The organism is Specibacter sp. BI4 (assembly GCF_056680095.1).
Window position 1 is genome coordinate 2752938 of record NZ_CM155265.1, and the last position, 56874, is coordinate 2809811.

Sequence of the window (56874 nt, forward strand, 5' to 3'; positions counted from 1 at the left end):
TGGCGGTTGCGATGTCCTCGGCCGTGACAAGCTTGGCCGCCGCCCCGCGCCGTTCCAGCATGTTGAACAAACCCCGTTCGGGCGAGATGTCGTGGTAGCGCAGGTCAAGCTGGGCAACTTCGGGCGAGCCCCAGTCCACATTGTGCCTTTCGGCATAAGCGCCCAGCAGCTTGGCCTTGATGGCCCAGTCAATTTCAGTGTCGATGCTGGCATAATTTTCCGATTCAACCGCATTCAGGGTGCGTTCCCACAGCTCCAGGATGCGCGGCACCAGGTCGTGGTGGGCGCCGTGGGAGCGGACAAAGCCGCTCACCTTGTCCAAGTAGTGGCGCTGGATGTCGATGGCCGTCATGGTGCGGCCGTCGGCCATCTTCAACGGGTGCTTGCCCGTGAGGTCGTGGGAGATCTCGCGAATGCTGCGGATGGGGTTCTCCAGGCGCATGTCGCTCATGATGGTTCCGGCCTCCACCATGCGCAGGATCAAGTCCACACTTCCCACCTTCAGCATGGTGGTGGTTTCAGACATGTTGGAGTCGCCCACGATGACGTGCAGGCGGCGGTACAGTTCCGCGTCTGCATGCGGCTCGTCCCGGGTGTTGATGATGGGCCGTGAGCGTGTGGTCGCCGAGGAGACGCCCTCCCAGATGTGGTCGGCACGCTGGGAGAAAGCAAATTTTCCGCCTTGTTGGGCCGGGAGCACCTTGCCTGCCCCGGCGAGCAGCTGCCGGGTGACGAGGAAGGGGATGAGGATGTCGGCGAGCCGGTTGAATTCGCCCTTTCGGGTGATCAGGTAGTTCTCATGGCTGCCATAGGAGTTCCCGGCCGAATCCACATTGTTTTTGAACAGGAAAATTTTTCCCGGATAACCTTCCAGCTCCAGCCGAGACTGCGCTTCCTGGACAAGTTCGTGCAGGATCGTTTCGCCCGCCCTGTCGTGGGCAATGAGCTGGGCGATGCTGTCACATTCGGCCGTGGCATATTCCGGGTGTGAACCAACGTCCAGGTACAGCCGGGAGCCGTTGGGCAGGAACACGTTGGAGGAGCGCCCCCAACTCACGACCTTGCGAAACAGATACCTGGCGACTTCCTCAGGGGACAGCGGACGTGAGCCGGGCGCAGAATACGTCACGCCAAACTCGGTTTCAATGCCAAATATCCGCCGGTCCACCAGGTACGTCTCCTCAGTTGTTCATGCTTGGTCGGTGCTTCTCAGCTGCTGTGTTTGTTACGGCGTGCTGTTCCTGCCTGGGCGTGCAGCCTGTGGGTCAACTCGGGGCCAGCTGTGCGGCAACGTCAGCCGGAGTGAGCCGCCTGAAGGCCCGGTGTGAGCCGCCTTTCCGCGATGCGTTGCGGTCAAGCACTGCCACTTCCAGGGTGTCCGCAGTCAGGGGCGCCGCCGGTCCCGAACCGGCTGCCGCTGCGGCAAGGCGTGGAGCCTCCAGGGCTGTCACCGCCCAACGCAGCGCCTGGCCGAGACCGGCCCCGGCCGACCACAATTTTTCCAGTTCGGCCTGCACCAGTTCGGCCTTGCCGCCCATGGCCAGGAAACCGGATACATCGGCGATTGAACCGTCAAAGTTTAGCCGGAAGATGTGGTCGTCACCCTGGCGCTCCCCCACCTCCGCCACGGCCAGTTCGACCTCGAACGGCTTTTGCTCGGCGGTGAACACGGTGCCGAGGCTTTGCGCGTACACGCTGGCCAGGCCGCGGGCCGTGACGTCCACCCTGTCGTACGAGTAGCCGCGCACATCGGCGTAGCGCACGCCGGCCTGGCGCAGGCTCTCAAATTCGTTGTATTTGCCCACCGCGGCGAAGGCTATGCGGTCGTAAATCTCACCGATCTTGTGCAGCATCGGCGACGGGTTTTCGGCCACCAGGGCCATGCCGTCAAGGCAGCTGAGCACAACAACCGACTTGCCGCGGGCGATTCCCTTGCGGGCAAAGTCGGCCCGGTCCTTCATGACTTGTTCGGGGGAAACATAAAATTGCTGCGCCATGCTAAGCCTCCCTGCGTTCCATGGTCCGGAGCGCCACAATGGCTTCCACCACTGCAGCCAACGTTTCCTGGCCAACCCTCGCGGCGCCGTCGTTGGTCACGACGTAAACCACGGGCCACAGCCTGCGCACCAGGTCCGGACCGCCGGTGGCGGAGTCGTCGTCGGAGGCGTCCATGAGTGCCTCAACGCCCACGGCGACTGCCTCGTCGAGGGAGAGTTCCGGGCGCCACAACTTTTTCAGCGCCCCCCGGGCAAACACCGAACCTGAACCGACGCTGTGGTGTTCGAGCTCCTCATAGCGGCCGCCGGTGACATCGTAGGAGAACAGCCTGCCCGCTTCTTCCCCCGCCTCGAGGCCGGCAAACAGCGGCACCACGGAGAGGCCCTGCAGGGCCATGGGCAGGTTGGCGCGGATCATCGCCCCGAGCCGGTTGGCCTTGCCCTCAAGGCTCAGCAGCGTGCCTTCGATCTTTTCGTAATGCTCAAGTTCAACCTGGAACAAGCGCACAATGTCAATGGCGATGCCGGCCGTCCCGGCAATGCCCAGCACCGAATAACGGTCTGCCGGGAACACTTTTTCAATGTGCCGGTTGGCGATCATGGAGCCCATGGTGGCACGCCGGTCCCCCGCCATGAGCACCCCGCCCTTGAAGGTCAGGGCCACGATGGTGGTGCCGTGCGGGGTTGCCGGCATGGTTCCCGCCGGCAGGGTTTGGCCGAACGGCAGCAGGCCCGGGTTGCTGCGGCTCACATGGTCAAGGAACGACGACGAGGAGCCAGCACCTTCCAGCGCTGGAAAGTGGCCCGGCTGGTTCCCGTCCATGGCCCCTACTGTCCGCCCTTTTGGACGAAGCCGCGGACGAATTCCTCGGCGTTGACTTCAAGCACGCCGTCGATTTCGTCCAGCAGGTCATCGACACCGGTGGTGGCAGCCTGGGCGGCTGCCGAATCCGGGGCCGGTGTAGGTTCGGGAAGCTCATCGACGTGTTCTTCTTCGGTGCGCTGGGAAACGTTTTTCTGTTCCTGAGAAGCCATGATGCATCCTTCTTACGCTAAGTACCGGGCACTTGATTTTGTGCCTGCTCCCATCCTGCCACGGACCCGCCGGGAATGCGGCAGCCGGCGGGTCCGTGGTGAGGATGTGACGGCGTTGGCGAGGCTGCCGCGGGAGGAATCAGGCTTTGGAAGCAGCCAGAATCTGGTCCACGATCGTGGCCAATTCGGCGGCTGACGCTTCCTCGGTATCGGTGCCAAGCTTGACAACCGAGACGAGGAGCCCGCCGTTCAGGGCTACCACCGAGACTGTATTGGAAACCTGGCCACCGGGCATGTTCTGGGTGATCATCCTGGCAGTTTCCGACTCGGCGGCGGTATCCACCGGGATTTCCTTCAAGGAAGTGTCGATCTTCTGGCCCGCAATTTCCATGCTGAACGTGGAGCAGGCGCTGTCCTGGCCTGAGGCGCGGTCCAGCGTCTCCGACAGCAGCTCCGGCTTGGCAGACAGGAGCGTCACTGCTGTTCCCGAGCCGGTGGCAGCGTCTCCGGTCCACAAGCCGCCAACGTAGACACTGCCGTCGGGCAGTTCCGCACTTGAATTGGCGAATGCGCGGCACTCTTCGGGGGTGATGACGATCTTGTCCAAGGTTGTCTTCTGCAATTCCTGGCCCTTGGCAAGCTCTGCGGCCGGGAGCGGGGTCAACGCGACACCGTTGGCGTCCTTGAGCCCGGCGAGCATGGCTGTCAGTTCGGGCTCGGTGTATTGCTTGGCGCCTGCCGGCTTCTGCTCGGCGTCATCTGCGGCTGAACTTTGTTCGGGCTGGCTTCCGCCGGCGGTCGATGCGGGGCCGCTGCAGGCGGAAAGGGCCAGGATGGCTGCTGCGCCGATCGACAGGAACACGGACGGCCGGCTGGCCGCACGTGACCTTCCGCGTGAAGCAGTTGATGACAAGGAAGTGACTTTAATGTTCATGGATTCCCCCAATATAGTTAATGGTGATAGCAAATTTAATAGGGCGGCAAGAGCAATCGCCACGCGGCGTTTGCTCCGTGTCGGCTTTTGGGACGGGCGGGGCGGCGGCTAGTGAACGTCGGACAGGAGCGCTGCAAGGAATTTTTGCAGCTCAGTGTGCTGATCAAATAACTGCCGGGTCAGCTGTTCCGTGCCGCGCAGCGGCTCCTTCGTGGACACCCGCTGGAGCCTGCGCAGCGCCGGTACTTCAAAGATGACCGAATCCCAGCTGGCACCCACCACGTGGGCGCCGAATTCCTGGATGCACCGGCCGCGGAAATACGCCCGCGTGTCTGTTGGCGGCTGCTGGACTGCCGCAGCAATCGATTCGTCGGTGACGACCCGCTGCATGCGCTCATGGTGGAGGAGCTTGTAGTACAGGCCCTTCTCAGGGCGGATGTCTGACCACTGCAGGTCAATGAGTCCCAGGCGGGGGTCGTTCCAGGCCATGTTGTCGCGGGCCTTGTACTGCTGCAACAGCTGGAGTTTGGCCACCCATTCCAATTGCCCGGCGAGGCTCATGGGGTCGTTGCCCAGGGCTGTCAGGACTTCCTCCCATTTGGCCAGGACGGCGGCCGTGTGTCCGTCGCCGCTCTCCGGGTCGCTTGAGCCGTTGGCTGCACAGTGGGTCCTGGCAGCGGCGAGGTAGAGCCATTGCACGTCAAGGGCGCTGACGCGGCTGCCGTCGGCAAGCTCATGTGTTTGTTCCAGCTGCCAGTCATGGCTGATGTCGCGCAGCGACGCCACGGGGTCGGCAAATTCGAGCTCGGGAGCCCTGCCATGTTCAATCATGTCCAGCACAAGTGCCGTGGTGCCGAACTTGAGGTAGTTGGAGACCTGGCTGAGGTTGGCGTCACCGATGATCACATGCAGGCGGCGGTACTTGTCGGCGACTGCATGCGGTTCGTCCCGCGTGTTGATGATGGGCCGGCGGATGGTTGTTTCCAAACCCACCTGGGCTTCGAAGAAGTCGGCGCGCTGGCTGATCTGGAAGCCAACGCCGGAGCCGTCCTGGCCGATGCCCACCCTGCCAGCCCCGCACATGATGGCGCGGGTGACAAAGAACGGCGTCAATCCTGCGACGATGTTGTTGAACGGCACCGAACGCGGCATCAGGTAGTTCTCATGGCTGCCGTACGACACCGCCTTGTTGTCGGTGTTGTTTTTGTAGAGGTTGATTCCCGGCACCCCCGGCGTGGCGGCGATCCTGCGGACGGCGGCCAGGGCCACCAGGTCCCCGGCGGCGTCCCAGCGGACCGCGTCGAGCGGATTTGTCACTTCTGGTGAGGAGTATTCCGGGTGGGCATGGTCAACGTAGAGGCGTGCCCCGTTGCCCAGCACCATGTTCATCATCAGGGGAATGCTGGCATCGCCGCTTTCCCCGCCCTCGAGTGCAATTTGGGCCGCTGTCAGTTCGGGTTCGGAATCGGTGAGCTGGCTGGGGTGGGCGGCGTTCCGGGGCATTGACCAGCCGCGCGCATCGGCCAGCGGGTCCTCGTCGGTGTAGTCCCAGCGGGTTTCCCCGCCCGCAGCCGCGCGGTGGCTTGTTTGCCGTGAATAAGCGTGCACGACCTGGGTTGAGAGCCACGTTGCATTGAAGTCGCCGCCCCCCGGCGCATGAATGCCGTATTCGGTTTCGGCACCCATGACCCGGACAACACTCACAGGTACTGTCCCGTGTTGGGGAGAGTTTCCAGCGTCTTGCCCGGCACCTGGCCTTCCTTGCTCTGCACGATGGTGCGGATGTAGGTGATCCGTTCCCCTTTTTTGCCCGAAATTCGCGCCCAGTCGTCGGGGTTGGTGGTGTTGGGCATGTCTTCATGCTCACGGAATTCGTCCACGACGGCCCGGAGCATGTGTTCGATCCGGATGCCCTTTTCGCCACTTGTCAGCAGGTCCTTGATGGCGTATTTCTTCGCCCTGTCAACAACATTCTGGATGACAGCACCGGAGTTGAAGTCCTTGAAGTACAGCATCTCGGTGTCCCCGTTGGCGTAGGTGACCTCCAGGAATTCGGTGGCCTTGTCCGTGGCGTACATGGCCTCCACCGTGCGCTGGACCATGGCGTCCACGGTTTCCTGCGGGCTGCCGTTGTTGGCTGCCAGGTCGTCGGCGTGGAACGGCAGGGTGGTCGTGACGTATTTGGCAAAGATGTCCGCCGCGGCTTCGGCGTCGGGGCGCTGGATTTTCACCTTCACATCAAGCCTGCCGGGGCGCAGGATGGCCGGATCGATCATGTCCTCACGGTTGGAGGCGCCAATGACGATGACGTTGTCAAGACGTTCGACGCCGTCAATCTCGCTGAGCAGCTGCGGGACGATGGTTGTTTCCACGTCGGAGGAGACGCCGGTGCCGCGGGTGCGGAACAACGAGTCCATCTCGTCAAAAAAGACTACGACGGCGCTGCCATCAGAGGCCTTTTCCCTCGCCCTGCTGAAAATGAGCCGGATTTGGCGTTCGGTTTCACCCACGTACTTGTCAAGCAGCTCGGGGCCCTTGATGTTCAGGAAGTAGCTTTTTTGGTCCTTCACGCCGGAGCGTTCCCGGGCCCGTTTGGCCAGTGAGTTGGCCACCGCCTTGGCGATGAGTGTCTTGCCGCAACCGGGAGGACCGTAGAGGAGGATGCCCTTGGGCGCCTTCAGGCCGTGTTCGCGGTACAGGTCGGGGTGCAGGAAGGGAAGCTCGACGGCGTCCCGAATCTGCTCGATCTGCGAGGCCAGGCCGCCGATGTCGGAGTAGGAGATGTCCGGAACCTCCTCAAGGATCAGGTTCTCCACCTCGGAACGCGGAATCTTCTCCAGGGCATAGCCTGTGCGCCCGTCAACTGTGAGTGCGTCACCGACCTTTACGGCACCACCCTGCAGGACCCCCGCCAGGCGCACGACGCGCTCCTCGTCGGCGCGGCCGATCACCAGTACGCGGCTTGTGCCCAGCAGTTCCTTGATGGTGACAAGCTCGCCAACGCGCTCGTAGCCGAGCGCGGCGATGACAGTGAAGGCCTCATTGAGCAGCACCTCCTGACCCAACGTGAGTTCGTTCATGCGCAGCAGGGGGCTGAGCCCGACACGCATTTTTCGGCCCGACGCATAAATGTCAAGGCTCTCATGCGACAGTGCCGAACTGGCCCCGGACGACTGCACCGGCAGGTTGATCGCCAGGACTGTGCCGAAACTGTAGGGCGGCTCGCCGTCGTTCTCCAAGGCCGAGCGCAGCTTCATGATCTCGGACTTGGCCGTCTCCAGCATGGCAACAAGTTTGGAGTTGTTTTGCGTGGCCGAGGCAAGCTGCCGGTCAAGGTTGCGTGCCTTGTCACGGAGCACATTCAGCTGGCGTTCAAGCACCTCCTGCTGGCCGGGGCCGGTTGAATAACCGGCCCCGGCCGAGCCTGGTGCGGCTGTTCCCTGGGCAGGGTTTTCCGGGGTGGAGTGGGGTGCGTCGCTCATGACCATCGATCCTTCCGCAGCCGTGACCGGCCAATACAGCTGATTTTAGTGCTATTGCTCGTCGGTGCCGGTTTCAGGGCCGGTTTCCGTGCTGGTTCCTTCGTCTGCGGACTTGCTCTTGGTCCGCTTCGTCTGGACCGTGGACGAGGCATCCCTGGCGGCGCGGCGCAGTTTCTTGTCGGAGACTGCACGCTCCCCCACGGCTGCCGGCGTCCAGGCATCAAGGTCTGCCTGCGCAAAGTCCGTCTTGGAGGCGCGGCGCTTGGGCGTCATGCCCGTCACGCCGTCGGCCAGCCGGCGGGTCACCATGAGGAAACCGGTGTGGGCGACCATGCGGTGGTCCGGGCGGACGGCGAGGCCTTCAAGATGCCAGCCGCGCACCATCGACTCCCAGGCGTCGGGTTCGGTGAAGCGGCCGTCGGCACGGATGGCCTCGGCTGTCCGCGAGAGCTGGGTGACGGTGGCAACGTAGTTGATCCACACGCCGCCCGGGGCCAGCACGGTTGCCACGGCGTCGAGGCACTCCCAGGGTGCAAGCATGTCCAGGACAACGCGGTCGATGCTGCCGGGGGCTTCCTGCTCCACCACCTGGTCCTGGAAGTCGCCGAGGGAGATCTTCCAGGCTGGATGGGGGCCGCCAAAGATTGTCTCAACGTTGCCGCGGGCAATGTCGGCGAATTCTTCCCTGCGCTCAAAGGAGTGCAGGTAGCCGCTGTCGCCCACTGCACGCAGCAGGGAAATGGACAGGGCGCCGGAACCAACACCGGCTTCCACGACGCGGGCACCCGGGTAAATGTCACCCATGGTGATGATCTGCCCGGCGTCCTTCGGGTACACAACGGCCGCGCCGCGCGGCATGGAGAGCACAAAGTCCGACAGCAGCGGACGCAGCGCCTGGTACTGCTGGCCCACGTTGCTTTCCACCATCGAACCCTCGGGGGAACCAATCAGCAGATCGTGATTAAGGAAGCCCTTGTGCGTGTGGTAGGCGGTGCCCGGCGTCAAGGTGATCGTGTTCATGCGGCCGCGCTCGTCCGTCAACTGCACGCGTTCTCCGGCCCGGAACGGGCCGCGGCGTGCGGTTGCACCATGCGGCCCCGCCCCTTCGCTGCCGGCCGCTTCCCGGGCGTCCGGAGACGGTGCTTCAACTGTGTCCTGCTGGTTCATGGGTGGGTCCTGTCGTATTGGTACTCGCAAAATCAATTGTGCTGCTGTCGTGCTCGTGGGACGCGTCGTCCGGGCTGCGGTTGTCAGGTACCGGGACCTGATGCTCTTCGCCGGTTCCGGATCTCCGCTCCGAAGTTCAATGGATCGGTTTGCGTCGGGGCGTCGGACTGCGTCAAGACATGGGCTTGCCGGTGATGGCGGCAACAACCTTGGCCTGGCTGAGCAGGCCGGTGATCTTGCCGTCCCGGTTGATCACCGCATACTCCATGTCGGGAAGCTGGGCCAGATAGGACACCAATTCAGCGCCTGCCGCGGTGTCGGGAACGTAGGCGCCCCCGGACAACGATCGTGCCACTGCAGTGGCGGGAGTTGTGGGCGCTGCTTCGGGCGGGACATGTGCCAGGGCATGTTCGTCGACGACGGCGGACGGCCTGCCATCGGCGCCAAACAGCACGATCGGTTCGCTGGGGTATTCCCCGCGCAGGGTCCAGAGCTGGGCCACCGTGCACTGTTTGGAGGCGCTTACGGCCGGAACCGCAAGCGAGCCGGCAGTGATGGCCGGCAGGCGCAGGCGGATGGCCGCCCCCTTGATTGATGCGGAGGCCCCCATCCACAGGAAGCCGGCCAGCACAATCACGATGAGGGTCGTGGTCAGCTCGGGTTGGGTTCCGCGGATATACGGCACGGCCAGGACCACAACCACGATGACAACCACGATGATGCGTCCGGCCCAGCCGGCGGCGACGGTGCCTTTTTCCTGGCTGCCGGTGGTTTTCCAGACGATGGACTCAACCAGGCGCCCGCCGTCAAGGGGCAGCCCGGGAAGCACATTGAACATACCAATGAGCAGGTTGGCCCAGATGAAGATGTTGGTCAGCAGGATGGCTATTGCCGTGCCAAGTGACACGGGGCCCGCCGTGGCGGCCTCGGGCAGGCCCAATTTCACCAGCCAGCCCAGTCCTGCCAGCACGAAGTTGGCAATGGGGCCGGCAAATGCCACGACAAGTGCCTTGCCGGGGGTTGCCTTGCTGAAATCAAATTCAGTGTGGCCGCCCCACAGGTTCAACACGATTTTGTGGGTGGGCCAGCCATACATCTTGGCGGCGACGGCATGGGCCAGCTCGTGGATGAGCACCGAGAAAAGCAACAGTAGCGCATATGCGAAGGCGACCAGGTAGGCTCCCGCGCCAAGCGACGGATAGATGTTCTGCAGCTGCGGGCCAAAAATGACAACGGTGACGGCGGCGATCAAGAACCAGGAGTTGGCCAAAATGATGGGCGTTCCCCTGACCGAGCCAAGGACCAGGCCTTCCCGTCGCGTCTTGGTGCCGTCGGCGGAACCGCTCATAAAGCAGCTCCGGCGGAGGCGGCGTGGGAGGCCAAAACTGCTGTGACGTCGTCGTACGTCATTCCTGCCAGTGTCGGCCAGGTTGCGTGCCGGGAATCCTCGGGCAGCGGGACGGCATGTGGGATGGCAATCGTGGCAACCCCGGAAGCAACGGCGGATGCGACACCGGGAATTGAATCCTCAAAGGCGGCACAATCGGTGGCCGTGATGCTGGGATCGCTTTCGCGCAGGACGTCAATTGCCTTCAGATAGGGCTCGGGGTGCGGCTTTCCATTGACAACCTCGTCTCCGGTGATCAGGAATTCAAAGTAGTCCTCGTCGAGGGCCTTGACGACTTCGCTGGCCAGATTGCGCTCGCTCATGGTGACGAGGGCGCAACGCACACCGCGGCCGTGCAGTTCCGCGAGCAGCTCACGGGCGCCCGGACGCCACGGCAGCGTCTTGCGGATGCCGGCAATCACGGCGTGGGAGAGGTGGTCGATGATTTCACGCACTGAAAGCTGCACGCCGGCGTCCTGGAGGATGACGGCTGTGGTGGTCAGCGCGTTTCCGACCATGGCCATGGCTTTTTGCTCGTCCCAATGTCCGCCGTGGGCGGTCACCAGGTCAATTTCGGCGGCAATCCAATAGGGCTCGGTGTCAACAAGGGTTCCGTCCATGTCCCAGAGGACGGCTTTGAGCGTGGGGGCAGTCTTGGTCGCCTCGGGCGCGCCGGCGGCAGTCGGTAAAAGCATGTCCCCAGTCTACGTGGCGTGGGCAGTGGAACTGTTTTCAACTATGGCTGTGCGTGGTGCGTAGTGCCTGAACCGTGTTGTCGCCGTAGGCTGGAATGGTGAGCACAATCAATAATGGCGATTCAGGCCACCTGTCAGGCGAACCCGGGAGGTTGCTGCAGCCTGCTCCCGGCGAAGACCGCGTGACGGTCTTGTTGGCTGCGTTTGAAGGTTGGAACGACGCCGGCGAGGCTGCCAGCGACGCGCTCAAGTACCTGCACGAGCTGTGGGGCGCGAAGAAGGTTGCCGCCATTGAGCCGGATGAATATTACGATTTCCAGTTCACCCGTCCGGAAGTCCGGCTCACCTCCACCGGCGGGCGCAAAATCAAGTGGCCGGTGACCAAGATTGCCAAGGCAAGTATTCCGGGCACCGATATTGACGTGGTGCTGGTCCACGGCATTGAGCCCTCCTACCGTTGGCGCGCCTACACTGCGGAGTTGCTGGCCAAGGCCGCAGCGCTCAATGTCAACTATGTTGTGCTGGTTGGTGCGCTGCTTGCAGATGTCCCCCATTCACGGCCCATTCCGGTCACTGCAACGTGCGACGACGACGAGCTGAGCTCGCGGTTGAACCTTGAGTCCTCCCAGTACGAGGGGCCCATCGGCATCGTGGGTGTCTTGAACGAATTATCCCTGTTGGCCGGCCTTCCCACCATTTCATTGTGGGCGGCGGTGCCGCATTACGTGGCTCAGGCGCCCTCCCCCAAGGCTGAACTGGCGCTGCTGAACCGCATCGAGGATTTCCTGCACGTCCCGCTGTCAACGATTGAACTGGCCGACGACGCACTGGCGTGGGAACGCGGGGTGAACGACCTTGCCTCCGAGGATGCTGAAATTGCCGCCTACGTGAGGCAGCTGGAGGAAGCCAAGGACACGGCAGAGCTTCCCGAAGCGACAGGTGAATCCATCGCCAAGGAATTTGAGCGCTACCTGCGCCGCCGGGGGCAAGACCAGCCTTAAAGCGCCTTAGTGTCCCGCATCCTAAATTCGTTGAATGGGTGTTTAGGTCCATGTATGGCACGCACTGGATGAGGGACGTCCTGTGCAGATTACAGCCGACGGGCCCAAGATGCCGGGAATGCCCGGGAAGCGTACCCATGAGAATGCTTGGCGCGGCACCGCGAGTCTGTTCGCAGCTTTGAGCGCGGCCGACCGGGCCGGTGAATTCAAGAAGGCCCCCGACCATCATCGGCAAGCAAGTCCCGGCAAAACTGGACACATATCGTCTGCGACAACTGCTGGACGACCCTTGATACGAATTGGCGGCGCTGGCACCAGATTTTGAAACGCCCAGGTAGTACTCGCTCTGTTCAGTACCCTGTGTCTGGGTTGCTGGTGAGGTAGTCGTTGATGGTTTCTTCGTCGAGGGCGGCTTGTTCTTCGTCGGTGGGGAAGATTCCTGGTGGTGGTTCCGGGAGGGCTTGGGCGTAGGGGTTGTAGTCCTGGTCGGAGTCTGGGATGTCGGCCTCGTCCAGGAAGTCAAAGTCCAGGAAGTCCAGGGGATCCTGCGGGTCCTGAGGATCTTGTAGCTCGGCGGCGGTGTCGGGGTTGGCGGTGTTTTGGGGTTCGGGGTTGTCGTGGAGGTGGTGTGTTTTGAGGTTGTTGTTGATGTGTTGCATCAACCATTCCGGGTAGACCGGTGGTTGCGTGTCACCAATCTTCGGCGGGTAGTACCGCCCGGTTGGTGACGTCCACCCGACACCCCCGTTGACCATGACCGGTGTCCAGCCACGCAGGCGCACTGCTTCGCGTTCCGGGCTCTGATCTGTCCGGCACTCACCGGTACGGGTCCTGTCGTCCTTGAAATGCTTCAGGACGTGGTGGCGATGACACAACGTCTGAAGGTTGTCGTAAATGGACCGGCCACCGTGTTCGAACTTCTTGATGTGGTCGACCTCGCAATTCGTGGCCTTCACCAAACACCCCGGAAACTGGCAGTACTCATCCCTGATCTGCAGCATCGTACGCATCGCTTTACCAATCCGATAACGCTCCGGGGCCACATCAAGGGGCTCATTGCTGATCGGATCAACCAACACCCGCAACAACGACGGGGCCCCTGCCGCCAAGTGCCGGGCTACTTCCATGCTGATCGGCCCCGACCCCTCCAACCACGCCGGCTCATTCGTCGCCCCCAGCAACGACAACACAGGAATCAACACCACCGGGGTGACCTGCGGCATCGGCGGCCACACCGGCCCCACCACACAAGAACTACCGTTGGTGTTGGTGTTGGTCGCAGTTGTCCCCTCACCACCGGTACCAGAGCCCATGCCCACACCGTTACCGCCACTGGTACTACCGGAGCCGGTGCTGGTGTTGTGTGTGGTGGTGGTGGCTGGGGTGAGGGTCGGCGGTATCGCTGTCGGGTCCCAGTCGGGACCGTTACGGATATCGGGGTCCCTGAAGCCGGGATCTGCATAGTCCGGGTCGTCAAAGACAGGCATCAGCGCGGCAGGGATCTGCACAGCACCAAGATCCGGGTCCGGGCCAGGGTCCGGGGGCATCCCGCCGGCTGCCGAGTACGGGTCTGTGGGGGCGAACCACGGCCCCTGGCCATCACCGGCCACCACCACGACAGTGCCCGCAGCGCCACCAGCGGCGGTGCCGTCAGCCCCGGTGGTGGCAGTACCGGAAGCGGCAGTGGTGTCTGTGTTGGGTTGGGCGGGGGCGTGGATCTGGTTTTCGGCCATGGTCTGGTGCAGCAGCAGGGATGCGGCGATATCGGCGCGGAGCTGGGTCAGGGTGCGGTCTTCGTGGGGGCCCTGGGCTGCTTGGGCGGTTTGGGTGCATTGATCCCAGATACCCTCAATGGTCGGGGCCGGTGCGTACAGGCTCAGCCATGACATCCCGTCCCGGGAATGCCTCACACCCAGGCGCCGCTGACCATATTCGCGCCGGGTCCGCGGGGTGATCGTTTCCGGGTAAAACCGTTCACGCCGCCGCCGGGCCTTCTCCCTGAAGCTCGGCACAGTGCAATCGACGGCCTTGCCCAGCAAGAACTCCTCAAACCCATCAATCGTTTCCTGTGGTGATCCAGTCTCTCGCAGCAAGCTGGTTTCCTCAGCGATGATCACCGCGTAGTCCCAACCCAACCCGCCACTGCTCAAACACGCCATCGTGGCCGGTAAATACTTCACGAGCGTGCCCGCGTGCAGGATCAACTGCCCCGCGACACTCTCGGACACCGAGAGGATCCCCGCCAGATCGGCCCGCATCGACATCTGCGCCAGGTCCCCCTGCCACGCATCAACACCAAGAATCCCACCCTCGAGCACCGCCGTGGACTCAAGACGGGCAATCAACACCGCAGCCAACGCCGCGCACTGATTCTGATGCTTATGCAACGCCGCGATCGCATCCGTGCAACCATCCATCAACGCCCGCACACCCTCCAAACGCGACCCCACACCACCAGCAGAATCAGCAGAGTCAGAAGAGCTATCAGTGTGGAGGCCAGCACCGGCGGACCCGGCAGTGTCAGGAACCTCGGCAGTGCCGGCAGAGGGGCCACCAGCAGTGCGATCGCGGCGGCTACCACGGCGGGGCTCGGGAAGCGGCAAATCAGGCAACCCGGCCAGCGCAGCAATGTCAGAGGCAAGGGGTTCAATGGAAGGAAGAGCAAGCCCGGCAATCAGGTCCGCCACACTCACTGTGGTGGATGAATCATCCCGGCCGACCGGGAAATTCCCTGAACTGCCCATACCACTATTATAGCCTTTATGTCTGGGAAGCAACACGGTTATCCACAACTTCCCAAATATATTTCTGAGGTCGTCACCACGGGTGTGTGGGCTCGCCTGACTCGTTCCAACCTCCCCGCGACACACCTGCGCGGCACAACAAACCGCCCAATGCACCCATGAAAAAGCCCCCGTAGCTGTTGAGAATTTTCAACAGAAACGGGGGCATTCACATCAGGCGCGTCAGTGCTAACACGGCCACCGGCGTCACCGGCGGCCGGACCTGTCCCGTGGCCTTAGAGCCTGATGCCCAGAAGTGCCTCAAGCGAGTCGGAGACCAAGTCCGCGTCCCGCTCCGACGCCGCGTCAGCATCTGCACCAGTGGCTTGGCTGCTGACTGCGGCACTTGCTGCCGCAATCGATGCCGCAGCCCAGGCGTCAATGGCAGCCAACGCCCGTGGTGCGTCAAGGTCCTGCGAGAGGGCGGCACGCAACTCGGCCAAAAGGGGCTTGGCTGATCCCTCAGGTGCCGTCTGGAGGGCCTTGCGCCAACGCTCCAGACGGTACTCGGCGTCGTCGAGCAGTTCCTGTGTCCAGAACCAGTCGACGCGGTAGTGGTGGGCAAGGATGGCCAGGCGGATGGCGGTCGGGTCCGTGCCCTCGGCGCGCAGGACGGAGACAAGCACAAGGTTTCCCAGTGACTTGCTCATCTTTTCGCCGTTGAGGCCCACCATGCCGGTGTGGCTGTAGTGCTGGGCCATGGGCGTGCTTTCCAGCGCAAAGGCATGACCGGCACCCATTTCGTGGTGCGGGAAGACCAAGTCGCTGCCGCCGCCTTGGACCATGAATGGTTTGGGCAGGAAGCGCTGGGCAATGACAGTGCATTCGATGTGCCAGCCGGGACGTCCTTCACCCAGGGAGGCGCCTTCCCAGGACGGTTCTCCGTCGCGGGCCACACGCCAGAGCAGCGGATCGAGAGGGTGGCGCTTGCCGGCGCGTTCGGGGTCGCCGCCGCGTTCGGCGAAGAAGGGGAGCATCTCCTCCTCGGTCAGGCCGGAGATCTGCCCGAGCCACCATGGGGAGTCGGGTCCGCCGGACTTGGCCGCAGCCGAAGCTGCTTCAACGGAGAAGTAAATATCGCCGTCGGGCGCTTCGCTGCCGCCCGAGACAGGGTAGGCGATGCCTGCCGCAATCAATTTCTCAACTTCAGGCACAATCCAGCCGATGGCTTCGACGGCGCCAATGTAATTGTCCGGGGCCAGCACGTTCAGCGCTTCCATGTCGGCTTGGAACAGTGCCGTTTGGGAGATGGCCAGTTCACGCCAGTCCACGCCGTCGCGGGTGGCCCGCTCGAGGAGGGGGTCGTCAATGTCTGTGACATTTTGCACATAGCTGACTGTGCGGTCCTGGTCACGCCAGGCCCGGTTGAGCAAGTCAAAGGCTACATAGGTTGCAGCGTGGCCAATGTGCGTGGCGTCGTAGGGCGTAATGCCGCAAACGTACAGGCTGGCGGGTTCTGTGTCCGGCAGTGGAACCACCCGCTGTGCGGTGGTTTCATGCAGTTGGAGGCCTGGCATGACGCCAGGCAGCTGAGGGAGGGCAGGGGACTTCCAAGTTTTCACAGAGCTAAGCCTAACGGGCGTGGGGCCCCAAACGCGCGAAGCGGGTTTTGGGGAGGCCGTGAGGCGCTAACGGGCGTGGGGCCCCAAACGCGCGAAGCGGGTTTTGGGGAGGCCGTGAGGCGCCATCGCGCGAGGGGTTTGTCTCCGTGCGCAGGCGCCAATGCAGCGGCCGCTGTTACGGCGTGATGACGCCGGTGCCCAACAGGATGTACAGCAACAGGCCCAGCCCGATGCGGTACCAGACGAAGGGGCGGAAACTCTTGGTGGAGATGAATTTCAGGAACCAGCCGATGATGAGATAACCCACACCAAAGGCAATGATTGTGGCCAAGGCTGTTTCGCCGATGCCGAATGGCCCGTTGGCGCTCTCGTGTCCCGACACAATTTTGTAGAGCTCGTAGAAGCCGCTGCCAAACACAGCAGGGATGGCCAGGAGAAATGAATACCTGGCGGCTGATTCACGGGTGTACCCCATCAACAGGCCGGCGGTAATGGTGCCGCCTGAACGCGAGACGCCAGGTATCAGCGACAGCGCCTGGGCGAACCCGTAGATGATGCCGTGTTTGTAGCTGAGGTCCTTGAGTTCCCGTTGTTGGGACGCCACCGTGTCAGCCACGGCAAGGATCAGCCCGAACACAACGAGCGTTGTGGCCACGAGCCACAAATTGCGCAGCGTGGATTCAATGTGGCTTTGAAACACCACACCCAGCAGCGCGATGGGCACACTGCCCATGATGACCAGCCAGCCCATGCGCACATCGGGGTCGGTTCGCGGCACCCTCCCCCGCAACGAACCCCACCAGGCCTTGACGATGCGAACGATGTCGCGCCAGAAGAAGACCAGGACGGCCGTCTCGGTGCCGAGCTGGCTGACGGCAGTAAATGCCGCGCCAGGATCAGCCCCCGAGGGCAGGAACTTGCCGACGACAAAAAGATGGGCGCTTGAGGAAATCGGGAGGAATTCTGTCAGGCCCTGGACTAGGCCTAGGAAGGCTGCTTCAAACCAGTTCACGCAATTCAGCCTAAAGCATGTGCGGGGGCATCGGGTTCAACGGCGCCGTAGGTGCGCATTATCCGCCCAAAGTTCACCGTAAGCTAGCACTATGGAACAACGATTCATGGGCACCAGCGGGTTGCGCGTCTCGGCGCTGACTTTGGGCACAATGACCTGGGGCAATGAAACCGACGCGGAAACTGCAGGCGGGCAGCTGCGTGACTTTCTGGATGCAGGCGGCACCACCGTGGACACGGCAGTGAGTCATGTTGAGGGGCGCAGCGAGGCCATTCTTGGCGAGCTGCTCGGTGATGTTGTCCCGCGCAGCGATGTTGTCCTGATTTCCAAGGCCGGTGTCAGCCATCGCAATGGAAGGCGCATGGTGGACACGTCAAGGCGCGCCATGCTGGCAGGCCTTGACGCTTCCCTTGCCAGATTGGGCACCGACCATCTCGATTTGTGGCTGGCCCATATTTGGGATGACAACGTGCCCTTGGAAGAAACCCTTGGGGCCCTTGAACATGCTGTCAGCAGCGGGCGCGTCCGCTACGCGGGGGTGTCCAACTACAACGGATGGCAGCTGGCACGTGCGGCAAGCCTGTCGGATGCCCCGATCGTGGCCAACCAGGTTGAGTACTCCCTGCTTGCACGCACCGTGGAACAAGAGGTCATCCCTGCAGCCGAACATGTCGGTGCAGGCTTGTTGTGTTGGGCACCGCTGGGCCGTGGCGTACTGACGGGCAAGTACCGCGGCCAGATCCCCGCCGACTCGCGGGGCGCCAGCGCCACCATGGGCAGCTATGTGGAGAAATACTTGGAGGGCCGCCCGGCCAGGATCACGGAGGCACTCGTGACGGCTGCGAAGGGACTTGGGCGCGCTCCCCTGGACGTGGCCTTGAGCTGGCTGCTGGAACACCAGGGCGTGTCAGCGGCCGTTGTCGGACCCCGGACCAGGGGGCAGCTCCAGGAAATCCTCACTTCGTCGTTGGCTCCCCTGCCGGAACAAATTGTGACTGTCCTCAGTGAGGTTTCACGCCACCAGCGCTAAGCGCAGGGAAAGCAAGACCCACCTGTTGTGACACTGAAGGCCCTCCTGGGAGGGCCTTCAGTGTCACAACAGGTGGGTAAATTATGCCTGGACGGAACTAGTCCGTGAGCGGTTCGAGGGAGTTCTCGGAATCGTCGTTCTCGTGTTCATCATCTTCGTCATCGTCGAAGTCTTCATCGCCGTCTTCCCCGTAAATGACAAGCGGTGTCACCTCATCAAAGGCGTCAAAGAGGGCTTCCTCGTAGGCTTCAAAGGCATCGATAATGCCCAGGAAGGTGGCCTCCACAATGGGGTCCTCTTCCCCCCGGCGCGCTGAGGCGGCCACCAAGTGTTCTTCCAATGCTGTGGTCAAGGCGCTCAGTGCTGCGCGGGGATCAATGCTCATGCGATTGACGGTACCAGTGTGCCCGCGAACTTGAAAGTCCTTTTTCCGCGGTGGCTTCCACCTGGCACGGCAGGGGGTAGCTTGGTTATTGAACACAGTGGTCATTGACCGTTAACGGATGGGCAAGGGCAGATGAGCGCAGGCGGAAAGGACAATTCATGAGGGAATCGATCAAACCGGCATTTACCGGCCGCGGGGCGCCCCTGCGCCAGTACGAATATCTCGAGATCACCGTCGACTCCGGCGAGCCCGTCCCCGTCGCCTACCAGCGCCTTCGTGAGCATGCTGAATACGGGAAATGGGAGCTGGAGCGCAGCACGCTGTACCTGGGAGGGCAACGTAAATACCGCATGCGAAGGAAAGTTCTGCGGGTGGAGCGGACCCTGACAGTGTATTAATGCGCCCCGTCAGGGCTCAATCGGCCCCAACCAGGCGTTGGCGATGGTCGAGTGGGCTGATTCGTCATCCGAGGGGTGGAACATGCCCGCCAGCACATCGCGGTACAGCCGGCCAAGCTCATTTCCGGCAAAGTACGTCCCGCCACCGCTGACCCGGATGATCAGATCCACCACCGTACGCGCCGTTTCGGTGGCACGAACCTTCAGGCCCACCATCTTCGGGAACCACTGGCTCCCGTGGTTCACCAGGTTGTCCACGTCCCGGGCCACCGACTCCAGCTGGGGATAGAGCCCATCCATCGCCAGGGCGGCGTCGGCGATGCGCCAGCGGATGTCAGGATCCTGGGCGTAACTCTTCCCCGATTTCTTGGACCTGCGTTTCTGCACTGACGCCACCCCGATGTCCAGCGCCCGCTCCCCCAGCCCCGTGTATACGGCGGCCAGCAGCGTCTCGAAGCAGGCAAAGATGGCAAAAATCAGCGGATCCGCGTTCGGCCCCACAGGAAGCTTCCGGAAGACGCGTTCGGCAGGCGCCACGACGCCGTCGAGCACTGTGGTGTTCGACTGGCTGGCGCGCATGCCCAGGGTGTTCCAGTCGTCCTTGATGGTGTAGCCGGGCGAGTCCCGTGTGATGAACGCGTGCACCAGCAGCGGCTCCTCCCCCGTCGCATCCTTCCCAAATATCCCCAGCCGGGTCCACGCCGGTGACAGCGAGGTGAAGATCTTCGTGCCCGTGAAGGCATAGCCGCCGTCGCCCAGCGGCGCAGCCACGGTGTTGGAGTCAAAAAGCACCGAGTCGTTGCCAGCCTCCGAATTGCCGAAGGCAAACACCTCCCCCGCCACAGCTTCCTGCAGGACATAGTGCAGGGAGTCATCCCCGCGCCGGGACAGGAGATGGGCGACGCCGGTCCACACCAAATGCATGTTCACCGCCAATGCTGTGGCCGGGGCCGCCGTCGCCAACCTGCGTTGCGCGGCAGCCGCCTGTTCCAGACCAAAGCCGAGTCCGCCGTCGTCCTCGGAAGCAAACATGCGCAGGTAACCCTGGGTCTTCAGCTCGGCCAGGTCTTCGTGGAAGAACTCGTTGCGTTCGTCGTAGCCTTTGGCGCGGTCGCGAAAACGCGCCAGCAGCTCGTCGGGCAGAAGTTCCTCGGGTGTCATGGTCGTGCCTTTCATGGGCTTAGTAAGTGCTCAGCAGGCGGTCGAGGACGCGGGCGCCGAATTTGAGGGAATCGACGGGGACGCGCTCGTCCACGCCGTGGAACATGCCGGTGAAATCCAGCTCGGGCGGCAGTTGCAGCGGTGCGAAGCCGTAGCCGGTGATTCCCAGGCGGCTCAGTGACTTGTTGTCGGTGCCGCCGGACAGTGTGTAGGGCAGGACGGTGGAACCCGGGTCCTCGGCGTGCAGGGAGTCGATCATGGCGTCCACCAGGTTGCCGGCGAAGGGCGTTTCGAGCGACACATCGTTGTGGATGGTCGAGATGTCGACCCCTTCACCTGCCAGTTCGCGGACGATTTCAAGGACCTGTTCGTGCTGGCCGGGCAGGGTGCGGATGTCGATCATGGCCTCGGCCGTGCCCGGAATCACGTTCGCCTTGTAGCCGCTCTTCAGGAACGTGGGGTTGGACGTGTTCTGCAGCGTGGCGCCGACGAATCGGGACACCGTGCCGAGCTGGCTGAGCAGCGTGTCAGGGTTCGACTCGTCAAATTCAATGCCTGTCAGTTCGGAGACACCCTCCAGGAAGGCACGTGTGGTGTCGGTGTACTCGATGGGCCATTGGTGGTCCCCAATGCGCGTGACCGCCCGGGCCAGGCGCGTCACCGCGTTATCCGTGTTGATGTGGGAGCCGTGGCCGGCCCTGCCGTGAGCCGTCAGGCGGAGCCAGGCGAGCCCCTTCTCGGCTGTTTGCAGCAGGTAGGCACGTTTGCCGTTGATGTCGGTCGAGAAGCCGCCGACCTCGGAGATGGCCTCGGTAGCCCCCTCGAAGAGATCGGGCCTGTTGTCAACCGACCAGCGCGCACCATAGGTCCCGCCTGCCTCCTCGTCGGCAAAGAAGGCAAACACGATGTCGCGCTTGGGTTTGCGGCCTTCCCTGCCCATGGAACGCATCACGGACAAGATCATGGCATCCATGTCCTTCATGTCCACGGCGCCGCGGCCCCAAATCAAGCCGTCCTTTTCTTCGCCCGAGAAGGGGTCAACCGTCCAGTCCTGCGCCTGGGCCGGGACAACGTCCAGGTGTCCATGCACCACGAGCGCAGGGAGGGAGGAATCGGTGCCTTCAATGCGGGAGACGACGTTTGCACGTCCCGGCGACGATTCGTACAGCTCGGCGGAGAGGCCGACGTCGGTGATCAAGGCGGCTGTGTGCTCGGCGATGGCCCGTTCGCCGGGGCCTTCGTTGTCGGCAAAGTTGCTGGTGTCGAAACGGATGAGATCGGCGCAGATGCCTGCGACTTCATCCTCAGGCCTGACGGTGTTCACTGGAAAACTCCTTTGTGCGATGGCGTGGAACCCAGCCTACCTTTCGGGCCCGGGCGGCCGCTTGAACCGTCCGCAAACCGAACCCGGGGCCTCGATTATTGGTTCTCGCAAAAGTCGTGCTATTGTTTTCATCGCTGCTGCGGGAGACAACGATTCATCCGAAGGGAAGAATCAGGATCCCGTGATCACCTGCGCGGGTGGCGGAATGGCAGACGCGCTAGCTTGAGGTGCTAGTCCTGGAAACGGGGTGAGGGTTCAAGTCCCTTTCCGCGCACTGACAGACTCCCTGGGAACTTAGGTTCCCAGGGAGTCTTTTTGTTTGCCCGCCCGGGAATGTCAGGGCCCCAAGCTACTGTCTTAATCAACGCAGACACAATCACCACGGTGCTGTGCCAGGTGGTGCTGCGGGTGATTGCGAAGTGCATGATTACGCAGTGCGACGTCAAAGGAGCCGAAAGATGTTGGAGAATGCCGGCGAAGCAGCCGACAAGGCAAAAAGAACGCTCAAGCTCATCACCAAGCTGTTGGCCAAGGCCGAGAGCACCCCGTTCCCCGCGGAAGCGCAGACTTTCCAGGAGCACGCCGAACGGCTCATGGTCCGCTACGGGATTGAACAGGCCAGCATTGACGCGGAGGCAGGGAAATCCGGAAAGCCGCAAGAGCTCATGGTCGAAGAACGCTTTGAGCTGAGCGGCCAGTACCGGGTCGGCCAGGCGAGGGGGTTGACGGCCATTGCCTTGGCTTTCGACACTGTGCGGGTGCTGCAGGCAAACACCGGCAACAAGAAGCTGCTCTATTTGATCGGCGCCGAGTCGGACGTCGCCCAGATCCTGCGTCTCTTTGTCTCACTTGGGCTGCAGTTGGAAACCGCCATGCAGTCCTGGTGGCTGGACTACCCGTACAAGCCTTTCCTCTCCGCCCATGAGAAAACCCTCGAGCGCAGACAGTTCCAGCTGGGCTTCCTCACCACTGTGGCCCAACGCATCGCTGCCATCCACAAGAATGAGGTGGCCGCGGGCGGGCCGGGAAACGAGCTCGTCCTGGCCAGCCGCCTTGACCGTGCCGATGAGCACGTTCGATCGCTTCACCCCAGCCTTCGCTCGGCCCGCGGCCAGACAATGTCCTTTGGCTCCGCCAACGCGCACGCAGCAGGCAGCTTTGCGGGCACGATGGCCACTGTGAACGGGCAGGTCGACGTGGCAAGCAGGCAGGCCCTGGGGGCTCGCAGCGGATAGGCTGGGGGCTTCATTCCTGCGCGACAGAGGCCCATGCCCATGCACGAAAACCGTTCAACCACAGCTGTTGCCCTCGTTGCCGGCATCGCCGCTGTCGCCTTGGCGCTCACCCCGTCACTTGTCCCCCGCCCTGCCCTTTTCCAGGGCTTTCTGGCGGGCCTGAGTTTTGGCCTGGCATATGTGGCCGCAGCGTGGCTTGCCCGGACTGTTGCCAAGCAGCTGGCACGACGTCGGCCAGCCGCCCTCGTCCGCAAGCGCACCTTGCCGCCGTGGGCCTGGTTGGCCGCGGGTGCTGCAGGGCTGCTGTATCTCGCACTGATGGGTGCACTGGCAGTGCATTGGCAAAACGATGTGCGCGAAAAGGTGGAGATGCCGCCGGTTGACGGCCTCGACCTTCTGACGTTCTTTGCCGTCGCCCTTGCCATGGTTGCAGTCGTGTTTGGCGTTCGTCTGGGCCTGCACAAAATGACCGGTCTGGGCCGACAATGGGCCCGGCGGGCAACGCAGCAACCCGCACTAGTCACGGCGGGCGGGCTCCTCGCAGGCACCGTGGCCGCATTGCTGGCACTGACGCTGCTGGTCACATCCGCCTTGATTGGCACCGACAGCATCTACTCGGCCCGCAACGACACCACTCCCGATGGCATAAAGGAGCCGGCTTCCAAGTTTCGATCGGCAGGTGCGGAATCCTCGGTGGACTGGGAAAAGTTGGGAATGCAGGGACGCGCCTTCGTCGGCGGCGGCCCCACGGCTGCCGCGATCGAGACGGTCACGCAGCGCCCAGCCAAGGAACCCGTCCGTGTCTACGTCGGGGCCGAACAAGATGAATCCATGGCAGCCCGCGCCAAGCTGGCAGTGGCCGAGCTCAAGCGCACCGGCGGCTTTGACCGCCGCATGCTGGTGATTGCCACGCCCACGGGATCCGGCTGGCTGGAGCGTCAGGCCATGGACTCCGTGGAATACCTGCACGAGGGTGACACCGCAATAGTGTCAATGCAGTATTCCCACCAGCCCAGTTGGGTGTCTTTTCTGTTTCACCAGGAGCTCCCCCGTGATTCCAGCCAGGCGCTTTACCAAGCAGTCAGGGCGGAATGGCAAGCGCTGCCTGCGGGGCACAGGCCTGAACTCTTTGTGTATGGGTTGAGCCTTGGTGCCTCCGGCATGCAGTCGGCCTTTTCCGGCGTCGAGGACCTGACTGGCAGCATTGACGGAGCCGTCTTCGCGGGTGCACCCAACAATTCCCAGCCATGGGGCAAGCTTCAGGCCGCGCGTGAGGCGGGCTCCCCGCCCTGGCAGCCCGTGTACGAGGCCGGCCGCAACGTCCGCTGGCTGTCCAACAATGGTGATTTCGGCAAGCTCCCGGGAATCTGGGAGCCGGCGCGGGTGGCCTACCTGCAGCACGGCACCGACGCTGTGACGTGGCTTACTCCGCGGCTGATCTGGCACAAGCCGGACTGGCTCGCAGGAACCGCAGCCAGCGGCGGCCGTGCCCAGGACGTCAGCGATTCGATGGTGTGGATCCCGCTTGTGACCTATTTACAGGTGGCTTTCGACATGTTCATGGGCGAGTCCGTTCCTGCCAGCCATGGCCACAATTTCGGTGACGTTGCGGTGGAGGCGTGGAACGGTGTGGCACCCAGCGGCCTCGACAACGCCGCAATCCGCGAAATTCAGTCGCTGATCGCTGCGTATGCCCACGAAGACTCCATGGCCAACTGAACCGCCGGCACCCCATTACCGCACCCGGGCGTCACCGCGACGCGGATCGCCCGGGATGGCTGCAGCTCAGGGGCAGCCTGCCGATACCGTGCCGTGGAAGTACTGCCTAGCACTGCGCGCATTCCAGGCGGTGAACTCCGAACGCAGCCAGGCGCCGTCGTCGCTCCTGTGGTCCACGACCTCCAGGGACACGGTGGCCGGCAAAAACACCGGCGAATCAAAGGAAATGTCCCAGCTGAAGGCATCCGGCTTCGCCTGCGGCACGGTCGCCAGAACGCGCGCAGCAGCGTACATTCCGTGCGCGATCGAGCGTCGCAACCCCAGAGCCTTGGCTGTCAGGACGCTCAGGTGGATGGGGTTGAAGTCTCCCGAAACTGCGGCATAGGCGCGGCCCGTGTCCACGCCCAGGCGCCACTGCGCGGTGGGCGTGGGAGGAGCAAAGTCGATCCTTCCGGCCGCCGCCATAGGCTGGTCCAGTCCGGGCAGGAAAACGCCCTTGGCCAGGTAGGTGGAGGTGCCGCGCCACAGCAGCTCGGTGCCGTCGGCGTTGTGGATCTCCGCCACAAGCTGAACCTGCGTGCCGCTCCTGTGGCCCGTCAAATCCCGGGCCCAGGCCCGCACTGACAATTCATCCGTAAAGAGCACGGGCGCAAAGTGCTCCACCTCGTTGCGCAGGTGGATCATGCCCAGCAGGGGCAGCGGAAAGTCGTCCTGAACCATGACGCTCATCGCCACGGGAAAGACGAGGGCGTGCAGGTAGCCGGACGGCAACACGTCACGTGCCGGCTGCCCCATGAGGTGCGCAAACTCGGTCACCTTGACCAAATCGGCACGCACGCCGCGAACCTCCACGGCCCGTGGGGGCAGGGCCACGACCGGTTCGGCGCGGATGAGCCGGCCCTTGGCCGCCGTGGCTGCTGCGTTGACGTAAAGCTTGGACAGGGACGGCATCTCAGTCAACACCGTCTCGGCTGTCATTGCCCCACCAGGTTCTGGCCGCACACCCGGAGGATGTTGGCTGTCACCCCTGCTGCGCCGGGCTGGGCAAAGTAGGCGATGGCCTCGGCCACGTCGCTCGGCTTGCCGCCCTGCTGGAGGCTGTTCAGCCGCCTGGCGACCTCTCGGGTGGCAAAGGGAATCTTGGCCGTCATGTCGGTTTCAATGAATCCGGGGGCGACGGCGTTCACGGTACCGCCACTTTCGGCCAGCAGCGGTGCAGTTGACCGGACCAGACCCATGACGCCGGCCTTGGACGCGGCGTAGTTGGTCTGGCCGCGGTTGCCTGCGATGCCGCTGGTGGAGGCGACGCTGACGATGCGTGAGTTCTGTGCAAAGTCACTGCTTGCCAGAAAAGCTTCGTTCATGCGCAGCTGCGCGGCGATGTTCACGGCGATGACCGAGTCCCAGCGCGCGGCATCCATGTTGGCCAGCAACTTGTCACGGGTGATGCCTGCGTTGTGGACAACAATGTCGAGCCTGCCGTAGCGTCCCAGCGCGTGCTCAAGGATGCGTTGACCCGCGTCGGTGTTGGTGATGTCCAGCTGCAGTGCGGTGCCGTGAATCTCATTGGCGACGGCGGCCAGGTGGTCGCCCGCGGCGGGAACGTCCACAGCTATGACTGTGGCGCCGTCGCGGGCGAGTGTGCGGGCGATGGCCGCACCTATCCCCCGCGCCGCGCCCGTCACCACGGCAACGTTTCCCTTGAGCGGCTCTTTCCAGTCGGACTGTTCCTTTGCACCCTCTGAGGACGCGGTCAGGAACTGCCCGTCGACAAAGGCTGAACGGCCGGACAGGTAGAAGCGCAGGGCTGACATGGCGCTGGGTGATTGCGCGGGGATGCCGTTGGCCAGCAAGACACCGTTGGCCGTGGCGCCGGCGCGCAGTTCCTTGGCCAGCGATCGGATGATGCCGTCGACACCGTTGCGGGCGGCGGCCACGGCAGGAGCGTCGCCGGCAGATGCCGGGCGGGAAATGCCGACGACGCGGGCGTTCTTGTTGAGGTCCCGCAGCGCCGAACCCACGGCGAGCATGGGCTCAGACAACTCATCGGGGTGGGCGAGCTCGTCCAGGACAACCACGATGGCACCGAGCTTTTCCTTCGGTGTTGCATGCCTGCGCACGTCCTGGTGCCAGTCAAGCAGGACATTTGCGACGGCGTCGGGGCCTGCACCCTTGCCGACCACGAGGATGGGGCCTTCAACGAGCGGGGCTGCGGGGCTGTAGCGGCGCAGGATCGCCGGTTGGGGCAGGCCGAGGCGCTTGGCCAGGTCCTTGCCGAAGCCGCGGCTGACGAATTCTGTGTACTTGTCGGCCTTTTCACGCAGGCCGGCGGCTGTTTTTTGCGTGCTCATGTGGCTACCGTGCTTCCAGGATGGCGACGACGCCTTGGCCGCCTGCGGCGCAGACGGAGATCAAGCCGCGGGCGGGGCGGCCGTTGACCTGACCGCGTTCGTGGAGCATTTTGGCCAGGGTTGCCACGAGGCGCCCGCCGGTTGCGGCGAAGGGGTGGCCGGCCGCCAGGGACGAGCCGTTGACGTTGAGCTTGGCCCTGTCGACGGATCCAAAGGCGCCGTCGAGGCCGAGCCGCTTCGTGCCAAATTCCTCGTCTTCCCACGCGGCAAGTGTGCTGAGCACCGTTCCGGCGAAGGCTTCGTGGATTTCAAAGTAGTCGATGTCATCAAGCGTCAGGCCATTGCGGGCCAGCAGGCGGGGAACGGCGAAGGCCGGGGCCATCAGCAGCCCGTCCTTGCCGTGGACAAAGTCAACGGCTGCCGCTTCGCCGTCCACGACGCTGGCCAGGATGGGCAGCTCTCGTGCGGTGGCCCATTCTTCGGAAGCCAGCAGGACAGCGGAGGCGCCGTCGGTCAACGGGGTGGAGTTGCCTGCTGTCATGGTCGCCGCGTCGCCGAGCGACTTGCCGAAGGCAGGCTTGAGCTTGGACAGTTTCTCCAAGCTTGAGTCTGCACGCAGGTTCGAGTCGCGGGTCAGTCCCCGGAACGGGGTGATGAGGTCATCGAAGAAATGCCTGTCGTAGGCGGCGGCCAGGTTCTTGTGGCTGGCCAGGGCCAGTTGGTCCTGGGCTTCACGGCTGATCTTCCACTGGGCGGTGGTGAGCGCCTGGTGCTCCCCCATCGAAAGGCCCGTTCGCGGTTCGCCGGTGGAGGGCGCATCCGGGGAGAGGTCCTTGGGCCTGATGCGGCTGAGGATCTTCACCTTCTGGCCCGTTGTCTTGGCGCGGTTGAGGTCGAGCAGAATTCCGCGCAGGCCCTCACTGACAGCAATGGGGGCATCCGAGGCGGAATCGACGCCGCCGGCAATGGCCGAGTCGATCTGGCCCAGCTTGATCTTGTTTGACAGCCCGATGACTGCCTCCATGCCTGTGGCGCAGGCCTGCTGGAGATCGTACGCGGGAGTTGTGGCGGCCAGGGCGGAGCCGAGAACTGCCTCGCGGGTGAGATTGAAGTCCCTGGAATGCTTGAGCACCGCGCCTGCGGCAACTTCGCCAATCTCCTCATCAGCCAAACCAAATCGGGCAATCAAACCGTCGAGCGCAGCCGTGAGCATGTCCTGGTTTGAGGAGTGCGCGTAGGCCCCTCCGGAGCGTGCAAAGGGGATGCGGTTTCCGCCAACAATGACGGCCCTGCGTGTCACGGGCACTGTTGCCTTCTTTGCGGAAGCGGCGCCCGCCTGGGTTGTCGAGGTGCCGGAAGACACGGCAGTGGTTGCGGTGCCTGGTGTTGTGGGGGTGGTCATGAAGCTCTCTCCTTTGGGAACGCCGTTTGTTACTGATACCCAGCGTACTTGATACGCTGGGTATCGTGAACATCTTGCAACAGGATCCGACGCCGCCGGTTCCTTCCCCAGTGCCCGACCAAGGCGAAGCCCCCGCCATGTCGGCGGAATCTGGTGCCGACAGCGGCAGCGGTCCAGAAATTCCGGTGACTGTTGACGGACGCTCGGCGAGGTGGGAAGTCCATCGTGAGGAACGTCGTCGTACCTTGATCAAGGCAACCAGGCGGGCCATCCACCGCCTGGGGCCCGATGCGTCCATGGAGGACATTGCCACGAAGGCGGGGACGTCAAAATCGGTGTTCTACCGCTATTTTGGTGATAAATCCGGGCTTCGGCAGGCTGTTGGCACGGTGGTGATCAGGCAGATGCAGGACACCATTGCCGCGGCACGACAGGGCGCCACCGAGCCGCGGGCAGGCGTCACCGCCATGGTCCAGGCCTACCTGCACATGGCGCAAACCTCCCCGAACGTCTATTTCTTCGTCACCATCCCTGCGGACGGTGATCCCCGGCAGTCCGGTGAACTGAGCGGATTCTTTGACTCCGTGACGGCGATGATCACCGAACCGATGCGGGACCTCATGGGCGATCCGGATTCGCCGCTGCTGGGCTATTGGCCCACGGCCGCCATTGGCCTGGTGCGCACGACCGGCGAATTGTGGCTGCAGGCCCCGGATGCACCCGGCAAACCAGATTCAAACGCCATGGCTGAGCAGATCTCAACGTGGCTGTTCGACGGCGTGGGGCAGCTTGAATCCCCCGCGTCCCCTCCCCGTTCAGCAACCGCAGCAGAAGGAAGATCATGAGTAATGTATTGACCCCAGTTTCTCGCGCAGCCGACCACGACAACGCCGGCGTTGACGTGGCCGAGCTCGGCAAAGTACTCCTTGGCCGGTGGGCGGACGTCAGACTGGCGGCCCGAGAGCTTGCCGGCAAGCCTGAATTGCGCAAGGTTGAGGGGCTGACGCACATAGAACACCGCAAACTGGTGTTCAAGCAGATGGGCATCCTGGTTCAGCAAAACGGTGTCCACCGGGCGTTCCCCGAGCGTCTGGGCGGCAGCGACGACCACGGCGGCAATGTTGCCGGCTTTGAGGAGCTGGTCATTGCGGACCCGTCGCTGCAGATCAAGGGCGGTGTGCAGTGGGGCCTGTTCGGTTCCGCCGTGCTGCATCTGGGCAACGAAGGGCACCAGGACAAATGGCTGCCAGGCATCATGAACCTGGAGATTCCGGGCTGCTTTGCGATGACTGAGATCGGCCACGGTTCCGACGTGGCATCAATCGCCACCACTGCCACCTACGACGAGGCCACGGAAGAATTTGTCATCCACACCCCGTTCCGGGCTGCCTGGAAGGAATTCATTGGCAATGCCGCTGTGGACGGTTTGGCTGCCGTCGTGTTTGCCCAGCTGATCACCAAGGGCGTCAACCACGGGGTGCACGCGTTCTATGTTGAACTGCGCGACCCGGCGAGCAAGGAATTCCTGCCCGGCATCCAGGGCCTTGACGACAACATCAAGGGCGGGCTGAACGGCATTGACAATGGCCGTCTTGCCTTCGACCACGTGCGGATCCCCCGCACAAACCTGCTGAACCGCTACGGCGACGTTGCCGTTGACGGCAGCTACAGCTCCTCGATCGCCAGTCCCGGACGGCGCTTCTTTACGATGCTGGGCACCCTGGTCCAGGGCCGTGTTTCCCTGAACGGTGCAGCTGTTGCCGCGTCCAAGGTCGCCTTGAAGATTGCCATCCAGTACGCCACCGAACGCCGGCAGTTCAACGCCGCCTCAGACACTGAGGAAGTTGTACTGCTTGACTACCAGCGCCATCAGCGCCGCTTGCTTCCGTTGCTGGCGACCACGTATGCGGCTGCTTTTGCCCACGAGGAATTGCTCGTGAAGTTTAACGACGTGTTCTCCGGGGCCCATGACACAGACGAGGACCGCCAGGACCTGGAAACACTGGCTGCGGCGTTGAAATCCATGACAACCTGGCACGCCCTGGACACGCTGCAGGAATGCCGGGAGGCATGTGGCGGTGCGGGTTTCATGGTTGAAAACCGGTTCACGTCACTACGCGCCGACCTTGACGTGTACGCCACCTTTGAAGGCGACAACACAGTCCTGCTGCAGCTGGTGGCCAAGCGGCTGTTGGCTGACTACAGCAAGGACTTCCGCAACCTTGATTTTGGGGTTTTGGCACGGTTCGTTGTGGGCCAGGCCGCCGACCTCACCTTGAACAAGACTGGCTTGCGGCAGGTGGCACAATTTGTCGCTGACTCCGGTTCCGCCCAGAAGTCCGCCAGGGCCCTGAAGGATGAGGACACGCAGCGCCAGATGCTTGCCGACCGGGTCCAGACCATGGTCGCCGATGTTGCAGGCGCCCTGAAGGAAGCTGCGAAGCTGCCCAAGGAGAAGGGCGCGGAGATCTTCAATGACAACCAAAACGCCTTGATTGAAGCAGCCCGGGCCCATGCTGAACTACTGCAGTGGGAGGCCTTCACGACAGCACTGGGCCGGATCGAGGACGCCGGAACCAAGCGGGTGCTGACCCGGCTGCGCGATTTGTTCGGCCTGACGCTGATCGAAAAGCACCTCGACTGGTACCTGATGAACGGACGCATTTCCATGCAGCGCGCCCGCACGCTGGCCCCCTACATCAACCGGACTCTGTCCAAATTGCGCCCCCACGCGGTGGATCTGGTGGACGCGTTCGGGTATGGCCCCGAGCACCTCCGGGCCACGATCGCTTCGGGCATTGAGCGTGAGCGACAGGATGAGGCACGCGACTACTTCCGTAAGCTGCGGGCCAGCTCCGACGCCCCGATCGATGAAAAGGTGCTGATCCTGAAGGCGAAGAGTGCCGCAAAAAAGTAGCCCAGTCTTGTAGGGGAATGACAGTTTGAAGTTCGACGGCGGCGCCCGGTGGGTGCCGCCGTCGAACGTTTAACGGTTGGATGGGCGTGTTGCCAGCCGCTGTCGGCCCCTTCTTTGGTTCGTCACCAGTCGCTCACATGACGACCAGCAGCAAGCTCTGTCTAAAAGTTCGGGATCCCCCATCTGCCGACTCGGGGTTAGCAGCCAACTCCTTGAGGGTTTTGGAAGCAGTTGTCGGCGTAGAGGTTGGTTTTGGCGCGCCAAACAGTCAGACCCAATGCCGGTGAGGCGATATTGCCCTGGCCCGGTATGGGAAGTTCAGGACCGCCATTAACGGTGTAGCTGCCATTGAAGTGGGTGGTCAGATTGATGCTGACACTGCCGGTCTCGGTGTACACGTGGCTGGTCTGAGTCTGCTCGCCAATGCGGTCCTTGTACAGAGGAGCACCGTGGACTGGCGTGGGCCCCCACACGGTCCCGTCGCCGTAATTCCAGGTGTACGCCACGGGTGTCGCTGTGATTGTCACTTGCTGGCCGAGGAGAGTGATGTTGAAGGTTTGAGTGGTTGCTTCGGCGTAGACGTTGGTCTCCTTGCCGCGAAGGGTGTGTGGTCCTGGCTGGCTCCCGATGGTTGCTGCTGCGACGGGTGTGCGCTGGAATTCACTTGCTATCTGGGCTGCGATCTCTGCAAGGAGATCACGCGGCTTTTCACCGTACACGCACTCCGGACCGGAATAGTATGTCCAGACTGGTGGAACGGCCGTTTTCAAGGCCCTATACCAGTAGATTGCGTTGCCGGGCGTGCCATCAGTGCTGCCGGTACCGGCAGCACACGAAGGCATCACTGCAGCGCATGCTGGGAAAATGTTGCTGTCACCATCGGTGCAGGCGCTCCGAGGCTCATATTTGTAGGGGTCTTCTGGCCCGGTGGAAGGAGCTGGGGTGTAATGATTGTCCGACCCTGGGATTGGCACAAACCCCACTGTGTCGATGCCTGTATCGACCCAGTCGGGCCGTGGTGGATCTATGGTCTCAGCGACTGCCAAGAATGCGGCGGAGATCAGAAACGTCAGAGTCAAAGCGATCACGCCACCTAAACGCCATAAGCGGACTGACAGGCTGGTCATTATTTACTGCCTTCAAGATGCGAAACATTGACGACGGTCCATTTACCAGAGTCGTAGCGGGCTACTAGCAAGTCAGCGACTGCGCTCTTGATACCTTTGTCTTCAGCTAAGGTCTTGTCACTGCGAAAGTACTTTACGTTCTCTTGACGGACCAGCAGAACCACTTGATAACTACCGTCTTCAAGAGGAACGAAGGACGTATCTGTGGATGAAACGATCATTTGGCCACCAACGATCCAACGACCCTCTGCGTGCCACGATTCAACGGCCTCTTGCATGGCCGCACATGTGGGACAACCACTAGCAGTTATGGCCATCATGGGTCCGGCGTCTCCGGTTTCAAAAGCGTAACCGAGGGTTTCGTACCAGTATTCAGCGAACGCGATGAGACCCTCTTTGCTGAATTCCTTGGCTTTGCCTGGGAGCACGGGCACGGGGACATTTTGGGCGGGGCCTTCGGCTGATGCCGGCTTGTAGACCGCTTCGGCAGTGGGCGAAGGAGCTGCTTTCGTGGTCGGCGCCGGGGTTTCTGCGTTTGCCGCGGATGTGATGCCCGGCCCAGCGGTGTTGGTGCCGTTTGCTGCTGCAGTGCATCCCGTGAGTGCAAGCAATACGGCGGTGAAAGCGGCTAGGACGCCGCAGGCGATTTTCGTGCGGCTGTGGTGTCCCGCCCGGATCTTCGACTGTCTGGCTGTGGTGTTGCTGTCCTGCATCGCCGGCCCCTACTCGTGGTACTGAGTGGGCAGCGTACCTCGACGCTGAGGCAGCTGCTCTTTGGCTTGTTTCCAAGGTACACGCGATGCTGCAGACGTGCCAGAACTTATCCACAGTCATCTGGGCTCCGTTCCAAATCCGGCGCAATGGGCATTTCGAATGGCCTAAACGGCCCGGTGCAACTCAGGGTTGGCAACGCTCCGGATATAAGTGAAGGCCCCATCCGCGGATGGGGCCTTCACTCGCAAGTCATACTGCGACATATCCAAGTCATAAAGCCGCAGTAATTAGTCGGCCAACAGATTTATTCTTCCGGAAGCACGCTTTTGTAAACATCCAACGTTTGCTCAACAATTGATTCCCATGAAAAATGATCAGCTGCGCGTTGGCGCCCCTTTTCCCCCATTGACCTTGCGCGGGCAGGATCGTTCACGACCTCAATCATTGCCGCGGCAAAATCAGCCACGAATTTATCCGGATCCAGCGGGGTGCCAGTTCCGTCGCCGACCTGCTCCAGCGGCACCAGCAGCCCAGTCTCGCTATGGGCAACAACTTCAGGGATTCCGCCCGTCGCGCTTGCAACCACTGCTGCACCACACGCCATGGCCTCCAGATTCACGATCCCCAACGGCTCGTAAATGGACGGGCAGGCAAACACTGTCGCGTGGCTTAGAACTTGAACCAGCTCAGCCCTGGGCAACATGCGCTCAATGACGATCACGCCGTCACGCTCCGCCTTCAAACCCTCGATGAGTGCATTGACTTCGGCGCCCAAGGCAGGCGTATCGGCCGCGCCCGCACACAACACCAACTGAACCTCCGGCGGCAGCGCGGCGGCAGCCTTCAAAAGGTAGGGCACGCCCTTCTGCCGCGTCACCCTGCCCACCCAAACCACGCTGGGACGGTCAGGATCAATGCCAAGGGAACGGACGACGTCGTCCTTCTCATCCCGCTGCCAGCCGGCAACATCGATGCCGTTGTGTATGACCTTGACCTTTGCTGGATCCACGTCCGGGTAGCTGCGCAAGATGTCTTGGCGCATGCCATCGGAGACGGCAATGATGGCGGCCGCAGCCTCGTATGCCGTCTTTTCCACCCATGAGGAAACTGCGTATCCGCCGCCCAGCTGCTCAGCCTTCCAGGGCCGCAGGGGCTCGAGGCTGTGCGCGCTGAGCACGTGCGGAATGCCGTGCAGCAGGGACGCAATGTGGCCCGCCATGTTTGCATACCACGTGTGGGAATGCACCAGGCTTGAACCGGCGACGGCTGGCACAATCTGTAAATCCACGCCCAATGTTTGGACCGCGGGATTGGCGTCAGCCAACTCCGGAAGATTTTCATAAGAGGTCACGGCGGCCCCGTGAAAATCATTCTCCCGCGTTTTCCCAAATGCATGGACACGCAAATCAACCTTCGCAGCGAGGACCCGGCTGAGCTCGGCAACATGCACGCCGGCCCCTCCATAAATCTCGGGCGGAAATTCCTTAGTCACAATATCTATACGCACACTCTCAAGGTAGTCTGTCGGGACACATTTGTTCTAGTGTGAAGTTGTTGCAACACTTGCAGGGACAAAGAAATGCAACAATCAAGCTGTCGGAGGTTGGTTCATGTCAGTCAAGAAAGTTCTGGCGATCGTATTGGCAGGCGGTGAGGGCAAACGATTGATGCCCTTGACGGCGGACCGCGCGAAACCAGCCGTGCCCTTTGCGGGTTTCAGACTGGTCGATTTTGCCTTGTCGAACCTGGCAAACTCAGGTTTTCTCAAAATGGTGGTGCTGACTCAGTACAAGTCACACAGTCTTGACCGCCACATTTCTGAAACGTGGCGCATGTCCACCCTGTTGGGCAACTACGTTGCCTCGGTGCCGGCGCAGCAGCGTCGCGGCAAGAGCTGGTTCCTGGGCAGCGCCAACGCCATCTACCAGTCGATGAACCTCATTATCGACGCCGAGCCTGACATTGTTGTTGTGGTGGGCGCCGACCACGTTTATCGCATGGACTTTGCACAAATGGTTCAAAGCCACATCAACTCGGGAGCCCGGGCAACCGTGGCCGCCGTGCGCCAACCGTTGGCCATGGCTGACCAGTTTGGTGTCATCGAGGTCGACGGCGGTGAAGTCCCCGGAGCCATCGGGGCACACAAGATTGCGGCCTTCGTGGAAAAGCCCGCGTCCACTCCGGGACTGCCCGAAGCCCCCGACCATTTTCTGGCATCCATGGGCAACTATGTTTTTGACACCGAGGCACTCGTTGAAGCGCTGGAGCAGGACGCCGTCAAGGAAGACACCAAGAACGACATGGGCGGGGACATCATCCCCTACTTCGTGGACCGCGAAGAAGCCTATGTGTATGACTTCACCACCAACGACATTCCGGATGCCACCGACAGGGACCGCAACTACTGGCGCGACGTGGGAACCATCGATTCCTACTACGACGCGCACATGGACCTGATCTCGCCGGTGCCCATCTTCAACCTGTACAACAGGGCCTGGCCCATCTACACCCGCAATACGACGTCGCCCCCGGCAAAGTTTGTCCGCGGTGACCATAACTCGGTGGGAACAGCCCTGGATTCGATCGTTGCCCCCGGGGTTGTGGTCTCCGGTGGCGTCGTGGAGAACTCGGTGCTCTCCAACGATGTGTACGTCGGCACGGGAGCCCGCGTGCAGGACTCCGTCCTGATGGACAAGGTCACGATCGGAGCCGGTGCCGTGGTGCGTCGGGCGATTATTGACAAGAACGTGAAAATCCCGGCAGGAGCCAGCATTGGCTTGGATCCCGACCTAGACAGGGCCCGCGGCTTTGCCGTCACGGAATCAGGTCTCACGGTGCTGAGCAAGGGACAGGTGGTCCCGGCGCCGGACGCGGCCGAAAAGGCCCTGTCCCTCGCTGCCGCGGCTGAGCTTCCCGAGGCCCTGGGCTTGGCGGTCGGGCGCGTCCAACTGGCGAAGGAAACCATGGATCAGGTCGTGGAAAACCAGATCTCGGCCATTGGGTCTGCGGGCTCCGACGAAGAGGCTAAAATTGTGGGGTGACTGCCCCTGACTTGACCCCCGAAGAAATCCAAAATTGTCTCAAAGTTTTGGACAGCATCCATGTCTATGACGAAGAACATCCCGACTATGTCCTGGTCCGCCGGGCCACGGGAAAGATGTTCAAGGCGGTAAAGCGCCACCGCCGCAACGTCAAGCGCGACGCCGTCAATGATGCCGACAAGGCGGTCATTGCAAAGACTGCCACGGCAGCCCCTGACCGGATAGATGATGAGACGCGGGGCAACAAGCTCAAGCCGTCAACCACTGGCGACACGGCGGGAACGCTTCTGCGTTCCCGCCCCTGCTACATCTGCAAACAGCACTACACCCAGGTGGACGCTTTTTACCACCAGCTGTGCCCGGCGTGTGCAGCATTCAACCACTCCAAGCGGGATGCCCGCACCGACCTCAGCGGCAAGCGTGCGCTGCTGACGGGCGGGCGCGCCAAAATTGGCATGTACATTGCCCTCCGGCTGCTGCGCGACGGCGCCCACACCACCATCACCACCCGTTTCCCCAAGGACGCAGCCCGCCGCTTTGCCGCCATGGAAGACAGCGGCGACTGGCTGCACCGCCTGCGGATTGTCGGCATCGACCTTCGCGACCCCACCCAGGTTGTTGCCCTGGCGGACTCCCTCAACGAGGCGGGTCCGCTCGAGATCATCATCAACAATGCCGCACAAACAGTGCGCCGCTCGGGGAACGCCTACGCGCCGCTGGTGGACGCAGAACTTGAAGAACTGCCCACCGACACCCCCATGCCCGAGCTTGTCACCTTCGGCCACGCCCACGACAAGCACCCGCTCGCCCTTGCCACGCAGATGATGGCACAACCCAAACTTGCCGGTGATGAAATTGCTGCCCTGGCGCTCTCCATGGGGTCTGCATCCCTTGAACGCATGGAGGCAGGCACGGCCATCGATGCCGGTGGCCTCGTCCCCGACAAGGCCACCATCAACAGTTGGACCCAGGTTGTTGACCAGGTCGACCCCCTGGAAATGCTGGAGGTCCAGCTGTGCAATGTCACGGCGCCCTTCCTCCTGGTTTCCAGGCTGCGCCCGGCAATGCAGGCTTCGGACGCACACAGGAAGTACATTGTGAACGTTTCAGCCATGGAGGGCCAGTTCTCCCGCGCCTACAAGGGCCCCGGCCACCCGCACACCAACATGGCCAAGGCAGCACTGAACATGCTGACCCGGACCAGCGCCAAGGAAATGCTCGACGCCGACGGCATCCTCATGACGGCAGTGGACACCGGGTGGATCACCGACGAACGCCCCCACTACACCAAGGTGCGCCTTGCTGAAGAGGGCTTCCACGCACCACTGGACCTGGTCGACGGCGCAGCACGTGTCTACGACCCGATCGTGATGGGTGAGGCCGGCGAAGACCAGTACGGTGTCTTCCTCAAGGACTACAAGCCCAGCCCGTGGTGAACTCCGCGGCCGCCGGGACAGGCGGCTGGAGGGCCGCCGCACGCGCCATTGCCCCCGGGCTGGCTGTTGCCCTGGCCGCGGTCGCCGTTTCCCTCCTGCTCCACAGTGTGCTGCCGATGCTGCCGGCCATGACCATCGCCGTCGTGCTGGGCATTGCGGCCGTGAACCTGCCCGGCACCTCCCGGCTGTGCCAGGGGCCCTGGCGGGCCGGACTGAACTTCGCGGGCAGGCACTTCATGCGTGCCGGCATTGTTTTCCTCGGGCTCAAGCTCAGCCTCGGCGACATCATGGACCTTGGCTGGATCAGCGTGGCACTGGTTGTGGCCGTGGTGCTGCTCAGTTTTGCCGGCACCTTGGCGCTCGGGAAATTGTTCAGGCTCGACGGCGACACTCCCCTGCTGATAGCCACGGGCTTCTCCATTTGCGGGGCCTCGGCCATCGGCGCCATGGCAGCAGTCAAGGGCACCAAGCACGAGGACACCGTGCTCCCGGTGGCTTTGGTGACGTTGTGCGGCACGCTGGCGATCGGCATTCTGCCGCTTTTGATGAGCCCGCTGGGGCTTTCGCCGCTGCAATTTGGGCAGTGGGTTGGCGCCGGCGTCCACGACGTCGGACAGGTTGTGGCGACAGCCCAGACAGCCGGTGCGGTTGCACTGAGTGCCGCAGTCGTCGTGAAGCTGACACGGGTTGTGCTGTTGGCGCCGATCGTGGGTGTGGCAGGGGCGATTGAACGCAAACGTCATGCCCGGGCCTTGGCGCTGCGGCGGGCCAACGGCACCGAACCGGAGGTCGCCGCACGTTTTCCACCCATCGTTCCGCTGTTCGTGATCGGTTTCCTGCTGATGACGGCGCTGCGCACCACCGGCTGGCTGCCGGAGGCCGCCATCGAGGGCGGTGCCCTGGCGCAGGACATCGCCCTCGGTGCCGCACTCTTTGGCCTTGGCTCAAGCGTCAGGGTCCGCGAACTCCTGGACACCGGTGCACGGGCAACCGTCATGGCCCTCTGCTCCTGGGCATTGATCGGCACCTTGGCGTTTGGGGCAGTGCACCTGATGGCGGGCTAGTGCCTGCTGCTTTCTCGATGAAGCCGTGGATTCTGCAGTCGAGGCATGGCATTATCGAGCCATGGTTGAGATCCGACGGCTGCGTCGCGGCGACGCGACAGCGGCAGCCACAATGTTTGCGATGATGGCCGCGGTGTTTGAAGAGCACTCCCAGCCTCTCCCGGGCGCATATCTCCAGGAGATTCTCAGCCGCGATTCCTTTTGGGCCATCTCGGCATTCGACGGTGCCGACGCCGTAGGCGGGCTTACCGCACACACGCTGCCCATGACCCGCTCCCCCTCGGCAGAGATTCTCATCTACGATCTTGCGGTGCGGGAAGACCACCAACGGCAAGGCATCGCGGCCAGCCTTGTCAACGAACTGCGCGCCGCCGCCGCATTGGAAGGTATCCAGGAGATATTCGTCCCGGCCGACAACGCAGATGTGGGGGCCCTGGAGTTCTACCGTGCGCAGGGCGCCATCCCTTCGCCGGTCACCCACTTCACGTTTGGCCGACAGCCCGCGTCTCCCACCGAAACGCCCGTCGTTCCCTGATCCGAACCCCCGGCGGCGTTGACCCCCACCGGCACCGGGCGTGACGGACGTACGGACGGAACCGTGATTGAATCAAACGGTGTCCAACTTTAATCTTTTGCGCAGCGAAGCCGCAGCCCGAAAAGCCCGTGTCAGTGTCCACCACTACGACGTCGAACTGGATCTAAGCCAGGCCGCCGACCTGGCAGTGCCTGGTTTTTCCAGCCGCACCACCATCAAATTTTCGGCAACCGGTGCGGCCGGGACCTTCCTTGACTTCATCGGCCTGAGCGTGGAGTCGGTTGAGCACAACGGCAAGCTGCTAAGTGTCGCCGACGTCGTCGATGCCCAGCGGATCAATCTGCCGGAACTGGCTGCTGACAACGAAGTGGTTGTTTGTGCCACGGCCGCGTATTCCAGCAGTGGCGAGGGGCTGCACCGCTTCGTCGATCCGGCCGACGGCCAGACGTACACCTATACACAGTACGAACCGGCCGATGCACGCCGCGTCTTTGCCAACTTTGAGCAGCCGGACCTCAAGGCACCATTCACCTTCCACGTCACGGCGCCGAACGGCTGGCAGGTGGCGTCCAACCAGGCAGTGGCCGGCAAAACGGCCGCAGTCGGCGTAACCCGCTGGGACTTCGCCGCGACCTTGCCCATCTCCACGTACATCACCACCGTGCTGGCCGGCCCGTATTTCAAGGCCGAGGACCACTTTTCAATGGAGTTTGGCCCCGACAGCGCACATCACGGCCAGCGCCTGGACATCCCACTGGCCGCCTACTGCCGCGCCTCACTGGCGCCGCACTTTGACGCCGATGAAATCTTCAAGGTCACCAAGGCCGGGCTGAAGTACTTCAACGGGCTCTTTGACCATCCCTATCCGTTTGGCAAGTACGAGCAGGCTTTCGTGCCGGAATACAATCTGGGCGCCATGGAAAACCCGGGACTTGTCACATTTACGGAGGCGTACATCCACGCCTCCCGCGCCACCGACACCGCCTACCAGCAGCGTGCCAACACCATCATGCACGAGATGGCGCACATGTGGTTTGGTGACCTCGTGACCATGACCTGGTGGGATGATCTGTGGCTGAAGGAGTCATTCGCGGACTACATGGGCCACCTCGCCGTGTCCCAAGCCACCCGCTGGGGCGCCAAGTCGTGGACCATGTTCGCCAGCCGCCGCAAGGCGTGGGCCTACACGCAGGACCAGCTGCCCACCACGCACCCCATTGTTGCCGACATCCCCGACCTGGAAGCCGCGAAGGCCAACTTTGACGGCATCACCTACGCAAAGGGCGCCTCCGTCCTCAAGCAGCTCGTGGCGTACGTCGGCCAGGACGCGTTCATCGCCGGTTCGCGCCAGTACTTCAAGGACCACAAGTACGCCAACACCACTCTCAACGACCTGCTGACACCCCTCAGCGCCGCATCCGGACGGGACCTTGGCGACTGGGCCGGGAAGTGGCTGCGGACATCCGGCATGTCCACCCTGACACCCGATCTCGAAACCGCCAACGGCAAGATCACGTCCCTGTCCATCCACCAGGATGCCGTTGATCCCGTGACCGGCCGGGAAGCGCTGCGTCCCCACCGCCTTGCCGTCGGCTTCTTCAAGTACGACGCCGGTGCCCTGGTCCGCACCGAGTCGATCACCCTGGACGTGGTTGGCCAGGTGACGGAGGTGCCCGGTGCAGTTGGCCTGCCTGCCCCGCACCTGGTGATCGTCAATGACGATGACCAGAGCTACGCCAAGGTCCGGCTCGACCCTTCCTCCCTGGCCACGGCACTGGCCGGTGTGGGAACCATTGCCGATCCCATGGCCCGCAGCCTGGTGTGGTCCTCACTGTGGAATGCCACCCGCGATGCGGTGCTGCCTGCTGCCGCTTACCTTCGTGCCGTGGTGCAGCATGCCGGCGGGGAATCAGACATCAGCTTGTTGCAGACGCTGGCCGACAATGCCGTGTCTGCTTTGGACTTCTACTGTGCCCCGGCCGACCGTGCATCGACCCGCGAAATGCTGATTGCAGGCGTCGCAGCCCATCTGGCGCAGGCAGCTCCTGCCAGCGATGAACAGCTCGTGTGGGTCCGTGCCCTGGCTGAGCTTGGCCGGGGCAGTGACTCAGTCGCAGCCCGCAGCCGGGCCATGCTGACAGGTGAAAGTGTGCCGGAGGGATTGACTGTTGACGGCAGCCTGCGCTGGCTGTTGTGGGTGCAGCTTGCCGCCCGGGGGGAGGCAACAACCGCGGAGTTGGATGCCGAACTGGCAGCCGACACCACGGCTGAACACCGCGCCAGCCACTGCACAGCCGTCGCCGCCCTGCCGGATGCCGGGATGAAGCGGCAGCGCTGGAATGAAGCCGTCGAGGAAGAGACGCTCACGAACCAGTTGCTCAGCGCCACAATTGCAGGGTTCACCGTTGCCGGCAGCGACCTGCTGGCTCCGTACATCGAGCTGTATTTCGAGGCAATTGAGCGGGTCTGGAACGCCCGAAGCCTGGAAATCGCCGGACGCATCGTCCGCGGGTTGTTCCCGGCCCGCCAAGACCTGGGAGCAGGCATGGTTCCGGAACAGCATCCGGTGGTGCTTCGTGCGGATGCCTGGCTGGCGGGGAACCCGGACTCCGCCAGGGGCCTGCGGCGCATTGTGCTCGAACAACGCGACCAGCTGGTGCGCTCGCTCACGGCCCAGGCCGTAGGGGCCTAAGCGCTGCCGGCCTAAGCGGTAAGGGCACAAGGGAAGGGGCGCAGGAGGCGGGACCTGGGAGGGTGAAGGCCGGGCGAAAGCGGCCGGGTTTCGCGGAAGCCGTCAACGCTGCGGCTGTCCGCCCGAGTCCTGCCCCGCCCCTTGGTGTGTTGCCCGTCCCCTGCATTGTCAGGGGGACGGTTGCTGCGAGCCCCGCAGCAACCACCGTGAAAAGGCAATGACCATGACCACGGCAACTGCCAGCCACGCGGCAACGGCGACCCAGGTGGCCCAGTCCCCCACGAGCGACACCAGCGGCATTTCGTTTTCAGTGCCAAACCTGAAAGTGGCAACGGCAAACATGCCCAGGGGAAACACGATCGACCACAACGCCGTGCTGTACATCACGGGTTCACGGCGAACCACGTGGTGCCAGAAGCCGAAGGCGACCAGGAGCGGAACCCACCACAGGCCAAAAGCCCACAGCAGATAGCTGATGCCGCCCACAGTGGTGCCGGCCAGCTGAATGACGGGGACATCGGCTGGCAGGTGCAGGATCATCGAACCGGCCAGGACTGTGATGGCCGTGGCGCCCATGAAGATCCAATTGGTGGGCACAATGCCGCCGAGACTTTCACCGCCGGTCAGCAGCCGCAACATCACCAGCGTTGTCAGGGTCAGGTACAGCATCATGCCAACGCCCCAGAAGGCCACCGCTGCGTCACTGAGCAGCCGCACCGTGTTGCCGCCGGAGGCTAGTGAGGCGGCAGCCATCGAAATCGACTGGGTGGAGACAACCCACAGAAACCAAGTCCCATCCACGGGCAGCAGGCGGGGACGCAGGCTTTCTCCCATTTCTGTCCGCAGCATCATCGACAGCGGCACGCCGTAGGCAAGAAAGAGCCACAGCGGAATGCTGATGGCGGCCAGGATCCACGTAACGGCAGGTGCCACGGGGTGAAAGCCGATGCCAACAACATTGATGGCAGCCACCATTGTCAGGTACCCAAACCCCTTGTGCGGATCACGGAAATCGGCTGCCGCGTCCGCGGTGTGCACGACGAGCCGCGCCATGAGCCCTGCCAGCAGCACGAGCAAGGCAGCGGTGGCGATCCACTGCAGGGTCCAGGCGGCAACGGTCCATCCGGCGTCGACGAGTGCTGCGGACACAATTCCCGTGGCCATGACAAAGGCAAAGGCGGCTGGTGGCTGGTTGGGCCATCGGGACGTGGGTGCTGCAGCTCCCCGAGGCAGCGTGCTCATGGGATCCTGTGCAGCCATTCGGGGGTGCCGAACTTGTCCTCGACCCTGCGGGCGGCTTCGGCCAACTCTTCGGCTGTGAGGACGGCGGTGCGCGCGCCATAACGGTTGGCAAAGGTTTCACTCATGCGTCCAAGGATGTCCTGGCGGCTCAATCCACTTTGGCGCCGCAGCGGGTCCACACGCTTTTTGGCGGAGCGGGTGCCCTTGTCCGAGAGTTTTTCCTTGCCGATGCGCAGCACCTGAACCATCTTGTCCGCGTCAATGTCGTAGCTCATCGTGACGTGGTGAAGCATGCCCCCGTTGCTGAGCCGCTTTTGGGCGGCACCGCCAATCTTGCCCTGGCTGGTGGCAATGTCATTGAGCGGAATGTAGAAGGCCTCTATGCCCATCGACTCAAGCGCAGCCAAAACCCAGGCGTCCAGGAATTTATATGAGTCCTCGAACGTCAGCCCGTCAACGAGGGTTTGCGGCAGATACAGCGAGTACGTGATGCAGTTTCCGGCCTCCATGAACATCGCTCCCCCGCCGCTAATCCGGCGGACAACGTTGATGCCATACTTTTCAACACCTGATGGGTCAATTTCATTGCGCACCGACTGGAAACTGCCAATCACCACCGACGGCTCTTCCCAGTCCCAGAAACGCAGGGTCGGGTTGCGCCGGCCGGCACCCACCGCCTCGGTCAAAACCTCATCCAAGGCAACGTTGACGGCCGTGGGCAGGACAGTGGGGGCGATGATGTCCCACTCATGGTCAACCCAGCTCGTTGCCTTTGTCAGCGCCCGCCGCACGGCGATGGAGACCGCCTGTGCCGAGAAACCAAACAGCACGGCTTCCGCGGGCAGGGCCGCAGTGACGGCGTCGGCCAGTTCCGTGGCGGGCAGCGCGGCGGACAGCCCGTTCAGTGCCGCGTTGATGTCGTCAAGAGCCTCGTCGGGCTCAAGAAAAAAGTCACCACTGACCCGCACCCCGTCGAGCAGTCCGTCGCTGACTGAGCAGTCGACAACAACCAATTTGCCGCCGTGCACCTTGTATTCACCATGAAGTTCAGAAGCCATGACTCCATCTTCCCCGTCCGCGGCACCCGCGTGCAAAACCAGCCCCGGGATGTGCGTGGGAAAAGGTGCCGGGACGCAGGAAGGCCCGCACCAAACGGTGCGGGCCTTCCCCGATAAAACTGGTGGAAAGAAGTGTTACTTCTTGCCGAAGCCTGCGAAGCGGGCGTTGAAGCGCTCGACGCGGCCGGCGCTGTCCATGATGCGCTGCTTGCCCGTGTAAAACGGGTGTGACTCGGAGGAGATTTCCACGTCGATGACGGGGTAGGTGTTGCCATCTTCCCACTCGATGGTCTTCTGCGACGTCGCGGTGGAACGCGTCAGGAACTTGGTGCCGGAAGCCAGGTCGTTGAAAACGATCGCTTCGTACTTCGGGTGGGCGTTCTGCTTCACTGTAAACCTCGGAGTGTTATCGCCTGGTTTTTGCCAGACTGATGAATGATATGGCCACTAGGACCAGCTAGAAACTTTACCGGTTCGCGCCCATTTCGACAAGCCGGGACGCGCGGCGCTGTGGAACCGTTGTGAAAGGGTGTGAAATCAGCCCATCAAGGCCAGGGCCGCAAGGGCCTGGTCGGCGTGCAGATCCATGTTGGTTTCGCTGGAGACGGCGAATCGCAGGATTCCGGCGGCGTCCACGATGAACGTGGCCCGCTTGGTGGGCAGTGATTTGGCCAGCAGGCGGCGCCGGACACCGAACAAATCCGCCACCTCGCCTTTCCTGTCGCTCAGGAGGGGGTAGTTGAAGTTGTTCTTGGTGGCAAAATCAAGCTGCTTGGCCTCCGAATCCGTGCTGATGCCCACGATCGAGGCCCCCGCGGCCGCAAACTCCGCCTGCAGGTCCCGGAAATGGCAGGCCTCCTTCGTGCAGCCGCCGCTGCCGGCCAAGGGGTAGAAGAAGATCACCAGCGGGCCGTTGGCGCTGAGTTCGGAAAGGCTGCGCACCTGTCCGTGCTGGTCGGGCAAGGAAAAGTCGGATACCTTCTCGTCTACGTTCATGCTTTCAGACTACCCGCGGCGCCGTCAGGTGTGGTGGCAAAAAAGGCAACGGCACTGGCGGCAGCGACGTTCAGCGAGTCAACGCCCGCGAACATGGGAATCATGACGGTGTGCCGGGCCCGGGCCAGTGTTTCGGCACTGAGGCCGTTGCCCTCACTGCCAAGGATCAAGGCCAGCTTCTCCTCGTTGCGGGCGGCAAGTTCCAAAATGGTGAGCGAGTCGGGCTCCAGGGCCAGGGCCGCCGTCGTAAATCCAGCCTCATGGAGCAGGTCCAGGCCTGCGTGCCACGACGCCAGGCGCGCCCACGGGACCTGGAACACAGCACCCATGCTCACACGGATGCTGCGGCGATACAGCGGATCCCCGCAGCTGGGACTGATCAGGACGGCATCGATGCCCAGTGCCGCGGCGGAGCGGAAGATGGCACCAATGTTGGTGTGGTCGCTGATGTCCTCCAGCACCGCCACGCGGCGGGCTGCGGCCAGCAGCGACGGGAGGTCAGCCGGTGCGGGGCGGTGCATGGCCGCCATGGCACCCCGGTGGAGGTTGATGCCGGTGATTTCCTCCAGCATGGCGCCGGTGCCCACAAAAGCTGGGACATCGGGGTGCGCCTCAAGCACGTCCAACACCTCAGGCAGCCTTTTCTCCGCCAGGAAGAAGGAGCGGGGCTGGTGTCCGGCAGCCAGGGCGCGCCGGACCACCTTGGGGCTTTCGGCAATGTAAAGGCCCTCGGCGGGTTCCTTGGCCTTGCGCAGTTGGACGTCTGTCAGGGAGACATAGTCGCTGACGCGGGGGTCGGCGGCGTCCTCGAGGTGGATGATCATGCGACCACCAGTTTCTGGACCATGAAGAACAACGCCACCAGGCCAAGGATGACGATGACAGTGCGCAGAACGACAGGCGGCAGCCTGCGACCGATTTTCGCGCCGACAAAGCCGCCGATGAGGGAGCTGACGGCGATCAGTCCGACCACTGCCCAGATGATCTTTTCCGGAGCAAACAGCAGGTACGAGATTGCCGCGATGATGTTCACACTCAGGGACAGCACGTTTTTTACGGCATTGGCGTTCTGCAGGGTGCCGCTCATGAAAATGCCGAGAATTGCCACCAGCAGCACACCCTGGGCCGCCACAAAGTATCCGCCGTACACGCCGGCAAGAAACACCAGCCCCACCATGAGCGCATCGTGGGAGCGTCCCGACGGGGCACTGTCGCGTCGGGTCTTGACGGCTGCCTGCAGCCGGGGCTGAAAAATGACCAGCGCGAGGGCAAACACGATCAGCACGGGGGCGACAACGTGGAACACTTCTTCGGGCAGGTGCAGCAGCAGGTAGGCGCCGGTGACTCCGCCCAGCAGCGAGGCCGGAATCAGCCGCGCCAGGTTGTGTCCCATGCCCCGCAGCTCGCGCCTATAGCCCCAGGTCCCTGACACTCCCCCGGCAATCAAGCCCATGGCGTTGCTGACAACGGCCATGACGGGGGCGATGCCCAGTGCAATCAGGATGGGGAAGGTGACAAGCGTCCCGGAGCCCACCACCGTGTTGATGGTGCCGGCCCACAAGCCGCCCAGCAGGATGAAAAAAGAATCAAGCGCGTTCACAAGTGTGGCAGGTCCTCTGCGGTATGGCTGGTGTGCTGGACGGTGCCGGGGCTGCCGGTGGGGCCAGTCCGGGAAGAACGACGGCGGCTAGCTGCGTGCCGTTGCAGTGTAGCGGCCGCCGTTGCTTGAGACAGCGAGCGGCAGGCCAAAGGTGGCGCTGAGGTTGTCCTCCGTCAGGACGTCGGCGATGGGCCCCTGGGCGACCACCGCTCCTTCACGCAGCAGCAATGCATGGGTGAAGCCGGGCGGGATTTCCTCGAGGTGGTGCGTTACCAGCACGGTGCTGGGAGCCATCGGGTCGGCGGCAAGTTCACTCAGGCGGTGGACCAGGCCTTCGCGCCCGGCCAGGTCCAGGCCGGCACCCGGTTCGTCCAGCAGCAGCAGTTCGGGGTCGCTCATGAGGGCGCGGGCGATCTGCACGCGCTTGCGCTCTCCGTCGCTCAACGAGGCGAAGGGGCGGTTGAAGAACGTGGAGACGCCCCACTCCTCCAAAAGGCCAAACGCACGGCGTTCGTCGTCGCGCTCGTAGGCTTCACGCCAGCGGCCGGTGACGCCGTATGACGCCGTCACCACCACGTTCAAGACTTTTTCATGCTCCGGGATCTGGTGGGCAAGGCTGGCGGAGGCCACACCAATGCGCGGGCGCAATTCAAAGACATCAACGGCACCCAAAACCTCATCCAGAATTCCCGCAACGCCGCGGGTGGGGTGCATGCGGGCACCGGCGATTTGCAGAAGGGTGCTTTTTCCGGCGCCGTTTGGTCCCAGGACCACCCAGCGTTCGCCTTCGGCGACGCGCCAATCGACGTTGTCCAACAATGTTTTAGTGCCGCGGACAACGCTGACACCGGCCAAACCCAAGACTTCACTCATAAGAACTGAGCTTATGACACGAGGGGCGGCCAGCGCTAACCAGCACACACCCGCCCGCGCCATGAATCTTGGGGTGCGGGCAGGTGAAGCATGGTTTCTGAATCAGGATTTTTGGGCACAGCGGCTAGAATCGTCAGCATGCCCTCCACATTCACAGCAGTCAGCTACGGCCAAACGCTCTCCCCTGCCGTCATGGAGAAAGTCAGGACAGTCCTGACCGACCACGGCTACACCATTGCCTCGGAACGCGGCGAGCACCATCCCGGTTTTGAAGCAATAGTGCTTGAGCTGGGCTCACTTGCCCCCTCGGGAACAACCGATGCCCAGTCCGCAGCGCGGCTGGCAAGGTTGCGGAAGGCGCTGGCGGAGGCAGGGGCAGGAGAGGTGGGCACCGCCGTCGTGCCTGACTCGTTGCGCCATGCGGCGCGCAAGTTCATCATCATGGATGTGGATTCCACACTGATCCAGCAGGAAGTCATCGAGCTCCTTGCCTCCCATGCCGGCACCGAAGCCGAGGTGGCCAAGGTCACGGCGGCCGCCATGCGCGGGGAATTGGATTTTGCCGAGAGCCTGCACCACCGGGTGGCCACGCTGGCGGGCCTTCCCGAGAGCGTGCTGGCGGAAGTCGGTGCGAAGGTCAGGCTGTCAGTGGGCGCCGAACGTTTCGTGGCACAGGCCAAGGCTGCGGGGCACGTTGTTGCCGCCGTGTCGGGCGGCTTCTCGCAGATCCTCACACCGCTGGCCGAGCGCCTTGGCCTGGACTTTGCGCTGGCCAACGACCTTGAAATCATTGACGGCCACCTGACGGGCAAGGTGACAGGGGCAGTTGTTGACAGGGCGTCCAAGGCCGTCCAACTGCGGAACTGGAGCATGGAATCCGGCATTGTCCAGGGCGCGACCATGGCGATTGGTGACGGCGCCAACGACCTCGACATGATGGCAGCTGCCGCGCTTGGCGTGGCATTCAATGCCAAACCGGCCGTGCGTGAAGCCGCCGATGCGCAGATCAACCTGCCGAATCTTGACGTCGCCCTGGCCCTGGCCAACATCCGGGACGTCTAGAAGTCCAGTCTGGGCCGGCCGTGCGGGGAACGCCTGGACCGCCGGATTTACCACTGATTTAACGACCGAACGCTCCTGCAGCTATGGCAGGATTTTCCACACCGCTCCTGCAGTGACTGCAGGAGCGTCAAGAGAATTCGTGCCAAAGCTGCAGGAGCGTTTGTCGTGGGCTCAGGGGCTACTTGAAGGAGTCCGCGCCGCCCACGTATTCGGTGTGGCCGGTAGGCACGTCTGCGGTTGCAATCTTGGCGATTTCAGCGGCAAATTCAGACACCGAGTACAGGCGACCGGCTTCGGCGCGGCGCGCCTCGATGGCACCCGGGTTGGCACGGTCAAGCAGCGTGGCAGTGACGGTGCCTTCGATCATGTCGGCCGAAATCACCACCAGGGATACATCCTCGGCGGCCAGGTTCGGGATCAAGGCGCGCAGGGCGTCCTCGCCGGCGCGCTTGCTCTTGGCAACGGGCTCGTATTCGGGCATGGTGGGCACTGTCTCAATGAAGTGCGCCTGGTGGCTTGTGACAAATACCACCCGTGATCCTGCGGGCAAAACGGGCAACGCCGCATTGAGCAGGTTCACCTGTGCATCGCGGTTGAGCAGCAATGCATAGTTTTCAGCCATGCCGCTTTCCATGCCGCCTGAGGCGTTCAGGACGACGAGGTCCAGGGAGCCGAAGTTCTCCAGTGCCGCGCTGACCAGCGCCTGCACGCCTTCCTGGGTGGTGAGGTCGGCGCCCACGGCTACTGCCCGGCCGCCGGCTTCCACAATCTGGGCCACTACCTTGTTGGCCCGGGGTGCCTTCTGGCGGTAGTTGACCACCACGGCCGCACCCTCGGCGGCGAGGTATTTGGCCACGTCGGCGCCGACGCCGCGTGATGAGCCGGTGACAATGGCTGTCTTTCCGTCAAGCTTTCCCATAAAAAATATCCTTAATTTATTGCTGGTCGATCACTGGCCGGGCTGTTGGGCCCGCCGTGGGCGTTAAAACGAATCTTATCCGCGGACGATGCTACTGCCGAGTAGGCTGCTGCGCTCCCGGGCGCGAACAGCGCGACGGCAGGGTGTCCTAGTGGCCCATGCCCAGGCCGCCATCGACGGGGATGACAGCGCCGGAGATGTAGGAGGCCTCATCGCTGGAAACCCACCGGACCACGTTGGCCACTTCTTCAGCCGAGGCAAAGCGCGCTGCCGGAATACTGGCAAGGTACTGCTTCTGGGTCTCCTCGGGCAGCGCGGCCGTCATGTCGGTGCTGATGAAGCCGGGGGCCACAACGTTGGCTGTGATGCCGCGCGAACCAAGTTCGCGGGTGAGGGATCGGGCAATGCCCACCAGACCGGCCTTGGATGCTGCGTAATTGATCTGGCCGGGTGAGCCATACAGGCCGACAACCGATGAGATAAGCACCACACGGCCCTTGCGCTTGCGGATCATGCCCTTGGAGGCGCGTTTGATGACGCGGAAGGCACCCGACAGGTTGGTGTCCACGACCGACGTGAAGTCATCCTCGCTCATGCGCAGCAGCAAGGTGTCCTTCGTGATGCCGGCGTTGGCGATCAACACCTCAACGGGCCCATGGGCGGCCTCAACCTCTGTGAATGCCGCATCAATCGAGGCCGCGTCCGTGACGTCGGCCTGGACCCCAAGGATTCCCTCGGGCAGCTCTGACGGGCTCCTGTACGTCACGGCAACCTTGTCGCCGTTTGCCAGGAACGCCTGTGCAATGGCAAGGCCAATGCCACGGTTCCCGCCGGTGACCAAAACACTGCGACCCTGGCGCTCTTCGCCTGCCTGTGCACTCATGTATTCCTCCATAAAATCGGACCATAGAAAATCAAGCGTCAGAACAATAGACGCCCAAAAAGCGGTTTCGAGCAGTGGCTTGGCAGCCAGCCGGGCGGTCCCCCGGATAATCCAGGGGCAATTCCCGGGTGTTCCTGCGGGAACGCCGGGCTGCGCTGCGAAATTCACTGCGGTTAACGAATCCTACGGTGAAAGGCCCGCCTCCACACAGTTGGCTTTTGGTTGTGCACCCTCGCAGTGACAGAATGGAGGTGTCCCTTGGAGTGTGATGAAAGAGCAATCAGCTACGCCGAAGTTCGGTGCAGGCCGGCGCAGCAAGTACCGTCACGGCGCGCCCGCCACCAACGTCCAAGCCATAACCAACGCCGCGGTCTCGCACAGCGAAGAAATGCGCAGCCGCATGGTCAAGTATTCGGTCACCATGGGCATCCGCATGGTGTGTTTGGCAGCCATCTTCGTCTTTGACGGGTGGTTCAAGCTGATCCCCATCATCGGTGCCGTGGTCCTGCCGTGGGTGGCAGTGGTCATCGCCAACGGCGGTGCCGACGTCGTCCACCGGGAAACCGTGGAACTTCTCGACGAAGCCCCGATGTATGCCGTTTCGGGGGGCGAATCCGGCACTGACGGCGGCGCCGAACCAGGCGACGTGCTCGCCGGCGAGATTGTTCCGGACGAGCCGCTCCCGGACGAGACGGACGGCGCGGGAGAAGCGGACCCGGATGCAGGCAGCGAAAAAGCGTCGCAGGAGGACAAACACCATGAACATCTTTGATTTGCTGCCGGGCGAGGGACAGCCCGGCCCGGAGCAACCCGAAACACCCATCTGTTCACGCAAGGGCTGCCGCGAAAACGCCACCATGCAGCTGCTGTGGAACAATCCCAAGATTCACACACCCGAACGACGCAAGATCTGGTTGGCCTGCTTTGAGCATGCCCCGTGGCTTGAAGATTATCTGCAAAGCCGTTCCCTGTGGAAAGAGACTCTGCCCTTGAGCCCTAAGGATTCCGCCTAGTTCATGAAGACGTACAAATTTCTCTTCTCCAGCAAATGGGCGGGCTACTTTGTCATGGCCCTGGTGTTTGCCATCGCCTGTGTGGCGTTGGGCAATTGGCAGATGAACCGCCGAAACGCCGTGGTGGAAAACATCAGCAAAATTCAGGAAAACTATGCCGGCACAATCGTCGACTATGCCGACGTTGCCGACAATTTTGACGCACTGGATCCGGCGCGGGAATGGACCCAGGTGCGCCTGAAGGGCACCTACCAGACTGCCGATGAACGCGTCGTGCGCAATCGCCCCCTCAACGGCGCCCCCGGCTATGAGGTGCTCGTCCCGCTGACACTTGAGAACGGCGACACCGTGATCATTGACCGTGGCTGGCTGCCGATTGGCTACAACGAGGCAGGGCACCCCGACGTCGTCCCGCAGCCTGAAGCCGGCGTCGTGACAGTGGTGGCCCGGCTCAAGCCCCCCGAGCCCAAGCTCGACCGCGGCGCACCTGCCGGGCAGCTCGCGACCATTGAGCTCAATGACTACGCCGCACAAGTGGACTACCCGATCAAAACGGGCGCCTACGGGCAACTGGCCAGCGAGGCGCCGGCAGCCGCCACCAACCCCGTGCCCTTCCCGGCCCCGTCAATCGATGAGGGCTCGCACCTGAGCTATGCACTGCAGTGGATTGCCTTTGGCATCCTGGCGTTTGTCGGTTTTGGCTACGCAGCCAGAATGCAGCGCCGCAACGACGAATTCGACGCGCTTGAGGCAGCCGAATCAGGCGTTCCCGTCGAGGAGCTCTATGGCAGGGGTTCGGCATTCCACCCCCGCAGGCACCCCAAGGTTCGCAAGCCGGGGGCCCGCCCTACGGCTGAAGAGGCCGAAGACGCGCTGCTGGATTCGCAGGGCTTCTAGCCGGCTGCCCGCGGTCGGGCCACCCGCCCGCCTGTGTGAGTTTTGTCATAGAATGAAAATGTGGCTGCTGAGATGAATTCCGAGACGACGACCGAAGAACACAACCCCATTGTCGGGAAGGTCCGCGCAGCCATGCTCGACGCCGGACTTCCCGACACAGTCATCGTCGTCCCCGACTCGGTCGCCACCGCCGCAACGGCCGCGGCCGTGCTTGGCTGTGAGGTGGGAGCCATCGCCAACTCCTTGATCTTTGAATGTGGCGGCGAACCCCTGCTCATCCTCTCCAGCGGTGCCGGGAAGGTGGACGTCAGGAAGGTGGCACGCGAGCACGGACTGGCCAAGATCAGGCGTGCCGACCCCGATTATGTCCTGGCACATGCCGGCCAGGCCGTTGGCGGTGTTGCACCACTGGGCCACCCCTCCCCCATGCGCACCTTCCTGGACACGGACCTTGCCCAGTACCCGCTCCTCTGGGCCGGGGCCGGCAGCCACCAGGCGATGCTGTCCATCAGCTACCAGGAGCTCCTGGCCACCACCGGGGCAACGGAAACTGCCGTGCGCTGACATGCTTGGGCGCCTGTTCAGGGCCTGCACACCCCAGCAAACCAGGACGGGCTTAAAGTACGACGGCGGGAGGCCACCTTTTCAGCAAAGGTGGCCTCCCGCCGTCGTCCCCAACCAGAACGACTGCCCGCCACCGGACCCCCCACAAAAGGGAGCTGGGACCAGGGCAGGGAACCGGCGCCGGGGATCAGGCCATCGTGATCAGGTCCAGGTAGTCCGGGCTCCACAGGTCCTCGTCGCCGTCGGGCAACAGCACCACGCGCTCGGGGTCCAGGGCCGCAACGGCACCCTCATCGTGGCTCACCAGAACAACGGCGCCGGTGTAGTTCTTCAGGGCGCCCAGGATTTCGGCACGGCTGGCGGGGTCAAGGTTGTTGGTGGGCTCATCGAGCAGCAGCACGTTGGCGCTGGAGGCGACGATGGTGGCCAGGGCCAGGCGGGTCTTCTCGCCACCGGACAGGACGCCGGCCGGCTTGTTCACGTCATCGCCGGAGAACAGGAACGAGCCGAGAATCCCACGGACTTCGGCGTCGTTCATGTCGCCCGCGGAGGCGCGCATGTTTTCAAGGACGGTGCGGGTCACGTCAAGTGTGTCGTGCTCCTGGGCATAGTAGCCAACCTTCAAGCCGTGACCGGGGATGATCTTTCCCGTATCGGGCTTGGACACGCCTGCCAGCATGCGCAGCAGGGTCGTCTTGCCGGCACCGTTGAGGCCCAGGATGACGACCTTGGAACCGCGGTCAATCGCCAGGCTGACATCCACGAAGATTTCCAGCGAACCATAAGACTTGCTGAGCCCTTCGGCCATCAGCGGAGTCTTGCCACACGGCGAAGGATCCGGGAAGCGCAACGCCGCAACCTTGTCGCTGGCCCGGACCTCTTCGAGTCCGGAGAGCAGGCGTTCGGCACGCTTGGCCATGTTCTGTGCGGCAACCGCCTTGGTGGCCTTGGCCCGCATCTTGTTGGCCTGCTCCATCAGGACGCCGGCCTTCTTTTCAGCGTTGGCGCGTTCCCGGCGTCGGGCGCGTTCATCGGTTTCGCGCTGTGCCAGATACTTCTTGTAACCGAGGTTGTACTGGTCAATCGTGGCCCGGTTGGCATCCAGGTGGTAGACCTTGTTGACTGTCGCGTCGAGCAGTTCGACGTCGTGGCTGATCACGATCAAGCCGCCGTTGTGGCTCTTGAGGAAGTCCCGCAGCCAGGCCACGGAATCGGCGTCAAGGTGGTTGGTGGGCTCGTCGAGGAGCATAGTCTTCGCGCCTGAAAACAAGATGCGCGCCAACTCGACACGGCGGCGCTGGCCACCGGAGAGGGTCTTCAGCGGCTGGTTCAGGATGCGTTCGGGCAGGGCCAGGTTGGAGGAAATGGCGGCTGCCTCGGCCTCGGCTGAGTAACCGCCGGCGGCCTGGAACTCGGCATCCAGGCGGTCGTAGCGGCGCATCGCCTTGTCGCGGATGGTGTCGTCTTCGCTGGCCATGTCGCTCTCGGCCTTGCGCAGCTTGGTGATGACCTTGTCCATGTCGCGCGCCGCAAGAATGCGGTCCTTGGCCAGCTGCTCCATGTCAGGGGTGCGCGGATCCTGCGGCAGGTAGCCAATCTCACCGGTGCGGGTGACTTTGCCGCCCGCGGGCAGGGCTTCGCCGGCCAATACACGGGTCAGGGTCGTTTTTCCGGCGCCGTTGCGGCCCACCAGGCCGATCTTGTCACCGGAGTCGATGCGGAATGACACTTCGTCCATGAGCAGGCGCGCTCCTGCACGTAACTCAAGGTCTTGGACCGATATCAACGTAGTAACCTTTCACGTAAGTGGGTAGATGCCGCGAAACGAATCTCTCCAGTTCAGGATGAGACGAGCGTTGAACAACCTAGTCAGTCTAACGAGGTTCCGGGGTGGCAAACTCCGTCCTTGGCAAAACTTTACCGAAAGCAGCAATAATGAGTTCTTCACGACCGGTGGATGAGACGTTGACTACATCAAATCCAGTCCCTGGTGATGCGCCCAAACAGGGTGGGCTATACTCCCGGCGGAAACGCTGGGGCGCCATGGACCTTTCCTTGATTGCTGTTTTCGCCGCCCTCATGGCCGCCTCCGTCGCCGTGCCGGGCATCAATGTCGGCCCCCTGGGTGTGGCCATCACCTTGCAGACACTCGTGGTTGCCCTGTGCGGGCTGGTGCTCGGCTTTGGCCGTGGCACCGCGGCCGTGGGCCTGTACATCCTGCTGGGCCTGATCGGCCTGCCCATCTTCAGCGGCTTCCGGGCCGGCCCCGCCGTGCTGGCCAGCCCGTCGGCGGGCTACATCGTGGGCTTCATCTTTGGTGTTGCCGTGATCGGCCTGCTGGCGACGTTCGCCGTCCACAGCCGGTGGCGTGCCGCCGCATTGTTCGGTGCAGCCATGGCCGGCACCGTCGTGACCCACGCCAGCGGCATTGTGGGGTTTGTCATCTACGGCATGGGCCTGCCCACAGCAATACTGGCCGACGTCATTTACCTCCCCGGCGACATCGTCAAGAATGTCCTGGCCGTGGCGATTGCGCTCAGCCTGCACCGTGCCTTCCCCGATTTGCTGGTGCGCCGCCGCAAGTGAGCACCTCAGCACACAACTCCCCCGATCCCAATTTTCCGCAGTCCCAAGGCGCAGCCGGAAACCGGATCGTCCTGGACCAGGCCGGCGTCACGATTGCCTCCGCCGATCCCCGCACGCAGGACTCAAAACGCATCCTGGCCCCGTTGTCGCTGGACCTGACCGAACAACGGATCGCCGTCATTGGCGCCAACGGCTCGGGCAAATCCACGTTCCTGCGCCTGCTCAACGGACTGGTGCTGCCATCCACGGGCGCTGTCCACGTCAATGGGCGCACCACCCACAACGAGGCCTCCGCCGTGCGCCGCAGCGTGGGCTTTGTGTTCACCGACCCCTTGTCCCAGCTCGTCATGCCCACGCCGCTGGAGGATGTGGAACTGTCGCTGCGCCGTCGAAAGTTGGACAAGAAAACACGCAAGGCTGCGGCCCTGTCCATCCTGGCCGACTATGGCTTGGCACACCTGGCGCAGAGCAGCATTTACGAACTCTCCGGTGGCGAACGCCAGTTGACGGCCCTTGCCACAGTGCTGGCGGTGGCACCCTCCATCCTGGTGCTCGATGAACCGTCCACCCTCCTGGACCTGCGCAACACCCGGCTGCTCATGCAACGCCTGGACTCACTCCCCCAGCAGATCATCATGTCCACCCATGACCTCGGCCTTGCCGCCACCTTTGACAGGATCCTGGTCTTTGACCATGGCGAGTTGAAGTACGACGGCGATCCCCACCGTGCGGTTGCCCGGTACCGGGAGTTGGCGGCCTAGTGCGCGGCCATGCTTTCCTGGTGGCCGGGTATGTGCCCGGCAACTCGATCATCCACCGGCTGCCGCTGGCACTGAAGGCACTGATGTTGTTGGGTGTCGCCGTGCTGTGCCTGGCCACACCGCTCATCTCAGTTCCTGCGGGGGTGGTGGCCACCACCGCCACGTTGGCGGCCGTGTCCGGGGCCCACTTTGTGGCCGGCTTGTCCTGGCGGCGCCTGTGGCGGGCCGTGCGCCTGATGCTGGTTTTTCTGGTGCTCATCGCGGCCTACCAGTGGTGGCAGTTTGGCCCGTTCGTGGCGTGGCAGGTCATCGCCGCGATCCTGGCCACCGTGTTGGCATCCAATATCCTCACCGCCTCAACCCCCGTCGACGAACTCTTGGACGGCCTGGCGGCCCTGGTCCGTCCCCTGCAGCGGTTTGGGGCCGACCCGGAACGCTTCTCCCTCACTGTGGCCTTGATGCTGCGCAGCATTCCGTTCGTTATTGGCGCCTTCGCAGATGTTCGCGATGCTGCGCGTGCCCGCGGCCTTGAACGGAACCTGCTGGCCCGTTCGCTGCCCGTCGTGATCACGACGGTTGCCTATGCACGGGCCACCGGGGAGGCCCTGGCCGCACGGGGCCTGGGCGATCCCGAACCCCCATCACCGGATGGGCGCTAGGTCCTCCACTGCCATGGACGGCTGCCACGTGGGTCGCGGCATGCGTTAGAGTTCGACGGCTTGAAAGTGGGCCGTAATGCCCATGCCGCCGGCCATGCTGATCATCGCGAAGGCATCGGTGGGTCCTGGTGCCGTACTCCCTGATGGCGTGCTGCGGGCGGTCTGGGCCTGGGCC

The 56874-nt window shown here is 63.0% G+C and carries 53 protein-coding genes and 1 tRNA gene (2 of these 54 running past the window's edge); 21 read left to right on the forward strand and 33 right to left on the reverse strand.

Annotated features, from left to right (window positions below):
* The 10 genes from pafA to AC1L6K_RS12725 all read right to left on the reverse strand — a co-directional run.
* Positions 1-1168 carry the 5' portion of a Pup--protein ligase gene (gene pafA / locus AC1L6K_RS12680; protein WP_480949225.1) on the reverse strand. 206 nt of this gene lie to the left of the window's left edge, so only the first 1168 of its 1374 coding nucleotides appear in the window; it begins with the start codon at positions 1166-1168; its stop codon lies beyond the left edge, outside the window.
* A 97-nt stretch (positions 1169-1265) separates the two neighbouring features.
* Positions 1266-1997 carry a proteasome subunit alpha gene (gene prcA / locus AC1L6K_RS12685; RefSeq protein ID WP_480949226.1) on the reverse strand — a complete coding sequence of 244 codons (732 nt, stop codon included), beginning with the start codon at positions 1995-1997 and terminating at the stop codon, positions 1266-1268.
* Position 1998: 1 nt separating this feature from the next.
* Positions 1999-2820 carry a proteasome subunit beta gene (prcB, locus tag AC1L6K_RS12690; RefSeq protein WP_480949227.1) on the reverse strand — a complete coding sequence of 274 codons (822 nt, stop codon included), beginning with the start codon at positions 2818-2820 and terminating at the stop codon, positions 1999-2001.
* 5 nt (positions 2821-2825) lie between these two features.
* Positions 2826-3032 carry a ubiquitin-like protein Pup gene (locus AC1L6K_RS12695; RefSeq protein WP_480949228.1) on the reverse strand — a complete coding sequence of 69 codons (207 nt, stop codon included), beginning with the start codon at positions 3030-3032 and terminating at the stop codon, positions 2826-2828.
* A gap of 139 nt (positions 3033-3171) precedes the next feature.
* Positions 3172-3945, reverse strand: coding sequence for a hypothetical protein (locus tag AC1L6K_RS12700; protein WP_480949229.1), 774 nt, complete (start codon positions 3943-3945; stop codon positions 3172-3174).
* A gap of 129 nt (positions 3946-4074) precedes the next feature.
* Positions 4075-5652, reverse strand: coding sequence for a depupylase/deamidase Dop (gene dop / locus AC1L6K_RS12705; protein WP_480952766.1), 1578 nt, complete (start codon positions 5650-5652; stop codon positions 4075-4077).
* Between the two features lie 14 nt (positions 5653-5666).
* On the reverse strand, positions 5667-7454 hold the full coding sequence (gene arc / locus AC1L6K_RS12710; protein ID WP_480949230.1) for a proteasome ATPase: 1788 nt from the start codon (positions 7452-7454) through the stop codon (positions 5667-5669).
* A 45-nt stretch (positions 7455-7499) separates the two neighbouring features.
* Positions 7500-8615, reverse strand: a complete 1116-nt coding sequence (locus AC1L6K_RS12715) for a tRNA (adenine-N1)-methyltransferase (protein ID WP_480949231.1) — start codon at positions 8613-8615, stop codon at positions 7500-7502.
* Positions 8616-8787: 172 nt separating this feature from the next.
* Positions 8788-9963, reverse strand: coding sequence for a site-2 protease family protein (locus AC1L6K_RS12720; protein WP_480949232.1), 1176 nt, complete (start codon positions 9961-9963; stop codon positions 8788-8790).
* A complete protein-coding gene (locus AC1L6K_RS12725) occupies positions 9960-10697 on the reverse strand; it encodes an HAD family hydrolase (protein WP_480949233.1) in 738 nt (245 codons plus the stop codon). Before AC1L6K_RS12725 ends, AC1L6K_RS12720 begins: the two co-directional genes overlap by 4 nt.
* A 98-nt stretch (positions 10698-10795) precedes the next feature.
* On the opposite strand from AC1L6K_RS12725, the gene AC1L6K_RS12730 reads away from it, so the two are divergent.
* A complete protein-coding gene (locus tag AC1L6K_RS12730) occupies positions 10796-11698 on the forward strand; it encodes a PAC2 family protein (RefSeq protein ID WP_480949234.1) in 903 nt (300 codons plus the stop codon).
* Between the two features lie 350 nt (positions 11699-12048).
* Here the strand turns inward: AC1L6K_RS12730 and AC1L6K_RS12735 are convergent, their stop codons facing one another.
* The 3 genes from AC1L6K_RS12735 to AC1L6K_RS12745 all read right to left on the reverse strand — a co-directional run bounded on the left by AC1L6K_RS12735 (position 12049) and on the right by AC1L6K_RS12745 (position 17055).
* A complete protein-coding gene (locus tag AC1L6K_RS12735) occupies positions 12049-14442 on the reverse strand; it encodes an HNH endonuclease signature motif containing protein (protein WP_480949235.1) in 2394 nt (797 codons plus the stop codon).
* Between the two features lie 275 nt (positions 14443-14717).
* The gene (gene mshC / locus AC1L6K_RS12740) at positions 14718-16043 is read right to left on the reverse strand and encodes a cysteine--1-D-myo-inosityl 2-amino-2-deoxy-alpha-D-glucopyranoside ligase (protein WP_480949236.1); all 1326 of its coding nucleotides are present in this window, start codon (positions 16041-16043) and stop codon (positions 14718-14720) included.
* Between the two features lie 175 nt (positions 16044-16218).
* Positions 16219-17055: an undecaprenyl-diphosphate phosphatase gene (locus AC1L6K_RS12745; protein WP_480949237.1), complete on the reverse strand. Its 837-nt coding sequence runs from the start codon at positions 17053-17055 to the stop codon at positions 16219-16221.
* Between the two features lie 91 nt (positions 17056-17146).
* Here AC1L6K_RS12745 and AC1L6K_RS12750 point away from each other — a divergent pair, with 91 nt between their 5' ends.
* Entirely contained in the window at positions 17147-18085 is a 939-nt protein-coding gene (locus tag AC1L6K_RS12750) for an aldo/keto reductase (protein ID WP_480949238.1), read from the forward strand.
* 97 nt (positions 18086-18182) lie between these two features.
* Here the strand turns inward: AC1L6K_RS12750 and AC1L6K_RS12755 are convergent, their stop codons facing one another.
* A complete protein-coding gene (locus AC1L6K_RS12755) occupies positions 18183-18470 on the reverse strand; it encodes a hypothetical protein (protein ID WP_480949239.1) in 288 nt (95 codons plus the stop codon).
* Between the two features lie 158 nt (positions 18471-18628).
* On the opposite strand from AC1L6K_RS12755, the gene AC1L6K_RS12760 reads away from it, so the two are divergent.
* Complete coding sequence (locus AC1L6K_RS12760; protein ID WP_480949240.1) at positions 18629-18868, forward strand: DUF5703 family protein; 240 nt, start codon at positions 18629-18631, stop codon at positions 18866-18868.
* A gap of 9 nt (positions 18869-18877) precedes the next feature.
* Here the strand turns inward: AC1L6K_RS12760 and AC1L6K_RS12765 are convergent, their stop codons facing one another.
* Complete coding sequence (locus tag AC1L6K_RS12765) at positions 18878-20029, reverse strand: acyl-CoA dehydrogenase family protein (RefSeq protein ID WP_480952767.1); 1152 nt, start codon at positions 20027-20029, stop codon at positions 18878-18880.
* A gap of 19 nt (positions 20030-20048) precedes the next feature.
* On the reverse strand, positions 20049-21353 hold the full coding sequence (locus AC1L6K_RS12770; RefSeq protein WP_480949241.1) for a M20/M25/M40 family metallo-hydrolase: 1305 nt from the start codon (positions 21351-21353) through the stop codon (positions 20049-20051).
* 191 nt (positions 21354-21544) lie between these two features.
* Between AC1L6K_RS12770 and AC1L6K_RS12775 the strand changes: the two genes are divergently transcribed.
* The 3 genes from AC1L6K_RS12775 (at position 21545) to AC1L6K_RS12785 (ending at position 24307) form a co-directional block, all read left to right on the forward strand.
* Positions 21545-21627, forward strand: a tRNA-Leu gene (locus tag AC1L6K_RS12775).
* Positions 21628-21811: 184 nt separating this feature from the next.
* A complete protein-coding gene (locus AC1L6K_RS12780; protein WP_480949242.1) occupies positions 21812-22588 on the forward strand; it encodes a DUF2786 domain-containing protein in 777 nt (258 codons plus the stop codon).
* A 33-nt stretch (positions 22589-22621) separates the two neighbouring features.
* On the forward strand, positions 22622-24307 hold the full coding sequence (locus AC1L6K_RS12785) for an alpha/beta-hydrolase family protein (RefSeq protein WP_480949243.1): 1686 nt from the start codon (positions 22622-22624) through the stop codon (positions 24305-24307).
* A 66-nt stretch (positions 24308-24373) separates the two neighbouring features.
* Here the strand turns inward: AC1L6K_RS12785 and AC1L6K_RS12790 are convergent, their stop codons facing one another.
* The 3 genes from AC1L6K_RS12790 to AC1L6K_RS12800 are packed head-to-tail and all read right to left on the reverse strand — an operon-like array spanning position 24374 to position 28060.
* Positions 24374-25285 carry a MaoC/PaaZ C-terminal domain-containing protein gene (locus AC1L6K_RS12790; protein ID WP_480949244.1) on the reverse strand — a complete coding sequence of 304 codons (912 nt, stop codon included), beginning with the start codon at positions 25283-25285 and terminating at the stop codon, positions 24374-24376.
* Complete coding sequence (locus AC1L6K_RS12795) at positions 25282-26658, reverse strand: 3-oxoacyl-ACP reductase (protein WP_480949245.1); 1377 nt, start codon at positions 26656-26658, stop codon at positions 25282-25284. The genes AC1L6K_RS12790 and AC1L6K_RS12795 overlap by 4 nt, the downstream gene beginning before the upstream one ends.
* A gap of 4 nt (positions 26659-26662) precedes the next feature.
* Entirely contained in the window at positions 26663-28060 is a 1398-nt protein-coding gene (locus tag AC1L6K_RS12800; protein ID WP_480949246.1) for an acetyl-CoA C-acetyltransferase, read from the reverse strand.
* Between the two features lie 65 nt (positions 28061-28125).
* On the opposite strand from AC1L6K_RS12800, the gene AC1L6K_RS12805 reads away from it, so the two are divergent.
* Both AC1L6K_RS12805 and AC1L6K_RS12810 read left to right on the forward strand, forming a co-directional pair.
* Entirely contained in the window at positions 28126-28905 is a 780-nt protein-coding gene (locus tag AC1L6K_RS12805) for a TetR/AcrR family transcriptional regulator (RefSeq protein ID WP_480949247.1), read from the forward strand.
* Positions 28902-30977, forward strand: coding sequence for an acyl-CoA dehydrogenase family protein (locus AC1L6K_RS12810; protein WP_480949248.1), 2076 nt, complete (start codon positions 28902-28904; stop codon positions 30975-30977). The genes AC1L6K_RS12805 and AC1L6K_RS12810 overlap by 4 nt, the downstream gene beginning before the upstream one ends.
* A 197-nt stretch (positions 30978-31174) precedes the next feature.
* Here the strand turns inward: AC1L6K_RS12810 and AC1L6K_RS12815 are convergent, their stop codons facing one another.
* The 3 genes from AC1L6K_RS12815 to glgA all read right to left on the reverse strand — a co-directional run bounded on the left by AC1L6K_RS12815 (position 31175) and on the right by glgA (position 34325).
* Complete coding sequence (locus AC1L6K_RS12815; protein ID WP_480949249.1) at positions 31175-32104, reverse strand: hypothetical protein; 930 nt, start codon at positions 32102-32104, stop codon at positions 31175-31177.
* The gene (locus AC1L6K_RS12820; protein WP_480949250.1) at positions 32104-32817 is read right to left on the reverse strand and encodes a DUF6318 family protein; all 714 of its coding nucleotides are present in this window, start codon (positions 32815-32817) and stop codon (positions 32104-32106) included. Before AC1L6K_RS12820 ends, AC1L6K_RS12815 begins: the two co-directional genes overlap by 1 nt.
* Before the next feature lie 305 nt (positions 32818-33122).
* The gene (glgA, locus tag AC1L6K_RS12825; protein ID WP_480949251.1) at positions 33123-34325 is read right to left on the reverse strand and encodes a glycogen synthase; all 1203 of its coding nucleotides are present in this window, start codon (positions 34323-34325) and stop codon (positions 33123-33125) included.
* 103 nt (positions 34326-34428) lie between these two features.
* On the opposite strand from glgA, the gene glgC reads away from it, so the two are divergent.
* The 5 genes from glgC to pepN all read left to right on the forward strand — a co-directional run bounded on the left by glgC (position 34429) and on the right by pepN (position 41586).
* On the forward strand, positions 34429-35859 hold the full coding sequence (gene glgC, locus AC1L6K_RS12830; RefSeq protein WP_480949252.1) for a glucose-1-phosphate adenylyltransferase: 1431 nt from the start codon (positions 34429-34431) through the stop codon (positions 35857-35859).
* Positions 35856-37295, forward strand: coding sequence for an SDR family NAD(P)-dependent oxidoreductase (locus AC1L6K_RS12835; protein WP_480949253.1), 1440 nt, complete (start codon positions 35856-35858; stop codon positions 37293-37295). Before glgC ends, AC1L6K_RS12835 begins: the two co-directional genes overlap by 4 nt.
* On the forward strand, positions 37289-38359 hold the full coding sequence (locus AC1L6K_RS12840) for a YeiH family protein (protein ID WP_480949254.1): 1071 nt from the start codon (positions 37289-37291) through the stop codon (positions 38357-38359). Before AC1L6K_RS12835 ends, AC1L6K_RS12840 begins: the two co-directional genes overlap by 7 nt.
* Before the next feature lie 61 nt (positions 38360-38420).
* A complete protein-coding gene (locus AC1L6K_RS12845) occupies positions 38421-38894 on the forward strand; it encodes a GNAT family N-acetyltransferase (protein ID WP_480949255.1) in 474 nt (157 codons plus the stop codon).
* Between the two features lie 79 nt (positions 38895-38973).
* On the forward strand, positions 38974-41586 hold the full coding sequence (gene pepN, locus AC1L6K_RS12850) for an aminopeptidase N (RefSeq protein WP_480949256.1): 2613 nt from the start codon (positions 38974-38976) through the stop codon (positions 41584-41586).
* 168 nt (positions 41587-41754) lie between these two features.
* Here pepN and AC1L6K_RS12855 read toward each other — a convergent pair whose 3' ends face one another.
* From AC1L6K_RS12855 to AC1L6K_RS12885, 7 genes are all read right to left on the reverse strand, one after another.
* The gene (locus tag AC1L6K_RS12855; RefSeq protein WP_480949257.1) at positions 41755-42828 is read right to left on the reverse strand and encodes a tellurite resistance/C4-dicarboxylate transporter family protein; all 1074 of its coding nucleotides are present in this window, start codon (positions 42826-42828) and stop codon (positions 41755-41757) included.
* Positions 42825-43886 (reverse strand): lipoate-protein ligase LplAB, encoded by a 1062-nt coding sequence (gene lplAB / locus AC1L6K_RS12860; protein ID WP_480949258.1) that lies wholly within the window; start codon positions 43884-43886, stop codon positions 42825-42827. The genes AC1L6K_RS12855 and lplAB overlap by 4 nt, the downstream gene beginning before the upstream one ends.
* Positions 43887-44021: 135 nt before the next feature.
* Positions 44022-44276, reverse strand: coding sequence for a type B 50S ribosomal protein L31 (locus AC1L6K_RS12865; RefSeq protein ID WP_480949259.1), 255 nt, complete (start codon positions 44274-44276; stop codon positions 44022-44024).
* Between the two features lie 147 nt (positions 44277-44423).
* Positions 44424-44882, reverse strand: a complete 459-nt coding sequence (locus AC1L6K_RS12870) for a peroxiredoxin (RefSeq protein WP_480949260.1) — start codon at positions 44880-44882, stop codon at positions 44424-44426.
* The gene (locus tag AC1L6K_RS12875; protein WP_480949261.1) at positions 44879-45706 is read right to left on the reverse strand and encodes a TrmH family RNA methyltransferase; all 828 of its coding nucleotides are present in this window, start codon (positions 45704-45706) and stop codon (positions 44879-44881) included. Before AC1L6K_RS12875 ends, AC1L6K_RS12870 begins: the two co-directional genes overlap by 4 nt.
* Positions 45703-46482, reverse strand: coding sequence for a sulfite exporter TauE/SafE family protein (locus AC1L6K_RS12880; protein ID WP_480949262.1), 780 nt, complete (start codon positions 46480-46482; stop codon positions 45703-45705). Before AC1L6K_RS12880 ends, AC1L6K_RS12875 begins: the two co-directional genes overlap by 4 nt.
* 87 nt (positions 46483-46569) lie before the next feature.
* Entirely contained in the window at positions 46570-47355 is a 786-nt protein-coding gene (locus tag AC1L6K_RS12885) for an ABC transporter ATP-binding protein (RefSeq protein WP_480949263.1), read from the reverse strand.
* 138 nt (positions 47356-47493) lie between these two features.
* Between AC1L6K_RS12885 and serB the strand changes: the two genes are divergently transcribed.
* On the forward strand, positions 47494-48417 hold the full coding sequence (gene serB / locus AC1L6K_RS12890; protein WP_480949264.1) for a phosphoserine phosphatase SerB: 924 nt from the start codon (positions 47494-47496) through the stop codon (positions 48415-48417).
* Between the two features lie 178 nt (positions 48418-48595).
* Here serB and AC1L6K_RS12895 read toward each other — a convergent pair whose 3' ends face one another.
* Together AC1L6K_RS12895 and AC1L6K_RS12900 are read right to left on the reverse strand one after the other, a co-directional pair.
* Positions 48596-49336, reverse strand: coding sequence for an SDR family oxidoreductase (locus tag AC1L6K_RS12895; RefSeq protein WP_480949265.1), 741 nt, complete (start codon positions 49334-49336; stop codon positions 48596-48598).
* A 148-nt stretch (positions 49337-49484) separates the two neighbouring features.
* Positions 49485-50219: a beta-ketoacyl-ACP reductase gene (locus AC1L6K_RS12900; protein ID WP_480949266.1), complete on the reverse strand. Its 735-nt coding sequence runs from the start codon at positions 50217-50219 to the stop codon at positions 49485-49487.
* A 268-nt stretch (positions 50220-50487) separates the two neighbouring features.
* Between AC1L6K_RS12900 and AC1L6K_RS12905 the strand changes: the two genes are divergently transcribed.
* From AC1L6K_RS12905 to AC1L6K_RS12920, 4 genes are read left to right on the forward strand one after another with little or no spacing between them, the layout of a single operon-like run.
* Positions 50488-50991, forward strand: a complete 504-nt coding sequence (locus AC1L6K_RS12905) for a DUF3099 domain-containing protein (protein ID WP_480949267.1) — start codon at positions 50488-50490, stop codon at positions 50989-50991.
* Positions 50978-51232 (forward strand): hypothetical protein, encoded by a 255-nt coding sequence (locus AC1L6K_RS12910; RefSeq protein ID WP_480949268.1) that lies wholly within the window; start codon positions 50978-50980, stop codon positions 51230-51232. The genes AC1L6K_RS12905 and AC1L6K_RS12910 overlap by 14 nt, the downstream gene beginning before the upstream one ends.
* Before the next feature lie 3 nt (positions 51233-51235).
* On the forward strand, positions 51236-52129 hold the full coding sequence (locus AC1L6K_RS12915) for an SURF1 family cytochrome oxidase biogenesis protein (RefSeq protein WP_480949269.1): 894 nt from the start codon (positions 51236-51238) through the stop codon (positions 52127-52129).
* 60 nt (positions 52130-52189) lie between these two features.
* Positions 52190-52693, forward strand: a complete 504-nt coding sequence (locus AC1L6K_RS12920; RefSeq protein WP_480949270.1) for a YbaK/EbsC family protein — start codon at positions 52190-52192, stop codon at positions 52691-52693.
* 187 nt (positions 52694-52880) lie between these two features.
* Here the strand turns inward: AC1L6K_RS12920 and AC1L6K_RS12925 are convergent, their stop codons facing one another.
* Positions 52881-54479 (reverse strand): ABC-F family ATP-binding cassette domain-containing protein, encoded by a 1599-nt coding sequence (locus AC1L6K_RS12925; RefSeq protein WP_480949271.1) that lies wholly within the window; start codon positions 54477-54479, stop codon positions 52881-52883.
* 257 nt (positions 54480-54736) lie between these two features.
* On the opposite strand from AC1L6K_RS12925, the gene AC1L6K_RS12930 reads away from it, so the two are divergent.
* The 3 genes from AC1L6K_RS12930 to AC1L6K_RS12940 all read left to right on the forward strand — a co-directional run bounded on the left by AC1L6K_RS12930 (position 54737) and on the right by AC1L6K_RS12940 (position 56699).
* Positions 54737-55279, forward strand: a complete 543-nt coding sequence (locus AC1L6K_RS12930) for a biotin transporter BioY (protein WP_480949272.1) — start codon at positions 54737-54739, stop codon at positions 55277-55279.
* Between the two features lie 65 nt (positions 55280-55344).
* A complete protein-coding gene (locus tag AC1L6K_RS12935; protein ID WP_480952768.1) occupies positions 55345-56040 on the forward strand; it encodes an energy-coupling factor ABC transporter ATP-binding protein in 696 nt (231 codons plus the stop codon).
* Positions 56040-56699 (forward strand): energy-coupling factor transporter transmembrane component T family protein, encoded by a 660-nt coding sequence (locus tag AC1L6K_RS12940; protein WP_480949273.1) that lies wholly within the window; start codon positions 56040-56042, stop codon positions 56697-56699. The genes AC1L6K_RS12935 and AC1L6K_RS12940 overlap by 1 nt, the downstream gene beginning before the upstream one ends.
* Positions 56700-56744: 45 nt before the next feature.
* Here AC1L6K_RS12940 and AC1L6K_RS12945 read toward each other — a convergent pair whose 3' ends face one another.
* A protein-coding gene (locus AC1L6K_RS12945; RefSeq protein ID WP_480949274.1) for a thiolase family protein crosses the window boundary here: on the reverse strand, positions 56745-56874 show its 3' end. It continues 1094 nt past the right edge of the window; 130 of the gene's 1224 nt are visible here — the last part of the coding sequence; the start codon falls outside the window, past its right edge; its stop codon occupies positions 56745-56747.

Excerpts from the sequence above, each read along its gene's own strand:
- AC1L6K_RS12735 (WP_480949235.1), bottom strand. The coding sequence starts at position 14,442 with ATGGGCAGTTCAGGGAATTTCCCGGTCGGCCGGGATGATTCATCCACC.
- glgC (WP_480949252.1), top strand. The coding sequence starts at position 34,429 with ATGTCAGTCAAGAAAGTTCTGGCGATCGTATTGGCAGGCGGTGAGGGC.
- AC1L6K_RS12750 (WP_480949238.1), top strand. The coding sequence starts at position 17,147 with ATGGAACAACGATTCATGGGCACCAGCGGGTTGCGCGTCTCGGCGCTG.
- AC1L6K_RS12715 (WP_480949231.1), bottom strand. The coding sequence starts at position 8,615 with ATGAACCAGCAGGACACAGTTGAAGCACCGTCTCCGGACGCCCGGGAA.
- AC1L6K_RS12875 (WP_480949261.1), bottom strand. The coding sequence starts at position 45,706 with ATGATCATCCACCTCGAGGACGCCGCCGACCCCCGCGTCAGCGACTAT.
- prcB (WP_480949227.1), bottom strand. The coding sequence starts at position 2,820 with ATGGACGGGAACCAGCCGGGCCACTTTCCAGCGCTGGAAGGTGCTGGC.
- AC1L6K_RS12855 (WP_480949257.1), bottom strand. The coding sequence starts at position 42,828 with ATGAGCACGCTGCCTCGGGGAGCTGCAGCACCCACGTCCCGATGGCCC.
- AC1L6K_RS12725 (WP_480949233.1), bottom strand. The coding sequence starts at position 10,697 with ATGCTTTTACCGACTGCCGCCGGCGCGCCCGAGGCGACCAAGACTGCC.
- AC1L6K_RS12785 (WP_480949243.1), top strand. The coding sequence starts at position 22,622 with ATGCCCATGCACGAAAACCGTTCAACCACAGCTGTTGCCCTCGTTGCC.
- lplAB (WP_480949258.1), bottom strand. The coding sequence starts at position 43,886 with ATGGCTTCTGAACTTCATGGTGAATACAAGGTGCACGGCGGCAAATTG.
- AC1L6K_RS12695 (WP_480949228.1), bottom strand. The coding sequence starts at position 3,032 with ATGGCTTCTCAGGAACAGAAAAACGTTTCCCAGCGCACCGAAGAAGAA.
- AC1L6K_RS12765 (WP_480952767.1), bottom strand. The coding sequence starts at position 20,029 with ATGACACCCGAGGAACTTCTGCCCGACGAGCTGCTGGCGCGTTTTCGC.
- AC1L6K_RS12755 (WP_480949239.1), bottom strand. The coding sequence starts at position 18,470 with ATGAGCATTGATCCCCGCGCAGCACTGAGCGCCTTGACCACAGCATTG.
- AC1L6K_RS12795 (WP_480949245.1), bottom strand. The coding sequence starts at position 26,658 with ATGAGCACGCAAAAAACAGCCGCCGGCCTGCGTGAAAAGGCCGACAAG.
- AC1L6K_RS12800 (WP_480949246.1), bottom strand. The coding sequence starts at position 28,060 with ATGACCACCCCCACAACACCAGGCACCGCAACCACTGCCGTGTCTTCC.
- prcA (WP_480949226.1), bottom strand. The coding sequence starts at position 1,997 with ATGGCGCAGCAATTTTATGTTTCCCCCGAACAAGTCATGAAGGACCGG.
- AC1L6K_RS12720 (WP_480949232.1), bottom strand. The coding sequence starts at position 9,963 with ATGAGCGGTTCCGCCGACGGCACCAAGACGCGACGGGAAGGCCTGGTC.
- AC1L6K_RS12815 (WP_480949249.1), bottom strand. The coding sequence starts at position 32,104 with ATGACCAGCCTGTCAGTCCGCTTATGGCGTTTAGGTGGCGTGATCGCT.
- AC1L6K_RS12885 (WP_480949263.1), bottom strand. The coding sequence starts at position 47,355 with ATGAGTGAAGTCTTGGGTTTGGCCGGTGTCAGCGTTGTCCGCGGCACT.
- AC1L6K_RS12810 (WP_480949248.1), top strand. The coding sequence starts at position 28,902 with ATGAGTAATGTATTGACCCCAGTTTCTCGCGCAGCCGACCACGACAAC.
- AC1L6K_RS12910 (WP_480949268.1), top strand. The coding sequence starts at position 50,978 with ATGAACATCTTTGATTTGCTGCCGGGCGAGGGACAGCCCGGCCCGGAG.
- AC1L6K_RS12900 (WP_480949266.1), bottom strand. The coding sequence starts at position 50,219 with ATGAGTGCACAGGCAGGCGAAGAGCGCCAGGGTCGCAGTGTTTTGGTC.
- AC1L6K_RS12760 (WP_480949240.1), top strand. The coding sequence starts at position 18,629 with ATGAGGGAATCGATCAAACCGGCATTTACCGGCCGCGGGGCGCCCCTG.
- AC1L6K_RS12820 (WP_480949250.1), bottom strand. The coding sequence starts at position 32,817 with ATGCAGGACAGCAACACCACAGCCAGACAGTCGAAGATCCGGGCGGGA.
- AC1L6K_RS12780 (WP_480949242.1), top strand. The coding sequence starts at position 21,812 with ATGTTGGAGAATGCCGGCGAAGCAGCCGACAAGGCAAAAAGAACGCTC.
- serB (WP_480949264.1), top strand. The coding sequence starts at position 47,494 with ATGCCCTCCACATTCACAGCAGTCAGCTACGGCCAAACGCTCTCCCCT.
- AC1L6K_RS12930 (WP_480949272.1), top strand. The coding sequence starts at position 54,737 with ATGGACCTTTCCTTGATTGCTGTTTTCGCCGCCCTCATGGCCGCCTCC.
- arc (WP_480949230.1), bottom strand. The coding sequence starts at position 7,454 with ATGGTCATGAGCGACGCACCCCACTCCACCCCGGAAAACCCTGCCCAG.
- AC1L6K_RS12790 (WP_480949244.1), bottom strand. The coding sequence starts at position 25,285 with ATGACAGCCGAGACGGTGTTGACTGAGATGCCGTCCCTGTCCAAGCTT.
- AC1L6K_RS12895 (WP_480949265.1), bottom strand. The coding sequence starts at position 49,336 with ATGGGAAAGCTTGACGGAAAGACAGCCATTGTCACCGGCTCATCACGC.
- dop (WP_480952766.1), bottom strand. The coding sequence starts at position 5,652 with ATGGGTGCCGAAACCGAATACGGCATTCATGCGCCGGGGGGCGGCGAC.
- AC1L6K_RS12845 (WP_480949255.1), top strand. The coding sequence starts at position 38,421 with ATGGTTGAGATCCGACGGCTGCGTCGCGGCGACGCGACAGCGGCAGCC.
- AC1L6K_RS12905 (WP_480949267.1), top strand. The coding sequence starts at position 50,488 with ATGAAAGAGCAATCAGCTACGCCGAAGTTCGGTGCAGGCCGGCGCAGC.
- AC1L6K_RS12915 (WP_480949269.1), top strand. The coding sequence starts at position 51,236 with ATGAAGACGTACAAATTTCTCTTCTCCAGCAAATGGGCGGGCTACTTT.
- AC1L6K_RS12870 (WP_480949260.1), bottom strand. The coding sequence starts at position 44,882 with ATGAACGTAGACGAGAAGGTATCCGACTTTTCCTTGCCCGACCAGCAC.